The sequence below is a fragment of the Streptomyces sp. NPDC044984 genome (genome assembly GCF_040646935.1).
Taxonomy (GTDB): Bacteria; Actinomycetota; Actinomycetes; order Streptomycetales; family Streptomycetaceae; genus Streptomyces.
In genome coordinates this window covers 57,672-115,342 of sequence record NZ_JBEZBE010000002.1, presented here as the reverse complement: position 1 = coordinate 115,342, position 57,671 = coordinate 57,672, and the positions used below count along the sequence as shown (strand labels likewise).

At 69.7% G+C, this 57,671-nt stretch carries 43 protein-coding genes and 2 pseudogenes (2 of these 45 cut by a window edge); 21 read left to right on the top strand and 24 right to left on the bottom strand.

Translation table 11 applies throughout. The annotated features are described in order from the left end of the window. A protein-coding gene (locus AB0A94_RS02840; protein ID WP_361737813.1) for a toxin glutamine deamidase domain-containing protein crosses the window boundary here: on the top strand, positions 1 to 2,574 show its final stretch. 33,717 nt of this gene lie to the left of the window's left edge; only the last 2,574 of its 36,291 coding nucleotides appear in the window; the start codon falls outside the window, past its left edge; the stop codon is at positions 2,572 to 2,574. A 93-nt stretch (positions 2,575 to 2,667) separates the two neighbouring features. Here the strand turns inward: AB0A94_RS02840 and AB0A94_RS02835 are convergent, their stop codons facing one another. Beyond that, complete coding sequence (locus AB0A94_RS02835) at positions 2,668 to 4,899, bottom strand: GDSL-type esterase/lipase family protein (protein ID WP_361737810.1); 2,232 nt, start codon at positions 4,897 to 4,899, stop codon at positions 2,668 to 2,670. 238 nt (positions 4,900 to 5,137) lie between these two features. Between AB0A94_RS02835 and AB0A94_RS02830 the strand changes: the two genes are divergently transcribed. Next, a complete protein-coding gene (locus AB0A94_RS02830; protein WP_361737808.1) occupies positions 5,138 to 6,079 on the top strand; it encodes a hypothetical protein in 942 nt (313 codons plus the stop codon). Positions 6,080 to 6,081: 2 nt separating this feature from the next. Here the strand turns inward: AB0A94_RS02830 and AB0A94_RS02825 are convergent, their stop codons facing one another. From AB0A94_RS02825 to AB0A94_RS02770, 12 genes and pseudogenes are all read right to left on the bottom strand, one after another. Further along, positions 6,082 to 6,615, bottom strand: coding sequence for an alpha/beta hydrolase (locus tag AB0A94_RS02825; protein ID WP_361738482.1), 534 nt, complete (start codon positions 6,613 to 6,615; stop codon positions 6,082 to 6,084). 89 nt (positions 6,616 to 6,704) lie between these two features. After that, positions 6,705 to 6,944 (bottom strand): annotated as a pseudogene (locus tag AB0A94_RS02820) (alpha/beta fold hydrolase); the annotation flags it as partial. Then, the gene (locus AB0A94_RS02815) at positions 6,941 to 8,695 is read right to left on the bottom strand and encodes a hypothetical protein (protein ID WP_361737805.1); all 1,755 of its coding nucleotides are present in this window, start codon (positions 8,693 to 8,695) and stop codon (positions 6,941 to 6,943) included. The gene AB0A94_RS02815 and the pseudogene AB0A94_RS02820, both read right to left, overlap by 4 nt. Positions 8,696 to 8,700: 5 nt before the next feature. Then, positions 8,701 to 8,967 (bottom strand): methyltransferase domain-containing protein, encoded by a 267-nt coding sequence (locus AB0A94_RS02810; RefSeq protein ID WP_361737802.1) that lies wholly within the window; start codon positions 8,965 to 8,967, stop codon positions 8,701 to 8,703. Between the two features lie 1,054 nt (positions 8,968 to 10,021). Further along, positions 10,022 to 11,116 (bottom strand): DUF475 domain-containing protein, encoded by a 1,095-nt coding sequence (locus tag AB0A94_RS02805; protein WP_361737799.1) that lies wholly within the window; start codon positions 11,114 to 11,116, stop codon positions 10,022 to 10,024. A 3-nt stretch (positions 11,117 to 11,119) separates the two neighbouring features. Beyond that, the gene (rraA, locus tag AB0A94_RS02800) at positions 11,120 to 11,611 is read right to left on the bottom strand and encodes a ribonuclease E activity regulator RraA (protein WP_361737796.1); all 492 of its coding nucleotides are present in this window, start codon (positions 11,609 to 11,611) and stop codon (positions 11,120 to 11,122) included. A 51-nt stretch (positions 11,612 to 11,662) separates the two neighbouring features. Then, positions 11,663 to 12,307, bottom strand: a complete 645-nt coding sequence (gene otnC / locus AB0A94_RS02795; protein ID WP_361737794.1) for a 3-oxo-tetronate 4-phosphate decarboxylase — start codon at positions 12,305 to 12,307, stop codon at positions 11,663 to 11,665. Further along, entirely contained in the window at positions 12,304 to 13,566 is a 1,263-nt protein-coding gene (gene otnK / locus AB0A94_RS02790) for a 3-oxo-tetronate kinase (protein ID WP_361737791.1), read from the bottom strand. The genes otnC and otnK overlap by 4 nt, the downstream gene beginning before the upstream one ends. A gap of 91 nt (positions 13,567 to 13,657) precedes the next feature. After that, positions 13,658 to 14,737: an isocitrate/isopropylmalate dehydrogenase family protein gene (locus AB0A94_RS02785; RefSeq protein WP_361737788.1), complete on the bottom strand. Its 1,080-nt coding sequence runs from the start codon at positions 14,735 to 14,737 to the stop codon at positions 13,658 to 13,660. A 38-nt stretch (positions 14,738 to 14,775) separates the two neighbouring features. Continuing rightward, complete coding sequence (locus AB0A94_RS02780; RefSeq protein ID WP_361737785.1) at positions 14,776 to 15,612, bottom strand: sugar phosphate isomerase/epimerase family protein; 837 nt, start codon at positions 15,610 to 15,612, stop codon at positions 14,776 to 14,778. Then, positions 15,609 to 16,301, bottom strand: coding sequence for an aspartate/glutamate racemase family protein (locus AB0A94_RS02775; RefSeq protein ID WP_361737782.1), 693 nt, complete (start codon positions 16,299 to 16,301; stop codon positions 15,609 to 15,611). The genes AB0A94_RS02780 and AB0A94_RS02775 overlap by 4 nt, the downstream gene beginning before the upstream one ends. A gap of 238 nt (positions 16,302 to 16,539) precedes the next feature. Next, the gene (locus AB0A94_RS02770) at positions 16,540 to 17,253 is read right to left on the bottom strand and encodes a FadR/GntR family transcriptional regulator (RefSeq protein WP_106415466.1); all 714 of its coding nucleotides are present in this window, start codon (positions 17,251 to 17,253) and stop codon (positions 16,540 to 16,542) included. A 362-nt stretch (positions 17,254 to 17,615) separates the two neighbouring features. Between AB0A94_RS02770 and AB0A94_RS02765 the strand changes: the two genes are divergently transcribed. After that, positions 17,616 to 18,911 carry a citrate:proton symporter gene (locus AB0A94_RS02765; protein WP_361737780.1) on the top strand — a complete coding sequence of 432 codons (1,296 nt, stop codon included), beginning with the start codon at positions 17,616 to 17,618 and terminating at the stop codon, positions 18,909 to 18,911. Positions 18,912 to 19,272: 361 nt separating this feature from the next. Then, a complete protein-coding gene (locus tag AB0A94_RS02760) occupies positions 19,273 to 19,749 on the top strand; it encodes a cupin domain-containing protein (RefSeq protein ID WP_361737778.1) in 477 nt (158 codons plus the stop codon). Positions 19,750 to 19,926: 177 nt separating this feature from the next. Here AB0A94_RS02760 and AB0A94_RS02755 read toward each other — a convergent pair whose 3' ends face one another. From AB0A94_RS02755 to AB0A94_RS02730, 6 genes are all read right to left on the bottom strand, one after another. Beyond that, on the bottom strand, positions 19,927 to 20,241 hold the full coding sequence (locus tag AB0A94_RS02755) for a TOBE domain-containing protein (RefSeq protein ID WP_361737774.1): 315 nt from the start codon (positions 20,239 to 20,241) through the stop codon (positions 19,927 to 19,929). Positions 20,242 to 20,379: 138 nt separating this feature from the next. Next, positions 20,380 to 20,796 carry a TIGR02611 family protein gene (locus tag AB0A94_RS02750; RefSeq protein ID WP_361737771.1) on the bottom strand — a complete coding sequence of 139 codons (417 nt, stop codon included), beginning with the start codon at positions 20,794 to 20,796 and terminating at the stop codon, positions 20,380 to 20,382. A gap of 472 nt (positions 20,797 to 21,268) precedes the next feature. Beyond that, on the bottom strand, positions 21,269 to 22,486 hold the full coding sequence (locus AB0A94_RS02745) for an FAD-dependent monooxygenase (RefSeq protein WP_361737768.1): 1,218 nt from the start codon (positions 22,484 to 22,486) through the stop codon (positions 21,269 to 21,271). A 375-nt stretch (positions 22,487 to 22,861) separates the two neighbouring features. Next, positions 22,862 to 24,217 carry a flavin monoamine oxidase family protein gene (locus tag AB0A94_RS02740; protein WP_361737765.1) on the bottom strand — a complete coding sequence of 452 codons (1,356 nt, stop codon included), beginning with the start codon at positions 24,215 to 24,217 and terminating at the stop codon, positions 22,862 to 22,864. 1,063 nt (positions 24,218 to 25,280) lie between these two features. Next, positions 25,281 to 25,835 (bottom strand): TetR family transcriptional regulator, encoded by a 555-nt coding sequence (locus AB0A94_RS02735; protein WP_361737762.1) that lies wholly within the window; start codon positions 25,833 to 25,835, stop codon positions 25,281 to 25,283. Positions 25,836 to 25,899: 64 nt separating this feature from the next. Beyond that, complete coding sequence (locus AB0A94_RS02730; protein ID WP_361737759.1) at positions 25,900 to 27,111, bottom strand: NAD(P)/FAD-dependent oxidoreductase; 1,212 nt, start codon at positions 27,109 to 27,111, stop codon at positions 25,900 to 25,902. Between the two features lie 295 nt (positions 27,112 to 27,406). Here AB0A94_RS02730 and AB0A94_RS02725 point away from each other — a divergent pair, with 295 nt between their 5' ends. The 4 genes from AB0A94_RS02725 to AB0A94_RS02710 all read left to right on the top strand — a co-directional run bounded on the left by AB0A94_RS02725 (position 27,407) and on the right by AB0A94_RS02710 (position 33,218). Continuing rightward, the gene (locus AB0A94_RS02725) at positions 27,407 to 27,958 is read left to right on the top strand and encodes a helix-turn-helix domain-containing protein (RefSeq protein WP_361737756.1); all 552 of its coding nucleotides are present in this window, start codon (positions 27,407 to 27,409) and stop codon (positions 27,956 to 27,958) included. Continuing rightward, entirely contained in the window at positions 27,955 to 29,487 is a 1,533-nt protein-coding gene (locus tag AB0A94_RS02720; protein ID WP_361737753.1) for an MFS transporter, read from the top strand. Before AB0A94_RS02725 ends, AB0A94_RS02720 begins: the two co-directional genes overlap by 4 nt. Positions 29,488 to 29,778: 291 nt before the next feature. Beyond that, the gene (locus AB0A94_RS02715) at positions 29,779 to 31,548 is read left to right on the top strand and encodes a phosphatidylglycerol lysyltransferase domain-containing protein (RefSeq protein ID WP_361737750.1); all 1,770 of its coding nucleotides are present in this window, start codon (positions 29,779 to 29,781) and stop codon (positions 31,546 to 31,548) included. A gap of 299 nt (positions 31,549 to 31,847) precedes the next feature. Beyond that, the gene (locus AB0A94_RS02710) at positions 31,848 to 33,218 is read left to right on the top strand and encodes a cytochrome P450 (protein WP_361737747.1); all 1,371 of its coding nucleotides are present in this window, start codon (positions 31,848 to 31,850) and stop codon (positions 33,216 to 33,218) included. A 253-nt stretch (positions 33,219 to 33,471) separates the two neighbouring features. Here AB0A94_RS02710 and AB0A94_RS02705 read toward each other — a convergent pair whose 3' ends face one another. Both AB0A94_RS02705 and AB0A94_RS02700 read right to left on the bottom strand, forming a co-directional pair. Next, complete coding sequence (locus AB0A94_RS02705; RefSeq protein WP_217129211.1) at positions 33,472 to 35,001, bottom strand: UDP-N-acetylglucosamine 1-carboxyvinyltransferase; 1,530 nt, start codon at positions 34,999 to 35,001, stop codon at positions 33,472 to 33,474. 70 nt (positions 35,002 to 35,071) lie between these two features. Next, positions 35,072 to 35,272, bottom strand: coding sequence for a DUF4236 domain-containing protein (locus AB0A94_RS02700; protein ID WP_361737743.1), 201 nt, complete (start codon positions 35,270 to 35,272; stop codon positions 35,072 to 35,074). 298 nt (positions 35,273 to 35,570) lie between these two features. Here AB0A94_RS02700 and AB0A94_RS02695 point away from each other — a divergent pair, with 298 nt between their 5' ends. Further along, positions 35,571 to 38,369 carry an aconitate hydratase gene (locus AB0A94_RS02695; protein ID WP_361737740.1) on the top strand — a complete coding sequence of 933 codons (2,799 nt, stop codon included), beginning with the start codon at positions 35,571 to 35,573 and terminating at the stop codon, positions 38,367 to 38,369. Positions 38,370 to 38,643: 274 nt separating this feature from the next. Further along, a complete protein-coding gene (locus AB0A94_RS02690; RefSeq protein ID WP_361737737.1) occupies positions 38,644 to 39,738 on the top strand; it encodes a lytic polysaccharide monooxygenase in 1,095 nt (364 codons plus the stop codon). Between the two features lie 62 nt (positions 39,739 to 39,800). Here AB0A94_RS02690 and AB0A94_RS02685 read toward each other — a convergent pair whose 3' ends face one another. Next, on the bottom strand, positions 39,801 to 40,793 hold the full coding sequence (locus AB0A94_RS02685; protein WP_361737734.1) for an acetylxylan esterase: 993 nt from the start codon (positions 40,791 to 40,793) through the stop codon (positions 39,801 to 39,803). 264 nt (positions 40,794 to 41,057) lie between these two features. Between AB0A94_RS02685 and AB0A94_RS02680 the strand changes: the two genes are divergently transcribed. The 7 genes and pseudogenes from AB0A94_RS02680 (at position 41,058) to AB0A94_RS02650 (ending at position 47,194) form a co-directional block, all read left to right on the top strand. Then, positions 41,058 to 42,050, top strand: a complete 993-nt coding sequence (locus AB0A94_RS02680) for an ABC transporter permease subunit (RefSeq protein WP_361737731.1) — start codon at positions 41,058 to 41,060, stop codon at positions 42,048 to 42,050. Next, the gene (locus tag AB0A94_RS02675) at positions 42,044 to 42,925 is read left to right on the top strand and encodes a carbohydrate ABC transporter permease (RefSeq protein WP_361737728.1); all 882 of its coding nucleotides are present in this window, start codon (positions 42,044 to 42,046) and stop codon (positions 42,923 to 42,925) included. The genes AB0A94_RS02680 and AB0A94_RS02675 overlap by 7 nt, the downstream gene beginning before the upstream one ends. A gap of 62 nt (positions 42,926 to 42,987) precedes the next feature. Beyond that, the gene (locus AB0A94_RS02670) at positions 42,988 to 44,643 is read left to right on the top strand and encodes an extracellular solute-binding protein (RefSeq protein WP_361737725.1); all 1,656 of its coding nucleotides are present in this window, start codon (positions 42,988 to 42,990) and stop codon (positions 44,641 to 44,643) included. Next, positions 44,640 to 46,157: a xylan 1,4-beta-xylosidase gene (locus AB0A94_RS02665; protein WP_361737722.1), complete on the top strand. Its 1,518-nt coding sequence runs from the start codon at positions 44,640 to 44,642 to the stop codon at positions 46,155 to 46,157. The genes AB0A94_RS02670 and AB0A94_RS02665 overlap by 4 nt, the downstream gene beginning before the upstream one ends. Further along, the gene (locus tag AB0A94_RS02660; RefSeq protein WP_361737719.1) at positions 46,154 to 46,837 is read left to right on the top strand and encodes a hypothetical protein; all 684 of its coding nucleotides are present in this window, start codon (positions 46,154 to 46,156) and stop codon (positions 46,835 to 46,837) included. The genes AB0A94_RS02665 and AB0A94_RS02660 overlap by 4 nt, the downstream gene beginning before the upstream one ends. Continuing rightward, positions 46,834 to 47,036: pseudogene (locus AB0A94_RS02655) on the top strand (beta-galactosidase); the annotation flags it as partial. The gene AB0A94_RS02660 and the pseudogene AB0A94_RS02655, both read left to right, overlap by 4 nt. A gap of 50 nt (positions 47,037 to 47,086) precedes the next feature. After that, a complete protein-coding gene (locus tag AB0A94_RS02650; RefSeq protein ID WP_361737716.1) occupies positions 47,087 to 47,194 on the top strand; it encodes a Beta-galactosidase C-terminal domain in 108 nt (35 codons plus the stop codon). Here AB0A94_RS02650 and AB0A94_RS02645 read toward each other — a convergent pair. Further along, on the bottom strand, positions 47,188 to 49,146 hold the full coding sequence (locus AB0A94_RS02645; protein ID WP_361737713.1) for an alpha-glucuronidase: 1,959 nt from the start codon (positions 49,144 to 49,146) through the stop codon (positions 47,188 to 47,190). The two genes, AB0A94_RS02650 and AB0A94_RS02645, sit on opposite strands and share 7 nt — an antisense overlap. Before the next feature lie 161 nt (positions 49,147 to 49,307). Continuing rightward, positions 49,308 to 53,111, bottom strand: a complete 3,804-nt coding sequence (locus AB0A94_RS02640; RefSeq protein ID WP_361737710.1) for a GH92 family glycosyl hydrolase — start codon at positions 53,109 to 53,111, stop codon at positions 49,308 to 49,310. A gap of 373 nt (positions 53,112 to 53,484) precedes the next feature. On the opposite strand from AB0A94_RS02640, the gene ngcE reads away from it, so the two are divergent. The 4 genes from ngcE to AB0A94_RS02620 all read left to right on the top strand — a co-directional run. Further along, positions 53,485 to 54,990, top strand: coding sequence for an N-acetylglucosamine/diacetylchitobiose ABC transporter substrate-binding protein (gene ngcE, locus AB0A94_RS02635; RefSeq protein WP_361737707.1), 1,506 nt, complete (start codon positions 53,485 to 53,487; stop codon positions 54,988 to 54,990). Positions 54,991 to 55,064: 74 nt separating this feature from the next. Beyond that, complete coding sequence (locus AB0A94_RS02630; RefSeq protein WP_361737704.1) at positions 55,065 to 55,997, top strand: sugar ABC transporter permease; 933 nt, start codon at positions 55,065 to 55,067, stop codon at positions 55,995 to 55,997. Positions 55,998 to 56,012: 15 nt separating this feature from the next. Further along, the gene (locus AB0A94_RS02625; protein ID WP_361737701.1) at positions 56,013 to 56,948 is read left to right on the top strand and encodes a carbohydrate ABC transporter permease; all 936 of its coding nucleotides are present in this window, start codon (positions 56,013 to 56,015) and stop codon (positions 56,946 to 56,948) included. A 209-nt stretch (positions 56,949 to 57,157) separates the two neighbouring features. Beyond that, positions 57,158 to 57,671: the start of an ROK family transcriptional regulator gene (locus tag AB0A94_RS02620; protein WP_361737698.1), read on the top strand. It continues 698 nt past the right edge of the window; only the first 514 of its 1,212 coding nucleotides appear in the window; it begins with the start codon at positions 57,158 to 57,160; its stop codon lies off the right edge, out of view.

Genomic DNA, 57,671 nt, shown 5'->3' with positions numbered 1-57,671 from the left:
ACGGCCGGCACGTCGACCTGGCCCGCGCACCTCACCGACGAGGGCATCACGGTGGCGTCGCCGGACGGGCCCCAGATCTACGACCGCTCCAGCGGCGCGCACATCCGCACCGTCACTACCGCGTCCGGGGCACCGACACCACCTGGGCACCTGACGGGAGACGCGGCAGCACGTTGGGTGGCCGCGGTGCTGACGGCGCGCACCCACCTGAAGCGCGCCGCCGAGGACGGTGAACTCATGTTGTTCATGCGAGCAGTCGTCGGCGGCGCCTATACCGGCAAGAAGGGCTACGGCGGATACGTGAACAGCAGCGTCCTGGCATCCGGCGCCCCTCTGGCGGAAAGAGTCGGGACGTTCAACAGGACGGCGAGGGAGTTGCTCCTGCACGGGCCGAACCAGTCGCTGACCGTCTGGCGGGGCGTGTCCCTCGACCCCCAGGCGGCTCGCGCGGACGTCTTCGTGGAGCGGCTGCCGGCCTCCACGTCGCACGACTGGGCCTTCCAGACCGAATGGGCCCGCAACGGCGTCGCCGGCAACCGTGTCGTCTTCGAGATCGACGTGCCCGCCGACCACGGCAAGCTGGTGATGGCCTACCCGCCCGGTTACGTCCCCACCGCCGCCGACGGCGCCCCGCTCAACCAGCAGCAGAGCGAGGTGACCCTGTCTCCGACCCGACTCGTCCGCACGGGACCGTCCCGCACACAGGACGGTATGACGGTGATCCCGGTGCGTGCCGAGCAGATCGCCGAGCACGAACTGGACACTGTGATCTCCGAGCGGTGGGCCGGGCTTCCGTCGGCCGAGGCGTTCGCCGCCTTCGGCCGCGCCTTCGCCCAGGACTCACTGCGACGCTGGGACGGCATGGGTGACGCGGTGGTGCGCGTGGACGACAGCGATGCGGCTGTCAGGACGTTCCACGTCAGCAGGCCGGGTCTGGCGGACGACATGGCCGTCACGCTCACCCATCTGCCCGCCACTGACGCCGTCTCAGTGACCATGTCCGGCGACGGGGTATCGTTCCACCGCACGTGGTCCGGGCACGATTTCAGCGACCTCGCCGCCGATCTGCGGGGTGACGTGCTCCACAACAACGACCTGTTCACCCCCTTCCCCCGGCCCCACAGCTGGCGGAAGGCCGAACTCACGCGGCCTGATGACGCCGATCCGATGGCCGGCGCGCGGGACGCCCCGGACCACGACCTTGCGGCCATCCGCTACCAGGAGGAGGCGGCCCGCTTCGACCAGCGGCTCGGCCGTTTCGCGGCCGGTCATCCGGGTGTCCACGAACAGCTCGGGCGGATGACCCGCGCGCTGTGGGACCGCGTCACCGCCGAGGACGTCCTCGCCGACCCCGCACGCCGCGACCTGTGGCGCGGGCTGGGCACCGACGACCCGAGTGTGGACGGTGCGGTCGGCACCGATCGGGACACGCTGCAGACCGTGGTGACCTCGGGCAACCTCCGGGAGCGGTTCGCGCTCCTCTACACGGCCAAGGAGAACCGGGTCCTCGCCGCGCTCCTCGGCGAAGCCGACCTCCCGGAGCACATCCTGCGCGAACGGCAGGACCGGCACCCGGTGGACGAGGCCGACCGGGCCCGGCACGACGTCCTCACCCTGGAGGACGCCCGGCCGCCGCTCAGCGACGCCGAGCGGCGGCTGATCAACGGACCCACGCTCCCCTGGCGCCCCGCGAACCAGTACACGGGGGTCCGGCTGCGCAGCCCGCTGCACCAGGACTCCCAGGAGACCGGCGGGCAGGTGATGACGGGCACCTCCGGCACCACCTACCTGCTGATGCGCTACGCCGCCGAGATGCGCGACCAGTGGGGCACCGACCTGGACCTCGGACTCCTGCGCCTGGCGATGGTGGGTGCCATGGTCCCCGTCGGCCACCACACCGTGCACGAGGTGATGCTCGGCGCACAGCTCGTCCTCGACGAATTGGCGGCGGGTGGCAGGCCGGTGGACCCTGCCCTGACGTACACCTCCGACTGGCGCCGGTACCGGAACATCGCCCCGCTGTCCGAGGCGGAGCTGCGCACCCTCGCCTCGGACGGACGCTTCCCCGACGAACACGCCCGGGCCCTGCTCGCCCCCCGGCCGGAGACTACGACGGAGGGCGAACCGGGCGGCGCGGATGCGACGGACCTGGCGCGCGCGCTCGCCGCCGCCCTGGACACCACGGCCGAAACCTTCGACGCCTGGCTGGGGGAACGGCCCGCCGCCGACGCCGTCCTGGCCGTGGAACGTCTGGGCCTGCTCGACGCGCCACGGCCCGTCACGGAGAAGGACCTGGCCCGGGCGGACATCGTCCCCACCACGGGGCAACGGGTACGGCTCGGCCTGTCCGGCGGCACCATGACCGCCGGTGACCTGGGCCTGGACGCGGCGCAGCGGCTGCGTCTGCTGCTGCGCGGTCCCCGGAACGAGGCCGCCACGCTGGCCAAGGCGGTGCTCGCCGCCCAGCGGCTCGGTGTCCGACTGGTGATCACCGAACCCGACGGCACGGAGCGGCACATCGGCGACGCCGACCTGCCCGCCGTACGGCTGCCGGCCGGCCCGGCCGCCCGATGAGCGTCCCTGCGGGACTCCCGCCGGACACGACACTGACACCGGCCGCCGCCTCCTGCGAGGCAGCGGCCGGTGCCGCGTCGTCGGTGATCCCGGCTAGGCCGGGTCGCCGCAGTTGTTCAGCCAGGCGGAGACCGCGCCCGTGTCGGAGACCGTCAGGTAGTCGTCCCGGTAGTCGTCGGTGTTCATGTCGGCGAACCGGACGTGGTCGCCGTCGACGCCGACGCCGGAGGCGATCTGGCCGCGGTCGATCCAGCCCGGCGTGTCGCCGTTGTCGCCGCCGTTGTTGAGCCAGGCGTGCACCGCGCCCTCGTCGTTCACGACGAGGTAGTCGTCGCGGCCGTCGCCGTCCGTGTCGGCGAACTGGATCTGCGACGCGTCCGCCCCGACGCCGGAGGCGATCTCGCCGCGCTCGATCCAGCCCGCCGTATCGCCGGTGTCGCCACCGTTGTTCAGCCAGGCCAGGACCGATCCGTCGTCCTGGAGCACCAGGTAGTCGTCCTTGGCGTCGCCGTTCATGTCGGCGAAGACGACGGGCAGTTCGCCCGCCCCGACGCCGGAGGCGATCTGGCCGCGGTCGATCCAGCCGGCCGTGCCGCCGGTGTCACCGCCGTTGTTGAGCCAGGCGTGCACCGCGCCGCCGTCCGTGACGACGAGGTAGTCGTCGCGGCCGTCGCCGTCGACGTCGGCGAACTGGACCTCGGCGGGATTGGCGCCGACGCCGGAGGCGATCCGGCCGCGGTCGATCCAGCCGGCCGTGCCGTCGCTGTCGCCGCCGTTGTTGAGCCAGGCGTGCACCGCGCCCTCGTCGTCGAGGACGAGGTAGTCGTCGCGGCCGTCGCCGTCGACGTCGGCGAACCGGATCTGCGCCGACGTCGCTCCGACGCCGGAGGCGATCTGGCCCTGGGGCAGCCAGCCGCCCGGCACCGTGCAGCCGGTGCCTCCGGCCGGCGGCTGCGGAGCGCTCACCCAGCCGGCGAGCACCGCGCGCCGGATCTCGCCGTGGAAGACGTCGGCCATCTTCCGGTAGCCGGTGTCGCTGGGGTGGAGCCCGTCGGAGAGGTCGGCGGTGGTGAGTCCGCTCATGTCCGCCACGAGGACGTGCCCGCCCGCGTTCCGCCGGCTCTCGACCACCTCGGCCAGTTTCTCGTTGTAGGTGTCCATCCGGGCCTGCACGGTCGTGTTGGACGCGGGACCGACGGTGGCGACCACCACGGTGACGCCGGGCAGCCGGTCGAGGATCCGGTCGATCAGGGAGCCGAGCCGGTCGGGCGCGGTCTCCGGCTCGGACGGCAGGTTCATGTCGTTGGTGCCGATGTCCAGCGTCACGACGTTGGGACGGTAGCTGGACAGCACGGTGTCCGTGATCCCGGCTATCTGGTCGATCACCCAGCCGGGGTGCCCCTCGTTGTCGGTGTCGGCCAGGCTGCCGGAGTTCTGGGTGCCGACGAAGTCGACGGTGTGTCCGGAGGCCTTCAACTTGTCGTAGAGCACGGCCCGGTAGCTGGAGGTGGTCGAGCTGCCGGTGCCGTACGTGATGGAGTCGCCCAGCGGCAGGACCCGCAGGGTGGTCGCGGGAACACTGGCCGGCGCCACCCCGCTCGCCGACTGGATCCAGCCGGCGATCGGAGCGGTCTTGAGGGCGTCGCTGTAGGTGCTCTCGTCACCACCGGTGACGATGCCGTGGATGGTGCCCTGCCAGTAGACCCCGGCGCCGGAGTCACCCAGCGCCGATACGCCCAGCCCGACGCCGGAGAGGATCATCGCTGTGTCGCCCGGGCCGACTTCGGGGACGTGGGTGCCGTTGTCGCTCACCCGCGCGGTCGCCACCCGCAGCAGCCGGGACTCGGAGGGCGCCCCGGGGGTGGTCGAGGTCGGTCCCCAGCCCCGGAAGGACACGTTCTCGTTGACCGGCGGTACGTCGGTGGAGTACTTGACCACCTGGTCGGCGCGGCCCGCGCTGGTCAGTTCCAGCAGTGCGGCGTCCTGGTCCGCGTGGCGCCGGATGCTCGCGACGTCGTGCCGCGTTCCGGCGCGCAGGGTGCGGCTGCCGGCCATGACGTAGACACCGGCCTCGTCGAGTTCGTCGTCGTTGTCGTCGATCAGGCAGTGTTTGGCGGTGAGCACCCACCGGGTGTCGATCAGGGTGCCCACGCACGAGTAGCCGAACGATCCGTCGTCCGGATCGCGGGTGAAGATCTGCACCTCGCCGTCGAGGTGTGCGGACAGGGCACCGCCGATGATGGCGTGCGCCGGTGGCGCGGTGCCCACGGCCAGTCCCAGTGCGCCCGCCAGAGCGAGGAGCAGGGCGATCAAGCGCTGTCTCAAGGTGTCTCCCGTGAAGAGCGTGAAGGCGTCCGTGGTCGGGTCACCCCGCCCGAACGGCGGTTCATGTCCACCGGACCGCGGTCGCCGCCACGTACGCTGACAGCCCGCCCTTGCTCAGTAACAGCCCCGAACCTGGCCCAATCCCTGCTCAACCCGCCCCGCGCCCCCATTGAACCGTGCGGTGCGCACGGCCGTTCTCCACTCACGTACGCGCAGTCGAAGCACGTGGGGGCTGGTCATGGAGAAGACGGGGCGACGCTGCCGGGGCGGTCATGGGAGCGGCACGGACGTCGAGGCGGGAGCCGTCCTCCCCGCCGCCCTCCGTGTCATCCGGGCCCGTCGCCGCCCACTGCTCCGGTCGACGCTGACGGCCGTCGCTCTGGCCGGGCTGGGTGGACTGCTCGTCACCACGGTGGCGTTCGTCATCGCCCGGCCCGCGTTCGCCAGGTGGTGGGACGAGCGACGGCAGGCACACAGCCAGGGCGACTCCTACGTGCCCGACAGCGAACTGCTCCTGCACCTCATCGCCGCCGGAATCCCGTTCCTGCTGGTCATCCTCTGGCTCGGCTGTGCCGCACTGCAGACCGCGCACACCCGTGCCGTGACCGGGACGGCCCGGCCGGCCCGGGGGTCCCGGCGCCGGCTCGGAAGCGTCGTCGCCGTGTACGTCCTGCGGAGCGTGATCGTGTGCTCCGTGCCGGCGGCGGTGTTCTGGCCGGGGCTCCACCTCCGGCCGGACACCGGCCGACGCGCCCTGCTGCTCGACGTCCTGACCGGACCGGCCGCGTTCGTGGCGCTCGTCCTGCGGCTGGGCCTGACGTTGGCTCCGGCGGCCGCGGCGTCGGGTGCCGGTCCCCTCGCCGCGCTGCGGCGTTCCTGGACGCTGGTGTGGCGTCCGCGGGCATGGTGGAAAGCTCTCGCCGTCGCCGTGCCCGCGGGCGTCCTCACGGTCGGGACGTTCGTGCTGCTGCTGCACGCGGCCGGACCGCTGCGCCGCGTGGTGCGGCCGGCCGTCATGGCCTGTGCCACGGACAATCCGTACGTCGCGTACGCGGCGGGGCTCCTCGCCCCCACAGCCGCCGCCCTCCTGCTCACCGCGGCCCTGGCACTCCCCGTCGTCCATACCTCCTTCGCCGTGCTCCATGAACGGCTCGGCGAGGCACGGACGCCCGCGGGCTGACGTCAGCCTGCCTGCTGCCGCACCGCGTCGCTGCCCAGGAAGTCGAGCAGCAGCGCGTTCACCTTGCCGGGGACGTCCAGGTGGGGCCAGTGACCGGCCTCGTCCAGGCGCTCGTACCGCCACGGGGCGTTCATGTACGCGGCGGACCCGGTCATGCCGAGTTCGGTGTTGTACGGGTCGTGCGCTCCCCAGATGCCCAGGGCCGGGACCGTCACCGGCGGCAGCTGGACGGTGCCGGTCAGGGACTCCGGGGGCAGCACGGCGCGGTACACGTTCAGCGCCGCCGTCAGGGCGCCGGGCTCCTTCATCCGCTTCACCACGGAGTCCAGGTCCGGGTGGCTGCCGAAGAAGTGCCGGAAGTTGCGGAAGTCGTCCGCGGACAGCCACTGTTCGGCCACGCCCTGGAACTGGAACAGGAGCATGTACCAGATTCGCCGCAGCTGCACGAAGTCCGCCTCGGCCGTGCAGGCGTCACCGAAGGCCGTGGGGTGGCCGACGGCGAGCGCGGTGAGGCTGCGGACGCGCTCGGGGTGCACACAGGCGAGCGCCCATACCGCTGCCGCGCCCAGTCGTGTCCCATCAGGTGGGCCTTCTCGATCCCGTACTGGTCCAGGACACCCATCAGGTCCACGACCTGGTGCACCAGGTCGTAGTCGGTGACGGCCGCGGGCTTGTCGGACTCGCCGTGCCCGCGGACGTCCAGGGTGATGGCCCGGTAGCCCGCGTCCGTCAGGGCGCGCACCTGGGCGTCCCACACGTGCCGGGTGTCGGCGAAGCCGTGCACGAGCAGGACCGCCGGGCCCTCCCCGTGCGATTCGGTCTCCAGCGCGAGGGGGACACCGTTCACCGTCGTACGCAAGGTCATGCCGCCTTTCTTCTGTGCTTGGCCCGGCGAGCCCAGGAACGCCCCCTCACACGCGCTTGCACACGGCCTTCACCCCACGGAGGACCAGGCGCGGTCCATGGCGTGCTCCGGCGCGGGCACCGTCCGCGCGGGTCGTCCACGCAGGGCCGGCTCCAGCGCGTCGGACCGGGGCATCCCTTCTCCGGCCGTCCGGGCGCGCAGGAACCGTTCGGCGCCCAGCGCTCGCCGCCCCTCCGCCTCGACCTCGCGGCGCCAGGCGGCGAAGACGGGCCAGCAGTCGGCGCCCACGGACCGCCGCAGTGCCTCGGAGGCTCCCAGCAGGGTCGAGGCACGGGTGTGTTCACCGGCTCGCGAGGCCGTGCGGCCCACGGCGAGCAGCGCCACCGACAGCCCCCACACCACGTCCATCTCGTCGAACAGCCGGCAGCTCTCCTCCAGGTAGGCCGTGGCCCTGTCCGACTGCCCCGCCTCCAGCTCCAAGGCGGCCCGCATGACGCCGAACCAGGCGATGCTCTTGGGATCGTGTGCGGTCGGCACCGCGGACAGCGTGGGGGCAGCGGCCGGCGCGACGCCGGCCGTTCGCCCAGGACGCGGCTCAGCGCGAGCATGGTGCCGAAGATGAGCGCCCACTGCTGCAGCCAGCCGTGGCGCAGTTCGACGGCCAGCTCCGAGGCGGTGCGCAGCAGCTGCTCGGCCCGGTCCAGGTCCTGCGCCGCGGTCGCCGCGAGTCCGCGGCTGACCAGGACGTAGGTGCGTCCTTCCGCGTCGTCCAGCCGGTTGAAGAGCGCGGCCGCCTCGTCACAGGCCTCCTCGGCCCCGGCCAGGTCGCCCTGGATCGTCGCCAGGCACGCCGATCCGGCCAGTGCGTAGGCCCGCAACGCCGCCGGGGTGTCGTCGTCACAGATCGCCAGGACGTCCCGGACGTAGCGGCGGCCTTCCGCGTAGCGGCCGTGCAGCTCCCAGAACTGCGCGAGGGCCGCGGCCATGCGCAGGGTGCTCACCGCGTCACGTGTCCGCAGGGACCGGTCGAGGGCGGCACGGATGTTGGCGTACTCGGTTTCGAGCCGGCGCAGCCACGCCGGGGACGCGCCGCTGAGCAGGGCGTCGCCCGCCGACTCCGTCAGGGCCGCGAAGTGGGCGAGGTGCCGGGCGCCGATCAGAGTCCGGACCTCACCGCGGCACAGCTCCCGCGAGGCGAACGCCCGGATCATCCGCAGCATCCGGTAGCGGTACTGTCCCTCGTCGGTGACCTCCACCGAGACCATCGACTTCTCGACCAGAGCGCTGAGGACGTCGACGACCTCATGCTCGTCGAAACCGGTGTCGGGACCGGCGCAGACGGCTTCCGCGGCCGCCAGGTCGAAGCCGCCGGCGAAGATCGAGAGGTAGGCGAGGAGGCGTTGCTCGTCCGGGTCGAGCGCGTCATGGCTCCAGGCGATGACTTCCTGGAGCGTCCGGTGCCGGGCGGGGGCGAGGGCGCCGCGCGTGCGCAGGCCGTCCGGCCGCTCGGCCAGCCGCGCGGCGATCGCGGCCACGGCGAGGCTGCGCGTGTTCGCCGCGGCGAGTTCGACGGCCAGCGGCAGCCCGTCGACGCGCTCGCACACCGCGAGGACGTCGGGCAGGTTCGCCCCGGTCAGCCGGAAGGCGTCGCCCGCCCTGGCGGCCCGGTCGGTGAACAGCCGCACCACGGCGGCCTCGACCGCGGTGGACGCGCCCTCCCGCACCAGATCCGGCACCGGCAGTCCGGACACGCCGATCACCTGTTCCGCGCCCGTGCCGCCGTCGCCAGCATCCGGGGGTCCGAGTCGACGCCTGTGACGTGGCCCGAGGGGCCGACGAGACGCGCGGCGAGGGCGGTGAGCTCACCGGTACCGCAGCCGACGTCCAGCACCCTCATGCCCGGTTCGATCCCGGCGAGCCTGAGCAGGTGCTCGCTGTGGGGCGCGTAGAGCAGGCTCTGCGCCTCCAGTCTGCGCGTCTCCTCATCGGACCGGCCCAGAATGCACTCGGGCGTTCTTCCCACTCCTTCATCTTCATCGACTGCTGCTGTGCCGGCTGTCCGCTTCCTCCCGGCCCTGCGCAGGCAGGCACTGCCACGGCGAAAAGTCATCAGGGTCACCTCGAACGGAACGGGCGCGGCGGCCGGCCGGTTCGCTTCCGCCTGCGGGAACCGGGTCGTGAACCGCCCGCCCGGCCACTTCGGTACTGAGCCCTTTCCAACCTGGCGGCCGGGCACGTCAGTTGGTCTGACAGGCAGGTGAAGCCCCTGGTAGATGGGTCTTCGACCAAGAAGAACCGTCCCCACCAGAGGCTTCGTGTGCTTGTCCACCCGTCCGGCGCCGACGTGTCGCCGACCCGACCGCCCGCCTTCGCCGCCCGTCGTGCCCTCGCCGTGCTGGTCCTGGCCGTGTGGATCGCCTTGGTCGCGGCACTGATCAGCGAGCCGGAGGCCAGGACGAATCGCCCCGGGGGCCGAGGCGGCTGGGCGAGGGCTCGCCCTTACGGAACTCGTGACGCCGTTCCCCGTGCCGCCTTCGGACCCTCGTCCCATCCTCACCACCTGCCGGTGGGACTCGACGACGGCAGTACGCATCCCACTGCTCACCTCGACGCGCCACAGGGCAGGGCCGTCGCGGATGCTCCCGGCGGGCGCCTCGGCCGGTGAATACCGACCCGAACGTGGGAGTCAGCCGGGTGATCGAAGGAGCGCCGGTACGCGTGGAGGTCCGGGCCGGAACTGGCCGTAGCGGCGTGTGCGCTTGATGCGCGTGCGCGGCGAGGACTGAAAAGTGCCGTGCCCCTCGTCTCCCAGGGGCACGGCACTCCGCCGGTCAGATGTCCCGGAAGTAACCAGCCGGCTCGGTGGCCTGCGACGATGCGCGGGATTCGGTCGCCGACCTGGGAGAATGGTCTTTCATTTGTTTCACGTTCGTGCCGGTTGATGAAGCCGAAAGCCCCAGAAAAGTCCCAGAGAGCTCTCACCGCCGACGGGCGGCCTTTCAGCTCTGCATGCCAATATCAGCTCGACGGGCACCCGCCGGCGGCAGTGAGCCGACGGGCGAAGGCGAATGAGTTGGTCAAGGGTTGCCGCCAGGTTCCCCGGCCGCGGCGAGCCGTTTGTTGCGGCGGACCGAGGACCAGAAGGAGGCGCCGATGAGGACGACGCCGATCATGCCGGTGATGAACTCGTTGATCTCGTACCGGATAGTCATCAGGAGGACGGCGGCGAGGGCGCCGATGGCGTAGTGGGCGCCGTGCTCCAGGTAGACGTAGTCGTCGAGGGTGCCCTGGCGGACCAGGTAGACGGTCAGGGACCGGACGTACATGGCGCCTATGCCGAGGCCGAGGGCCATCAGGACGATGTCGTTGGTGATGGCGAAGGCGCCGATGACGCCGTCGAAGGAGAACGACGCGTCCAGGACCTCCAGGTAGAGGAACATGAAGAACGCGGCCTTGCCGGCCAGCTTGACGGCCGACTTGGGCTTGCCGGCCCGTTCGGCGGCCTCTTCCGCCTCGAGCTTGTCCTCGAAGAAGCCGGAGAGGCCGCCGACGACCAGGTAGGTGATCAGACCGGCGATGCCGGAGAGCAGGACCGTCTCGGCCTTGTCGACGTGGGTGCCGCCGTGCTGGTGGGCGTGGGCGCCGAAGGTGATGGCGGAGACCAGCAGCACGATCAGGGCGATGCAGACCGACAGCATGTCGACCTTGCCGAGCTTGGCCAGCGCGCGCTCCAGCGGAGCGAGCCACTTGATCTCCCGGTCCTCGAAGATGAAGTCGAGGAAGATCATCAGGAGGAACATGCCACCGAAGGCGGCGATCGACGGATGGGCGTCCGTCACCAGCTCCTGGTAGCGGTCCTTGTCGGTGAGCGCGAGGTCGACGGCCTCGATCGGTCCGAGCTGCGCGCTGACCGCGACGATCACGACGGGGAAGACCAGCCGCATGCCGAAGACGGCGATCAGAATGCCGATGGTGAGGAAGATCTTCTGCCAGAAGGCATTCATCTTCTTCAGGATTCCGGCGTTGACCACCGCGTTGTCGAAGGACAGCGAGATCTCCAGGACGGAGAGGATCGCCACGATGCCGAAGGCGGTCCACCCCCCGTAGAAGACCGCCGCGACCAGGCCGAGCGCGGTGACCGCGAACGACCAGCCGAAGGTTCTCAGAAGCACCGGTCAGTTCACCGTGCCTTCGGGGAGGAGGGCGATGCCGTCGTCGTCGGCGTGGAGGATGTCGCCGGGACGGAAGGTGACGCCTCCGATGGTGACAGGGACGTCGACGGCTCCGGCGCCTTCCTTGGCGCTCTTGCGGGGGATGGTGCCCAGCGCCTTGATGCCGAGGCGGAGTCCGGCGAGGGCGGTGCTGTCGCGGACGGCGCCGTGGAGGACGAGGCCGGCCCAGCCGTTGTCCTGGGCGGCGCCGGCGATGAGGTCGCCGACCAGGGCGGTGCGCAGGGAGCCGCCGCCGTCGACGACGAGGACGGCTCCGTCGCCCGGGGTGCGCAGCAGGTCGCGCAGCAGGCCGTTGTCCTCGTGGCAGGAGACGGTGCGGACGAGGCCGGCGAAGCTCCGGTGAGCGCCGAACTGGCGGAACTGCAGGTCGATGACGCGCAGTTCGGTGCCGTACTGGTCGACCAGGTCGGCGGTGGGGACGGGGGTGACTGTCATGGGGTTCCTTCGTCGCTGGGTGGGCTGCCGCGCTCGCGGCTCATCCGGCCGTCAGGGGGATGGGGGTGCGAGCGCGGCAGCCTGCTCGGGGGAGAGCGGACGGGTGGCGTGTCCGCGTAGGAGGAGGTGGAGCTTGGCGGTCTCCTCCAGTTCCTCGATCGCGTCGGCGGCCTGTTCCAGTGACGCGCCGGCGATGACCGGACCGTGGTTGGCGAGGAGGACGGCGTGGTGGGCGCGGGCCGCGTGTTCGGCCAGCGGTTCCAGGGTGCTGTCACCGGGGGCGTGGTAGGGGAGGAGGGGGAGGGTGCCGACGCGCATGGCGTAGTAGGCGGTGAGCGGGGGCAGCGCGTTGGCGGGGTCGACACCGTCGAGGCAGGAGACAGCGGCGGCGTGGGTGGAGTGCAGATGGACGACGGCGTTGGCGGCGGGCCGTGCCCGGTAGAAGGCGGCGTGCAGGAATGCCTCCTTGGTCGGCCGTGGTCCGTCGAGGTGCTCGCCGCGCAGGTCCGTGCGAGACAGTTCGCCTTCCTCGACCGTGCCGAGGCTGGAACCGGTGGGGGTGAGCAGCAGGGTGCCGTCGGCCAGGCGGACGGACAGGTTGCCGGTGGAGCCGTGGGTGAGGCCCCGGGTGAACAGGGAGCGGGCGGTGCGGACGATGAGTGTGCGGGCGGCCGACTCTTCCGGGTAGGGGGTCACTTAACCTCCGTGAGGGCGCGGGTGAACAGGTCGGGGGCGCCGAAGTTGCCGGACTTGAGCATGAGGGCGAGGTCGCCGCTGTTGGTGGTGGCGTAGGTCCAGGGCACGCCGGGGTCGGCTTCCTCGCCGACGAGGACGGCGCGGACGCCGAGGGCGGTGGTGACGGCGCCGGAGGTTTCCCCGCCCGCGACGAGCATGCGGCGGACGCCGCGTTCGACGAGGTGGGAGGCGAGGGTTCCGAGGAGTTCCTCGACCTGTGCGGCGGCCTCGGCGACACCGAGCTGGGCCTGGACGGCGGCCAGTTCCTCGGGGGAGGCGGAGGCGTAGACGAGGACGGGGAGCGCGGGGTCCTGTTCTGCGTACCAGGCCAATGCCTCGCCGGTGACGTCGCGGCCGGTGGCGGCGGCGAGGACGTCGAGGTGGAGGGAGGGCAGGCCGGCGGCGTAGAACTGGGCGATCTGCTCCAGGGTGCGGGCCGAGCAACTACCGGCCAGGACGGCGGCCCGTCCCTCGGACGGCTTCGGTTCGACGGATGACGGTCCGGTGGCCGGATACGCGTGCCCGAGTCCTTCGGCGAGACCGGCGGCCCCGGCGACCACCGGCAGTTCGAGCGTGGCGGCACCGAGTACGGCGAGGTCCTCGTCGGTGAGGGCGTCGGCGACGACGTGCCGGACACCGGCCTGCTGGTGTGCCGTGATCGCCTCGCGGACGGCCTCGACCCCGCGCCGCACCGTGGCCCAGTCGACCAGGCCCACCGGATGGCGGGTCTGTGCGGACAGCAGGCGCACCAGGGCGGAGTCCGTCATGGGGTTGAGCGGGTGGTGGCGCAGCGGCGAGTCGGACAGCAACCGGTCGTGGACGAACAGGTGGCCCTGGTAGACGGTGCGGCCGTTGGGCGGGGAGGCCGGGCAGTGCAGCGTGACGGTGGCACCGGCGGCGTCAAGGAGTGCGTCGGTGACCGGGCCGATGTTGCCCTGCGGGGTGGAGTCGAAGGTGGAGCAGTACTTGAAGTACACCTGCGCCGCGCCCTTGGACCACAGCCAGCGCTGGGCGGTGAGGGAGTCGGCGACGGCCTCGTCGGCGGGCGTGGAGCGGGACTTGAGCGCGACCACGGCCGCGTCGCAGTCCGCCGGCAGGGTGGTGGTGTCGTCCGGGGTGCCGAAGACCAGGGCGGTGCGCAGGCCGGCACGCCGGAAGGCGGCGGCGACATCGGTGCCGCCGGTGAAGTCGTCGGCTATGCAGCCGATGCGCAGGGTCATGGTCGGGCTCTCTCCTCGGGCTGTGCGTCGTGCGGCTCATGGGGCCCGGGGCGGGCGGCGTGGAACCCGCCCCGGACGACCGGGGGTGCTGCTACCGGGCAGCGCCGATGGCCTTGATGACGGCGGCGGTGAACTCGGTGGTGGAGGCGGAGCCGCCGAGGTCGCGGGTGGAGGTGCCGGCGGCGATCGCGTCGGCCACGCCCTGCTCGATGATCTTCGCGACGGCGGCGAGCTTCTCGTCGCCGTGCTTGGCGCCGAGCCACTCGAACAGCATGGCGCCGGAGAGGATCATGGCGACGGGGTTGGCGATGTTCTGCCCGGCGATGTCGGGGGCCGAGCCGTGGGACGCCTGGGCCATGGCGGTGGTGGCGGAGGAGTTGATCGAGGGCGCGGTGCCCAGCGAGCCGGAGATCTCGCCGGCCAGGTCGGAGAGGATGTCACCGAACATGTTCTCGGTGACGATGACGTCGAAGTCCTGGGCGCGGCGCACCAGGTGGACGGTCATGGCATCTATGTGGAAGTCGTCCACGGCGACGTCCGGGTAGTCCTTGGCGACTTCCTGGCACACCGTGCGGAACAGGCCGGTGGTGAGCTTGAGGACGTTGGCCTTGTGGACGATGGTGAGCTTCTTGCGGCGCGAGCGGGCCAGGTCGAAGGCGACGCGGGCGACGCGCTCGGTGGCCTCGCGGGTGATGATGCCGAGCATGATCGCGGTGTCCGGAGTGGGCATGAACTCCCCGGTGCCCGCGAAGGTGTTGCGGTCGGCGTAGAAGCCCTCGGTGTTCTCGCGGACGATGACCAGGTCGGCGTTGTCGCAGACGGCCTTCGCGCCCGGGAAGCTCTTGGCGGGGCGGATGTTGGCGAAGAGCTGGAAGTGCTTGCGCAGGGTGCCCGACGGGTTGAGCGCGGACTTGTGCGGCTCCGGGTAGGAGACCGAGTCGTGCGGGCCGAGGTACCAGCCGTCCAGGCCGGCGAGGGCGTCCTTGGTCTCCTCGGGAACGGGGGTGCCGTGGGTCTCGATGGCCGAGGCACCGAGCGGCAGGGTCACCCAGTCGACCGAGACACCGGCGGCTTCGGCTGCCGCGGTGGCGATCTCGACGGAGGACGGGACGATCTCGGGGCCGATGCCGTCGCCCTCGAGGACGCCGAGGCGGTAGGTCTTGCTGCTCATGGTGCGGGTTCCTCTCAGAACAGGGGGGGTGGGGCGGGTCAGGAAAGTGCTGTCGCGGCGTCGGTGAGCGCGGTCCACGAGCGGGCGGCGGCCTTGGGGCTGTCGCCGTCCTGGGTGTGCTCCAGGGTCAGCCAGCCGGTGAAGCCGCCCTCGCGCAGTGCGCTGAACAGGGCGGGGAGCCGGGGATCACCGATGGTCAGCGGGCCTCGGGTGGAGGGTGCGGCGAGTTGCAGGCAGCCGGTGACGGCGGCGTGTTCGGTGACCGCCCGGACCACGTCGACACCTTCGGCATCGAGGTGGTGGGTGTCCAGTACCAGTCCGGCCGGGGCGTCGAGGGAGTCGATGAAGGCGAGGGCTTCCCCGGGGGTGTGCCACAGCGAGGTGCTGGTCCGCGACTGGGCCTCCAGCAGGAGCCGGCTGCCGCGGTCGGCCGCCTCTTCGGCCAGCTGCTGTACGGCGTGTTCGGCCCACAGACGCTGCATGTCCTCCAGCCCCGGCAGGAAGGTGCCGCGGGTCTGCCCGAGGGTGACCGGCACACCCAGCTCGCCGGCGAGCCGGGCCGCGCCCAGCAGGCGGAACAGGGCGTGACGGCGTACGTCGGGCGACGGGTCGGTCAGCGTCAGCCGGTCCTGTGCGCGGACCGGGCCGGTGCCGATACCCAGCACCTTCAGGCCGGCCGTCTCCACCGTGCGGGTCAGTTCCTCGGCGGTGTGCGCGCCGGTCTCGCGGACCTGCACCTCCACCCCGTCGTAGCCCAGCTCGGCCAGTCGGCGGACTCCTTCGGCCAGCGGCGCGGTGAAGCCGAGCGGCATCGACGCGGAGCAGTCGTCACCGGAGACGGTGTAGGCCAGCGGCCACGGCAGCCCCGTGCTCATGACGCGACCGCCGGTGCTCCTGCCGGAACGAGCAGGCCGCGCAGTTCGCGTGCGGCGGCGCCCGCGCCGTCCAGCACCGGCACACCCAACAGGTCGGCCAGGGCGTCGCGGGCCGGGGTGAGCGAGTACTGCGCCAGCAGCACAACGTCGGCGTCGGCGCCCCCGGCTGCGCGCAGGGCGTCCGCCAGGTGCCGGGCGGCCTCCTCGGGGCGGGCCCCGGCGGCCTCCTCGCTCAGGGCGGTCACGATGTCGACCGGCCGGTCCGGGCGTACGGCCGGGACGAGCGCTTCGAGCTGGGCGACGGCCGCCGGTACGGCAGGCGGCGTCGAGGCGACGACGGCGATACGGCCGTACGGGCCGGCCAGGGCGGCCTTGAACATCGCCTCGTCGGACTTCAGGACGGGCGCCTTCCACAGGGTACGGGCGGTGTCCACGACTTCGCCGTAGGAGGAGCAGGTCAGCAGCAGGGCCTGGGCTCCGCCGTCCATCACGTGGCCGATCAGGCGGAGCATCCGCCGGCGCAGGGCGCCGGTGAGTCCGCCGGCGCCGCGGGCGTCGTCCAGGAGACGGTCGTCCAGCACGTTCCAGACCGTGGCCTGCGGGAACTCTTGCGCGAACGCCTCTTCGGCGATGCGGTGCGCGGCCGGCACGGCGTGGATCATGGCGACCAGAGGCTGGGGTTCTATCACCGGGGTTCTTACCTCTTCCGGTAGGCGGGGACCGGCAAGGGTCCCGACCGCGGGCCTGCCTCCGGCCGACCTGGGACATGTTTCCCGACGGCGGGGGCGCGGGCCCGAGATGGGGGACGGCGGCGTGGTGTCGCGGTGCCGTGCCGTCACTGTAGGCCGAACCGGTCAACCGGTCAACCGGTTGTGTCGATGGGGAGCCGCGGGCGCCGGTACCGGCCCGGCTGCCCGCGGTCTCCCGCTACGCCTCGCGCTGTTCGAGCGCCTTCATCAGGCGGCGGGAGGCGCCCTCCATGTGCCGGGCCATCGCCGTGCGGGCGGCCTCGGCGTCGCCCTTCGCGACCGCCTCATAGATCGGCACGTGGTCGGCGTAGGCCACCTCGCGGGACCGCACGGCGCCCGTGCGCTCGACCCAGCCGCGCTGGATCATCGCCCGCATGCCCTTGAGCATGTCCCGCAGCACCGTGTTGCCGGCCAGTTCGCCGAGGGCGGCGTGGAAGGCGGTGTCCGCCTCGGGGAACTCCTCGTCCGGGCACTCCCGCATCGCCGTCAGCCGGGCCCGCAGCAGCTCGACGCCCGCCTCGTCGCGCGCCTGCGCGGCCAGCCCCGCCACGATCACCTCCAGCTCCGCCCGGGCCTGCACCATGTCGCGGGCGCCCCGCTCGCCCAGGACCAGACCCAGCTCGAACAGGCGGTAGAGCACGTCGGAGTCGGTGCCGCGGAAGTACGTCCCGCTGGACTGGCGGATCTCCAGCAGGCCGAGGAACCCGAGCGACTTGATCGCCTCACGCACCGTGGGCCGGTTCACCCCCAGCATCTCGGTGAGCTGCCGCTCGGAGGGGATACGGTCGCCGGGCTGGACCTCGCCGGACATCAGGTAGTCGATCAGGCGACGGGAGACCTCCGCGGCCAGCGGCTCGCGCGGCTCGACCGTGATCCTGGCGAGTTCGGCCATCGATTTCCTCACTTCGGTATTGACGCGATGGCCGGATTCTAGTTACCTACCGGCAATCCGGTAAACCGGTTGTCCGGAAGTGGCGGGCCAATCCGCCATCCTTGAGCGACCGGGTGCCCCGGTAGTCCCAGCCATGCCAGGCGCACTCCTGACGTCCCCACCGGGCCTTCGCCCGCCGCGACCGTGCGCCCTCCGAGCCGCCGTACAGGAGCCGCACGTACCATGACCGACCCGACGCACGAGCCGAGTACGGCCTTGCGTGCGCTGCCGGTCGTCACCCGAACCGACACGCACTGAACCTCACGCGCCGTCCTGCGCCGCCGTCAGACCGGCGGCCCTCAGCCCTGCCCCAAGGAGCAACGATGCTCGCCGTCCTCGGCTTCGCCACACTGGGCAGCTTCATGCTGCTCGTGATGCGGAAACACCTCTCCGCGTTCACCGCCATCATGCTCACCCCGATCGCCGCCGCCGTCGTCGCGGGCAAGGGCACCGAGCTCGGCGACATGATCATGAACGGTCTGGACACCGTCGCGCCCACTGCGGCGCTGCTGCTCTTCGCCGTCCTCTACTTCGGCCTGATGATGGAGTGCAAGCTCTTCGAGCCGATCGTCCAGGCCATCGTCCGCGCCTCCAAGGGCGACCCGGTCCGCATCGTGGTCGGCACCGCCGTGCTCTCCCTCCTGGTCGCCCTCGACGGTGACGGCACCACCAGCTACATGATCGTCTGCTCGGCGTTCCTGCCCATCTACCGGCGCCTGGGCATCAACCCCCTCATTCTGGCGACCCTGGCGGCCATGGCGCTGGGCACCATCTCCGGCACCACGCCCTGGGGCGGCGCCGCCACCCGCGGCATCAGCGTCCTGCACCTGAGCGCCACCGAGTACTTCGTCCACATGATCGGCCCCATGGCCCTCACCAGCCTGGCCATCGTCGCCGTCGCGTACTGGCTCGGCCTGCGCGAGCGCGGCAAGCTCGATCCGGAGAAGCTGGCCGCCTACAAGCTGGAGATCGCCTCCGGCGAGGCGTTCGAGCCGGTCAAGGCCGACTGGCGGATGTGGTTCAACGCCGCCCTCACCGTGCTGCTGATGGTGCTGCTCATCGCCGAGGTCGCCGACCTCCTGGTGCTCTTCATGGTCGCGTTCGTCATCGCCCTGCTGGTCAACATCCGCTCCATCGGCGACCAGCAGGACCTCATCAAGCGGCAGGCCGCCAACGCCGTCCCCGTGATGATCCTCGTCCTGGCCGCCGGCGTCTTCACCGGCATCATGACCGACTCCGGCATGATCAAGGCCATGGCCGACGCCGCCCTCTCGATCGTCCCGGAGGGCTGGGGCAGCGTCATCCCGCTGTTCACCGCGGTCCTCGCCCTGCCGCTCGGCTTCTTCATGTCCAACGACGGCTACTGGTTCGGCGTCGTGCCCGTCCTCGCCGAATCCGCCGCCCACTACGGCATCCCCGCCAACGAGATCGCCCGGGCCGGCGCCATCGGCCAGATCCTGCACATGATGGGCCCCACCAGCGCGCCCCTGTGGGTCCTCCTCGGGCTGGTCAAGGCGGAACTCGGCGACTTCCAGAAGCACGCCCTGCGCTGGGGCGTCCTCGTCTCCCTCGCCTACATCCTCTTCGCCGTCATCACCGGCGCCATCAGCGTCACCTGAGCCGCACCCTGTGTCCTGCGTCCTCGTGCCCGGTGGGCCGCACCCCATGTCGGTGCGGTCCACCGGATTCGTGCCGTGCCGGGACGGAGCCCCGGCGGTTCGTCATCCCGGCACCCGGAGTTCGGACGACCGTGACGGTGCCGGTCATCACGGCGAAGGCGATGCAGGCTAGCGGGACGGCGCTCGATGAGTTCCTGCTGGTCCCCGGCGGCGTGGATGTTGACGAGCAGGGCGACGGTGGACGCCACCAGGAAGATCACCACCAGATTGGCGACGCATCGGATCCGCGCCTGCCCTTCGGGGTCCTTCGGGGGCATCGAGAAGTCCGGTTCTGGCCACCAAGCACCTCACGGAGAACACCATGCACCACCACGACACCGAAGCGCCCTGCTTCAGCCACTTCGAGCCCGCGGTCCTGCGCCCGGCCGAACTGACCTCCTTCAGCCGAGGCGGCGGCGCCCGCACCATCCCGCTGGTCACCCAGGCCGTCGGCGCCGAGGTCTTCCTCACCGGGCAGACCCTCTTCGACGGCGGCGCCGGCATCGCGCTGCACACCCACAACTGCCCCGAAAGCGTCACCATCCTCGAAGGCGACGCCATCGTGGAGATCGACGGCACCGAGCACCACCTCACCCGCTTCGACACCACCTACGTCCCCGCGGGCACGCCCCACCGGTTCCGCAACGCCTCCGCCACCGAGCCGATGCGCATCCTGTGGATCTACGCGTCGGTCGACGCCACGCGCACCATCGTCGAGACAGGCGTCACCGTACGGGTCGACGCCGAGCGCGACAGGGCCGCCGCGACAGGCTGCGACCGACCCAACTCATATCCGTAAGGTCATCCACGCATGGCTCAGGGGGACCAGCGGGATCGACAGCCATCTACCGCGCTACCGGCTCATGTCCCGGTGAGGACGACCAGTGGACCTCTGTGCCTGCGCCGGCGGCCCGTACGAGGGAAGCAGCGACTGAGCCGAAACAATCCCAGGGCGTCGCCGTCCGCGGCCCGTCGGTCAAACGGTTTCCGGGTAGAGCAGGCAGTCGTCCGGGCGAATGAGAAGGTTGATCTCCCGGCCTGTGTGCTGGATGGGGCTTTCGGTGTGGATGCGCAGGTCGCCGAGGCTGAGTTCGTACTCGAATCGGGCGCCGGTGTACGAGCACTGATCGATCCTGGCCCGGAGTATGTTGACGGTGCCGTCGTGCGAAGGCTTCGCGCGGTCGGTGAGCGTGATGCGTTCGGAGCGCAGTCCTACGGTTGTGAAGGGAGGCGGCTCTTGCGTTCGTAGCGGTCGGTCAGGCACCCGTAGTTGAACAGCCAGGAGATGCACGGAAGGCGCCTCACCTCCCAACTCGCGACTTCGAAACGAGGGATTGGACGAATAAAAGACTCTGTCCCTTGTCGGCTGCATCGCCGGACCATTGCTGAATCACTGCTTGATTTTCCACGGTACAACTATGCCGAACTTCTAGAGGTAAATTCCTGCCAGCGTCGTAATGATCACGATCCCCGCCGTGGTGAGAATGATATTGCGCCGCCGTACCTTGGGGTCGAGTGCGCGCTGGGCAGCTTCGGTGACCTTGCGTCGGGTCCAGCGTAGGACGATCTGTGCCCAGGTGAATTCGGTCGCCCAGATGGCCATGCCTCCGAAGATCACCATCCAGCCCGGGCCGGGCAGTACCAGCATCGCGACGCCAGCCCCGACTACGGCGAGACCAACGACGAAGATTCCGACCTGCCAGCCCGCGCGGAGCAAGCTTGACTTCTGGATGAATCCGGGGGCCCGCGAGCCCAGCTTCCGCTCCGTCGCCCGCTCGTCCCCCGCAACGGAATCAGCGGTCACCGTCACGGCGACCTTATCCTGCTTATCATTCTCCGCGTTCATGAAGCCCAACCTGTCGGAACCGAGACGTGAAAACGAACGGATTGAAGCATCGCAAGGTGGATACGGTGGTGGACACCTCTGCGCGCAAGGGGGGACTTGAGTGCGAGTGCCTCGCGCGGCTGACCCAACCGGCTGGCTCAACCCCCAGACCAAGAACCTCATCCTCCTGCTCTGACGCCCTGATTCGTATAGTGATGATCGACCTCACGAGCCGGAGGTTGACCCGAGAATTCACCGCAAGACCGGGAAGGTCCATAGCAGGCTCAGGGAGAGGACGCTGCTATCAGGCGAGCTTTCTCATCTATTCCCGACCCGCAATCGGTCGACCTGACGCTGCGACAGGTTGGTCAACCGGACGACCTGAACCGTTTCGATCGGTTCCTCGAAGCCAACGGTGCGGTGACTGGAGGGTTCGTGGAACGGCTCACGGCTCCGGCGAACAAGGCGAAGTCTGACTTCGTGGTGGGGGCTGTCAGACGGCGGCAATATCGATGGACATCTCCTTGAACGCCTTGTCCATCATGGCCGTCATGACTTTCTTGCCGACCCGGTTGGTCAGCACCTTCTGCATGGCGGTGCGCACGATCTTGTCCTTGCGGGTCTGGGGGACGAATGTCGGCAGGCCCTCGGTGCGTGCGGACTTCTGTTGGAGCGCCATGAAGGGGCGCAGCTTCTGGTCCCATTCGCGCAGGGCACGGGCAGTGTTGCCGGGGTTGCGCTGGAGCAGGGTGCCCAGCAGGTCGGCGCCCGCCATCGCGGTGGAGGCGCCCATGCCGGAGTAGAGGGTCAGGCACCAGGCGGCGTCACCGAGCAGGACGACCCGGTCGGTGTGCCAGGTGTCCATCTCGATCTGGTGGGCGGAGTCGAAGATGTAGTCGTCGGCCTGCTCGAACTGCCGGAGCAGATGACCGAGTACGGGGCCGACGGGCTCTGGCCCGAAGGCGGCGCGCAGCGACTCGATGGGTGGACGGCGGAACTGGGCGTCTTCGTCGTCGGTGCGGTAGTTGAACAGCAGTCCGGGCTGGTGGTCGGTGAAGGGGAAGGTCCACACCGAGCGCCCCGGTTCGGCGAGGACGACGCCGTCCTGGGGCCGGTAACCGGGAACGGGTTCCTTCATGGTGGTGGCGGCGACGATGTGGTGCAGCGGGCGCATGAAGCGGCTGTCGGGGCCGAACGCGAGGCGGCGGACGGTGGAGCGCAGGCCGTCGGCGCCGATCACGAGGTCGAAGCGCTCAGTGGTCTCCGTCACGCCCTCGCCGGTGGTGGTGCGCAGGGTGACGTCGACTCCCGCAGGGTGTTCGTCGAGGGCGGTGGGTGTGGTGCCGTAGCGGATCTCGGTACGGAGGGCGACTGCGTCGTGGAGGGCGGTCTCGATGTCGCCCCGCAGGATCAGGCGGGGGCCGCCGGGGAGGTCGCCGTAACCCATGCCGGGACGGCGGCGTCCGTCCCGCTCCACGTCATAGGTGATGCTGGTGGGGTCGGTGCGGTTGCCGATGGCGTCGAGGATGCCCATGCGCTTCGCGGTGGCGCGGCCGGTTTCGAAGAGGCCGATGAAGTAGCCGGCGGCGCGGCGCTCGGAGGCTCGCTCGACGATCACGGGATCCCAGCCGATGTCGTGCAGGCGCATCGCCGTGGCGAGGCCACCGATGCCCATGCCGACGATCAGGGCTCGGGGTACGGGGTTGTTCAAGGGGGTCTCCTCTTCGGTGCGGGTCCGTGACTGGGAGGTCGTTACGGCATGGGGCTGCCGGGGGAGCATGGGGACGGTGGGAGCGGCGTCGAGGTCCTGTGGGTGGGCGCGGTGGAAGAGCGGGCCGCGGACGTCGGTTCCGACGGAGTCGGAAGACAGCGGACCGCGTGCGGGGGAGAAGTCACTGCTCAGGACGCGCACGTCGAGGGCTCTGTGGGGGGCAGGGCGAGGACGACTGTCCGGGACGGATCGGCTCTGGCCCCGCCCACCCGGTCTGCTCGTGGCCCGTTCTACCGAACTATGGGGGGCGGTGGCTTGTTGGACCGGAGGCCGGCGCCGACGGTCCGGGGGCGAGGTCAGTGGGGGCAGGTATGGTCACTGCCCGGAGTCGAGGCGTGATGCCACTTCGGTGGCTGCGCGCTGGCCCGAGAGGATGGCGCCGTTCATGGTGCCGGAGGTCTCGTCGGCTGTTTCGGTGCCGGCCCAGTGGACGCGTCCGACCGGCTCGCGCAGGAACGGTCCGAAGGTGGTCCACGTCTTCGGCCCGACCGCCGGGTTCGGCCCTCCGGGTGCGAAGCTGTCGTTGCCCCAGGAGAAGTCGGTGTAGTCGATGGCGTGGCGCGCGGGCGCACCGTACAGGTGGATGAGGTGCCGCATGACGCGGCGGCGGCGCTCGGCCTCGTCGTATGCGTCGAACCCGCGCGCGTCACAGAAGACCATGAGGATGCCGGGGCCATCGGCGTCCGGGCTGACGTCGAAAGTGAGGAAGGCGGTCTCGTCGTCGGACATTCCTTCTCCCGAGAGACCTTCGTCCCGCCAGAAGGGGCGGTCGTAGGCGACGAAAGCCTTGCTGAGTGCTCCCAGCCGCCAACTGCGCGAGAGCCCGTAGTGACGCTCCGGGAGTGCGGGCGTGAACTCGATGGTCGAGCGGTGCGCCGGCGACGCCGTCACGATGACGTACCGGGCTTCGACGGTGTGCTTGCTGGTCTCGACCGTGACGCGTTCGCCGGCCGTGGAGATGCGCTCTACGGGGGAGGCGACGAGCAGGCAGTCTTCCAGCGTGCCGGCGAGCCTGCTGACCAGTGTGTGCATCGTTCCCAACAGCCGGTCCTGCTGGTCGCCGCCCTCGACGGCGAGCATGTGCTCGATACCGCCCAGGTTCTTGATGTACCGCATCACGTTGAACAGTGAGACCTCGCCGACGGGTGCACCCCAGTGCACGAGGCTGAACATGTTCATGAACTTCCGGGTGTCCTTGAGGGCGTGCTTCAAGGTCAGCCACTCGCCGAAGGACATCGAGTCGAAGTGTGCGGCGTGGCGGTGCTCCCAGGGAGAAGAGACGGGGAGGCCGTCGACCATCTTCTGCAGGACCCCCATGATCCGCGTGAGGTCGAGCATCACCCAGGGTGCCATGGACGTGGCGCTCTCGATCTTGCGCTTGCCTCCGAAGGACATGACGCCCTTGCCCGGCTGGGACTGGGGCACGAACTCGCAGTCGAATCGGCGTGCGAGGTCGCGTACTGCGGTGTGACCCGGTGCGACCCAGGTCGCTCCGGCGTCGACGGGGACGCCCGCGACCTCGACCGTGTGGATCCGTCCGCCGACGCGGTCACGGCCCTCGATGACGACGACGTCGTACCCGGCTCGGGAGAGCTGGTCCGCTGCCGTGAGCCCTGCGAGCCCGGCGCCGACGACAACGACGTCGGCGGATCGGGTACTGACACTGGTCATGGTCGCGCTCCGTTCGTATGCGGCCTGCCGGCCGTCTGCCTCGTCCCAATACTGTACTGACGTGTCAGTGTAGTTTTCAAGTCGGGTGAGGTCGCTCACCGGTACGAGGGGTGGGGGAACCGCAGAGACGTAAGAGGAAGTAGTCCGCGCGGGAGGCCCCGGCTGCCGACGCCCGCACGAGGGGAGGCGTGTCGCTCGGGCGACGGTGGGCGGCCGTCCCTGGCCTCGGTCGGCCCCTCGTCTCATCGACTCTCCGGTGCTCTTCGCCCTGGCCTGCGTGTGCAGCGGCTTCACATCGCGCGCGGCCTCTTGCCCGTCGTGAGGCGGGACCGCCGTGCACATCGGTATGCATCTCGGGTCAGCAAGCGGAGGTACGCGCACAAGGACCCGCCGGGCGGTGTGTTCAGCGAGCTCGGAGATCGCGGGCTCGGACGTTCACGCGGCGGGGCTCACTGCCAAGCTGCACCTGGCCGTCGAGCCAGGCCGGAATTTTCCGTCGATTGTGGTGACGGCGGGACAGCGCGGGGACTCGCCGCAGTTCGAGCCGGTGCGGGAGAAGGTTCGCGTGTCCCGCACCGGTCCGGGCCGGCCATGTTTCCGCCTCGATCGGGTCTGCGCGGAACGGGCGTCTTCCGTAGGAACCGCGCCCACCTGCGCCGCCGCGAGAATCGCTGCACGATCCTGGACGTGGCTGACCGGGCGCGCGACGGCCGGAAGCTCGGCTCACGCGGTGGCCGACCTCCAGGCTTCGGCCCAGCCGACTGTCGTCGGCGCCAGGCGGTCGAGTGCGGGATCAACCCCCTCAACGATTGGCTGTGACTCTCGGCTGTCACACGACATGATCCGCGCTTGCGCTGGTCGGATGGCTGCCCGAGGCCCAGATGCAGAGCACGGGCTCATCTCGATCGCTCAGTTGATCCCAGCCCACCTGCCCCACCCGTGGGACGACCTTCGGTCCGTGCCCCTGGTCAGTGGCCGACGTGCACAAGGTCATCGCTCAACGCGAAGGCCCGCCGGACGCTGCGGCACTTGGGCAGCGCCGGGCTGGGACGTCGGCGCAGTGCTATGTGCCAGGAGTAGTGAGCTTCTCCAACTCGGTTCGCAGGGCGGCGATTTCGGACCGGTCGGGCCTGAGTCCCCATCCGGCCATGAGGCCGGCGCCGTCGACGGCGTTCAGGATGACGGTGCGTGCTCCCACGGAGAGTCCGTCTTCGGCCATCTTGGCCTTCCAGCGCGCACCGTCCTCGGAGGCGATCTCCGAGACCCCAGGGGTCACTGCGAGGGCAGCCAGGAGGAAAAGCCGTTCGCCGACCAATTCGATCGCGTCGCCTTCCAGTGATGCGCGGATGAAGGCGCGCGCCAGGCGCCCGGGGTCCTGGCCGTCCTCGACGCGGTCCTGCACCGCCTGGTGGAACTGGGCGAGCACGTCCTGGGCCAGCGCGAGCCACAGCGCGTTCTTCGAGCTGTAGTGGTAGATCACCGCTCCGCGAGTCAGCCCGGCCGCGGCCGCCACGTCGTCGAGGGTCGCCCGGGCCCCCTGCGCCACGACGACGCCCCTGGCGGCATCAAGGATCAACCGCTTGGTGTTCTCGGGCCCTCGTCCTGCTGTGCGTCCCATTGATCTCTCTCATGTGCAGTAGCGACATCGTTCGGCGACCAGTGTGCCCGGCAGCAACGCGACCTCACGACGGCTGGTGGCCTGCCAGGGGCGGGAGGGCTCGGGCCCGGAGGGCGGCCTGCCTGCGGATGCTGCGCCTCGTCAGTGTCGCCGGGACGGCGGACACCAGGTCGCCGATCCCTCCGGCGAGGGTGGCCACGCGGCTGCGTCCCTCAGCCCTGGTGCTGAACTCCACGGCCCGCGCGGTGATGCTCTGCGCCGCTTTGGCGAAGGGCCGGACCTCGGCCTCGAACCGCGCGAACGCGAGAGTGACGTCATCGGTGTCCCGTAGGGACTCGGCCAGCGCCTTCGCGCCCGGCAGCGACGCGTGCGCGCCCATGCCGGACACCGGGTCGATGCAGTGCGCGGAGTCGCCGAGGAGCACGACCCGGCGGGTGTACCAGCGCGGCAGCCGCACCTGGGAGAACCGGGTCAGTTTGGTGTCCTCGGACTTCCGTGCTGCCGCCGCGACAGCGCGCATGTCCGGGCCCAGGCGTTCGACCATGTCACAGACCCGCTCGACCAGCATCGGCTCGTCCGGCACGGTCGAGCCCGGCACGGGAACAACCGCCATGACCGATGTCTGGTCGGTGTCCAGGAACGGCCAGATCATCGACAGCATCCCCTCACGGGAGGCGATCACCGCACGCCCGTCGGGCAGCGGCACGTCGGCGTTGATCCATACGTGTGTCAGGCCGTTGCGGTACACGCTGTGCACTTCGGATGCCAGCGTCAGCCGGCGCACCGTCGAGTGCAGCCCGTCCGCCCCGACGACCACGTCGAACGACTCCGCCGAACCGTCACTGAACCGGGCCAGGACGTCGTCGCTACGGTGCTCCAGTGCTTCGAGCCCGACTCCCAGTCTCTTCTCGACTGCGGCGGGCAGGTGTGCGAAGAGCCGCGACAGCAGCACCGAACGGCGAGCGAGGCGCCATTCGGCGTCGCCGTCGATCTTGAGCTCGCGGACCTTGCGCGTGCCCCACCGCACCGACATCGCCGGCGCCGCGAAGGTCACCTCATCGATGATCTGCTGGCCGCCCATGAGCCGCAGTACCCGCGTCGCTTGAGCATCCAGCTGCAGCAGATAACTGCTCGGGTACGGCTCGGCCTCCTTGTCGACGAGCACGACCTCCCATCCCTCACGCTCCAGCCACCACGCCGCGGCACACCCGGCCATTCCGCAGCCCACGACGAGAGCCCGTCGGTGGCGGACGGGCTCCACAGTTCCGAAATCCATACGCACCCCAAAACCAAAACTAGTCTGACTTGTCAGTCTAGTTTATGGTGAGGTCGATGACTGTCAATGCCGGATGCGACGCGCCTGGCGGCTTGGCTACGTCGAGAGGGGGGCGCGTGGATGCCGCGTGCCGGCCCCCGTGTCGGCGCGTGACTGCTCCCGGATGGTCGGACCTCCGGTGCCGGCCCGGTCGCGCGGTGCGGGGCGTGGAGTCCTCCAAGGGGATCGATCCGTAACGAGAGACGGTGTTGTCTCTGATGAGACAACAATGTCTCATGTGGGTTACTGTTGACTCATGAGCTTCGATCGTGATCAAGTGCTGCGTGCCGCTGCCGATCTGCTGACGCGCAAGGCAACGGCGACCACCGAAGAGGTCGCCCGGGCCGCCGGGATCAGCAGGGCGACGCTGAACCGTCACTTCCCCGGACGCGACGCCCTGGTACGCGCCCTGGAGGATCTCGGCATCGCCGAGTGCGAGGCAGCGCTGGACTCGGCCCGCCTGGAGGAGGGCACGGCAGAAGACGCGGTGCGCCGCCTGGTCCGTGCCCTCGAGCCCTGCACGAGCCTGCTCGCCTTCCTCTACTCCGAGAACCAGCTCTTCGAGGGCGAGGGGCAGCACGCGGGCTGGTCCCGTATCGATGAGCGGCTCACCGCCCTGTTCCGGCGCGGTCAGGCCGATGGCGAGTTCCGCATCGACCTGAGTGCGGTGTGGCTCACCGAGGCCCTCTACGGCCTGCTGGCCGCCGGCGGCTGGGCCGTCATCGAGGGCCGGGTGGCCCGCAACGACTTCACCCACATGATCGCCGAGCTGCTGCTCGGCGGCACGATGCGAAGGGACGCATCATGACCCATCCCCTGAGTACGGCCGAGCAGGGCAGCACACAACGGGCTCCGGGCCGCTGGATCGCCCTGGGCGTCCTGGTCCTGGCCGTGCTCCTCGTCGCGGTGGACGCCACCGTCCTCGGCCTGGCCACGCCCTACCTCAGCGAAGACCTGCAGCCCTCGGGCACCCAGCTGCTGTGGATCGGCGACGCCTACTCGTTCGTGATCGCCGGCCTGCTCATCTCCATGGGCAGCCTGGGAGACCGCATCGGCCGCAAGCGCCTGCTGTTGATCGGAGCGACCGCGTTCGGGCTGGTCTCCGTCCTGAACGCCTACGCGCAGACCCCCGAGATGATGATCGTCGCCCGGGCGCTGCTCGGTGTCGCCGGCGCCACGCTGATGCCGTCCACGCTCGCGTTGATCCGCAACCTCTTCCACGACCCGCGTGAGCGCAGTCTCGCCATCGGCATCTGGAGCGCCGCCGCCTCGGCGGGCATGGCGGTCGGTCCGATCGTCGGTGGCGTGCTGCTGGAGCACTTCTGGTGGGGATCGGTCTTCCTGATCAACCTGCCCGTGATGGCGTTGCTGGTCATCGTCGGTGTCAAGATGCTGCCGGAATCCCGCAACCCCTCCCCGGGCCCGTGGGATCTGCCGAGCGTCTTCCTGTCGCTGGTCGGCATGATCGGCGTCGTGTACGCCATCAAGGAGGCCGCCTCCGAAGGGTTCGCCTGGCTCACTCTCGCGGCAGGCGTGCTCGGTGCAGCCGCTCTCTACGGGTTCGTCCGGCGTCAGCGTGCCCTGCCCGTCCCGCTGGTGGACGTCCGGCTGTTCCGCAACCGCGGCTTCAGCGGCGCCGTCCTGGCGAACGTACTGACCATTCTCGGACTCTCCGGTCTGCTGTTCTTCCTCTCCCAGTACCTCCAACTGGTCCAGGACCGGCGGCCCATCGAAGCGGGCATCGCCGAACTGCCGGCCGCCGCGGGCGCGGTCGTGGCCGGTCTGGTCGCCGGCGCCGCGGCGCGACGCTTCTCGGTGCGTGCGGTCGTCTCCAGCGGCCTGGCCGTCATCGGCCTGTCCCTGGCCGCACTGACCACGATCACCCAGACCACCGACTACCCCCTGATCGGAACCACCCTGCTGCTTGTCGGGTTCGGCGCCGGCCTGTCGTTCACGATCACCTCGGACATCATCCTCACCGCCGTCCCCAAGGAACAGGCCGGCGCCGCCTCGGCGGTCTCGGAGACGGCCTACGAGCTGGGCACCGCTCTGGGCATCGCCCTGCTGGGGTCCGTGGTCACCAACATCTACCAGGACTTCACCGGACCGGCCGGAACCCCGGAGGCGGCACACGAATCGCTGGCCGGAGCCGTCGTGGCCGCCGTGCACATGCCCGCCGACGCGGCCGCAGCGCTGCTGCAGGCGGCACGCGAGTCCTTCGTCGACGGTGTGGCACTCGCCGCCGGCGTCGGCGCAGTCCTGCTACTTCTGGCCTCTGCCGTCGCCTGGTTCCTGCTGCGCGGCCAGAAGCTGACGAACGAACCCGTCCAGCACTGACAAGCGGATCGAACAGCGGACGCAGCATCTGCCGCCGCAGACAGAAGCTGTACCGGTAGTGCGGGCCCTGGTGCTCGGGCCCGCATTACCGGTGGCTCCGACGCAGGGAACGAAGTGGACGGGCTGGAACCTCGTCCTGGTCGAGAAGCACTGCCCACGGCTCTTTCGCGCAGTGGCAGCGACTCGCCCGTCGGTCGACCTCGCATCGCGCCCGACCCGCCGACCGCGACAAGTCCCACCAGCGCCCTTGTCCCATGCCCTGCCCTCTGACGACACGACACGGAAGAGACGATGAGCAACCGTCCCGCCAAACTCCAGACCACCGCAGGCCGAGAGTCCCCGCTGTCGCAGCGGGCCGCCTCCTACGCCGTCTGGTACCTACGGGTTGTTGCGTTCGTCAACTTCCTCAGCGCCATATGGGTCTCCCTCGGCCAGGACTTGCGGCGGCACAACCAACAGGATCTGTTCACGCCGTACCTGCTGACCGCCGGATTCGCCTCCGGCGTGGTCACGGCCTTCCTCGCGGTGACGATGCGGCGCCGTAAACGCGCGGCATGGATCCTCAACCTGGCGCTCAGCGGGCTCTTCCTGGCGCTCGTCTGCTTCGCCATGACCTTCCCGCAGTGGCGGCGGCACCCGCAGAACTGGGTCTCGCTTTTTCTCACTGCCGCGTTCGTCGTCGCGCTGTTGGCAGGACGGCGAGAGTTCTACGCCAAGGGCGACCGCTCCAACCCCAAGCTCGCCGCCGTGGTGGCCGTCGGCGGTCTGGCCACGGCTTCACTGCTCGCCTGGTTCCTGGTGACCGCCACCAACCAGACGTCCCAGGCGGGCCATCCCACCACCACAGAGCGCTGGCGCTACGGTACCTGGCAGCTGATCACCGTCACGGTGGACAAGTCACGCTTCCCTGGAATCACCGTCCCGCACTGGGCCAACGTCACCATCAACATGCTGGGAACCGCGCTCGTCTTCACCGTCGCCTACGCCGCGTTCCGCGCCCGCCGCGCCGTCGACCCGCTCACCGAGAACGACGACAAACAGCTGCGGGCACTGCTGGAGCTGCACGGAGAGCGCGACTCCCTCGGCTATTTCTCACTGCGCCGGGACAAGAGCACGGTGTGGTCCCCGACCGGGAAGGCCGCAGTCGCCTACCGCGTGGTGGGCGGCGTGTCCCTGGCGTCCGGGGATCCGATCGGTGACCCGGAAGCCTGGCCGGGCGCCATCACCCCATGGCTCGCCGAGGCACGCGCACACGGCTGGGTGCCGGCCGTCATGGGCGCGAGCGAGGAAGCAGGCACCGTGTACGCCCGGCACGGCCTGGACGCACTCGAACTCGGCGACGAGGCCATCGTCGACGTCGCCGACTTCACCTTGGAGGGCCGCGCCATGCGCACCGTGAGACAGGCCCACAACCGGGTGCGGCGAGCCGGGTACACCGTCCGCATCCGGCGCCACGAGGACGTCACCGCCGATGAGATGGCGCGTCTTGTCGAGCGTGCCGACGACTGGCGCGACGGCGCGACCGAGCGTGGATTCAGCATGGCCCTGGGCCGGCTCGGGGACCCGGAGGACGGGCGCTGCGTGATGGTCGAATGCTACGACGTCGACGGCACACTGCGCGCCCTGCTGTCCTTCGTGCCATGGGGCCCTCACGGGCTCTCCCTCGACCTGATGCGCCGCGACCGCGACTCCGACAACGGCCTGATGGAGTACATGGTCATCGAGCTGCTGCGCCGGGCCGGCGAGATCGACACCACCCAAGTGTCCCTGAACTTCGCGATGTTCCGCTCGGTGTTCGAGCGCGGAGCACGGCTCGGCGCCGGACCGGTACTGCGCATGTGGCGATCGCTGCTGAGCTTCTTCTCCCGCTGGTGGCAGATCGAGTCCCTCTATCGCGCCAACGCGAAGTACCGCCCGATCTGGGAACCGCGCTTCCTGCTCTTCGAGAAGAGCGCAGACCTGCCTCGCATAGGACTGGCATCGGCCCGCGCGGAGGGCTTCCTGGAGGCCCCTGGACTACCGAAATGGCTCCACCGCCGACGCCTGCAAGCCCAGCGCTAGAGGAACGGGGCTTCGCTCAGAAAGGAGTACACGATGAGTCGTTTACGTTTCGCCTGATACATTTACGTCTCACTTGGAATGCCGTTGACTCATGAGTTGCGAGTCGGAACGAGAGCCGCGTCGTCACCGACCTGCTCACACCCACCACTGCACCTGCGGAACGTGTCGCTCAGGCCCTGCCGCCAACCTGACAGAACTCGCATCAACGACGAGTGCACGACGACCCCAGAGCTCCGGACGCCCGCGGATATCAGCCGTGACCAGCGCCCAGCCCAAAGTCGCTTGCTGAGGGGAAGACCATGAACCACCACCCCAACGACATCGAGCCGCCTTGCGCCGGCATCCTCGGCCCGCGCAGCATGAGGACGAAGTTCCTGGCCCGCACCGGTGACCCTGTGGCCAAGCTCATCGCGCCGGGCTTCCGGGGTGACGCCTGTGCGTTGTACGAGCAGATGCGTGTTCAGGGACCAGTCCACCGCAGCCGCACGGGGCTGTTCGCCGTCCTCTCGTACGACGGCTGTCACCAAGTCCTTCAGGATCCACGTTTCTCGACCTGCGAATCACTCACCCGCCCCGCGGACACGTGCGCGCTCGCGTGCTCGGCGCCGGCTCGCACTGAGGGACGCCGCTCATCGGCGAAGCGATCCGACGAGGCGTACGCCATCGCCGAACCGCTGCTGCACCCGGCGCTGCACCAGGCCGCCACACGGATCGACACCGTCGCTCACGACCTGCTTCGCCGGCACGCTGAAGCCGACTCCATAGACCTCGTGGACGACTTCGCCTTTCCACTTGTCGTTGCCTGCCTCAGTGAAGTGCTCGGTATTCCGTCAGCCGATTCAGCACGCTTCGCCGACATGTGCGATGTCATCGGCAGATACGTCCACGGGACGCCCTCAGCAGCCCAGGCGGAAGCGGTCAAGGACGCGCACGAGGACCTGGCAGCCCTGGTCATCCGATTGGAACGTGAGCGGCGACAGAGCCCTGGAGGCGACCTGATCAGTCGACTCACCGCTCCCCGTAGCGGAAACGAGAGAGGGAACGACCTGACCAGGCTGATCGATCACGTGCAACGGCGTGATCGTCAGGAGACGCCAATGACGAGTCTGGGGCGGTCGGGTATTGACTCCGACAAGTCGAGTCTGGAAGGGACCGCCGCAGTCTGCAGGACTCTGGTCGCCTCCGGTCTGGACACCGCGGTCTGTCTGATCGGTAACGCGGTGGCCGCGCTGGCGGCCCGCCCTGACCAATGGCAGACGCTCAGAGCAGCACCGAACCTCGCGGCCAAGGCGGTCGAAGAAACCTTGCGCTTCGATCCTCCACGCCAGTTCGTCCTACGTATCGCCTCCGAGCAGGTCGAGGTGGAAGGTCACCCCCTGCCACCTCGCAGCGGCGTTCTGGTTGTACTCGCTGCGGCCCACCGCGATGGCCACCAATTCCCCTACCCTGCCCGCTTCGACCTCGCACGGAGTTCCCGGCCCAGTCACCTCACAGCGGACGGTGCCATGAGACTTGAGATCTCATTGGCTCGGCTGGCGGGAGAGATCGCCCTATGGACCCTGGCCAGCCGATTGCCACACCTGCGACCGGTGGGGCGGGCGGTCCGCAGACCTGGCGGAGCAGTCAGCGGCTTCATCCGTCTGCCGTTCCGTGCGTCCGCAACTGGCTGAAGGAAGTCTCGCCGCACGAGACGAACGGGCTCATCGGCAGACAGGCGGCCGACGAGCCCGAGGCGTAAGCCGTGATCCGCCGCCGTGGATGGCGGACCTCCTCCACAGGACGGATCACGTGAAGTTCCTGCCGTTCAAGGACCCCACGTCCGACTGGACGTCCCAGACAAGTCCCAGAGGCGCCTGCGAGTTCCCTCCTGCCTTGCGTGTGCGCAGGTCAGGAGGTGGTTCACGCTGTTTGTTCTGAGAACCTTCAGATGTCCCGGAAGATCTCGATCTGCGCCCCGATCGAGTTCAGCCGCTCCGCCAGGTCCTCGTAACCGCGGTTGATGACATACACGTTGCGCAGGACCGACGTGCCCTCCGCCGCCATCATCGCCAGCAGGACCACCACGGCCGGGCGCAGCGCCGGCGGGCACATCATCTCCGCGGCGCGCCAGCGGGTCGGGCCCTCGACCAGGACGCGGTGCGGGTCGAGCAACTGCAGGCGGCCGCCGAGGCGGTTGAGGTCGGTCAGGTAGATGGCGCGGTTGTCGTAGACCCAGTCGTGGATGAGGGTCTTGCCCTGGGCCGTCGCCGCGATCGCCGCGAAGAACGGGACGTTGTCGATGTTGAGGCCCGGGAACGGCATCGGGTGGATCTTGTCGATCGGCGCCTCCAGCTTGGAGGGGCGGACGGTGAGGTCCACCAGCCGGGTGCGGCCGTTGTCGGCGAAGTACTCCGGCGTGCGGTCGTGGTCGAGGCCCATCTCCTCCAGGACCGCCAGCTCGATCTCCAGGAACTCGATGGGGACCCGGCGGACCGTCAGTTCCGACTCCGTCACCACGGCCGCGGCCACCAGGCTCATCGCCTCGACCGGGTCCTCGGAGGGGGAGTAGTCCACGTCGACGTCGATGGTGGGCACGCCGTGCACGGTGAGCGTGGTGGTGCCGATGCCGTCGACCTTGACGCCCAGCGCCTCCAGGAAGAAGCACAGGTCCTGGACCATGTAGTTGGAGGACGCGTTGCGGATGACGGTGGCGCCGTCGTGGCGCGCGGCGGCCAGCAGCGCGTTCTCGGTGACCGTGTCCCCGCGCTCGGTCAGCACGATCGGGCGGTCGGGAGCGACGGAACGGTCGACCACCGCGTGGTATTGGCCCTCGGTCGCGGCGACGTCCAGGCCGAACCGGCGCAGCGCGATCATGTGCGGCTCGACGGTGCGCGTGCCGAGGTCGCAGCCGCCGGCGTACGGCAGCATGAAGCGGTCCAGGCGGTGCAGCAGCGGGCCGAGGAACATGATGATGGAGCGGGTGCGGCGGGCGGCGTCCGCGTCGATGGCCGGGAGGTCCAGCTCGGCCGGCGGCACGATCTCCAGGTCGACTCCGTCGTTGATCCAGCGGGTGCGCACGCCGATGGAGTTCAGCACCTCCAGGAGGCGGTAGACCTCCTCGATGCGGGCGACGCGGCGCAGCACGGTGCGGCCCTTGTTGAGCAGCGAGGCGCACAGCAGTGCCACGCACGCGTTCTTGCTCGTCTTCACGTCGATGGCGCCGGAGAGGCGGCGGCCGCCCACCACGCGCAGATGCATCGGACCGGCGTAGCCCAGGGAGACGATCTCACTGTCCAGGGCCTCGCCGATCCGGGCGATCATCTCAAGACTGATGTTCTGGTTGCCGCGCTCGATCCGATTGACGGCGCTCTGGCTGGTGTTGAGCGCCTCGGCGAGCTGCGTCTGCGTCCACCCGCGGTGCTGCCGGGCGTCACGGATGAGCTTGCCGATGCGTACGAGGTAGTCGTCTGACATGAGGATGAGGTTATCTCAGATATGAGATGGCGCCTCTTGGGGTGTCCATTCGGGTGACGCGACGTCAGTGTCACCTGGTGCGACGGGTCTGGCGAGTCCGGCGCCAGCCGAAAGGTCCGGGCAAATCCATCGATGTCGTACGACGTCCCGTACTGCTCCGGGTGTGCCGGGGGCCGTTCTTGCCGCCGGTGGTGATGGACCACGACCGCTTGTTGATGTTCAGCCGCACCCCCGGAAGGATCCGAAAGCTCTTGCGAAACGTGAGTGGCATTCCTGTGTCCCTTCCCGTCCGGAACCGACTCCGTCCCCGATCGGTTACCCCGTCCGGGCGCACTGATGGCATGCGGTGGCGGTGTGGTGGCGGGGGGTGAGGTGCGGCGTGCCGGGTCCGGGCATGACCATTTCGCCCTCGTGTACTAGAGTTATCTCGACATCGAGATATCTGCCGAGGCGCACCGCAGCCGCCACCCTGGTAAGGGCTACCTAACTTAGCCTTACCTTAGCGGATAGGCCAGGGCGGCGTGGCGGCAGGATGCGGTGGTACGCGCACATCAAAGAAGGAGACTGTCGTGTCGGCGAACAGCTTCGACGCCCGCAGCACGCTGCAGGTGGGCGACGAGTCGTACGAGATCTTCCGGCTGGACAAGGTCGAGGGCTCCGCGCGCCTTCCCTACAGCCTGAAGGTGCTGCTGGAGAACCTGCTCCGCACCGAGGACGGCGCGAACATCACCGCCGACCACATCCGCGCCCTGGGCGGCTGGGACTCCCAGGCCCAGCCGTCGCAGGAGATCCAGTTCACGCCGGCCCGCGTGATCATGCAGGACTTCACCGGCGTGCCCTGTGTCGTGGACCTCGCCACCATGCGGGAGGCCGTCAAGGAGCTCGGCGGCGACCCGAACAAGATCAACCCGCTCTCCCCGGCCGAGATGGTCATCGACCACTCCGTCATCGCCGACAAGTTCGGCACCAACGACGCCTTCAAGCAGAACGTCGACCTGGAGTACGGCCGCAACCGCGAGCGTTACCAGTTCCTGCGCTGGGGCCAGACCGCCTTCGACGACTTCAAGGTCGTCCCGCCCGGCACCGGCATCGTCCACCAGGTGAACATCGAGCACCTGGCCCGTGTGGTGATGGTCCGCGACGGCAAGGCCTACCCGGACACGCTCGTCGGCACCGACTCGCACACCACCATGGTCAACGGCCTCGGCGTGCTCGGCTGGGGCGTCGGCGGCATCGAGGCCGAGGCCGCCATGCTCGGCCAGCCGGTCTCCATGCTGATCCCGCGCGTCGTCGGCTTCAAGCTGACCGGCGAGCTCAAGCCCGGCACCACCGCCACCGACCTGGTGCTCACCATCACCGAGATGCTGCGCAAGCACGGCGTCGTCGGCAAGTTCGTCGAGTTCTACGGCGAGGGCGTGGCGGCCACGAGCCTCGCCAACCGCGCCACCATCGGCAACATGTCGCCGGAGTTCGGCTCCACCGCCGCGATCTTCCCGATCGACGACGAGACCCTGAACTACATGCGCCTGACCGGCCGCAGCGACCAGCAGGTCGCCCTCGTCGAGGCGTACGCCAAGGAGCAGGGCCTCTGGCTGGACCCGCAGGCCGAGCCGGACTTCTCCGAGAAGCTCGAGCTGGACCTCTCCACGGTCGTCCCGTCCATCGCCGGCCCGAAGCGCCCGCAGGACCGCATCGTCCTGGCCGAGGCCGCCCAGCAGTTCGCGAAGGACATCCTCAACTACGTCGAGGTCCCCGCCGCGCAGCAGTCCGGCACCGCGGCCTCCCCGGTCGACGAGGCGAGCGACGAGTCCTTCCCGGCCTCCGACGCCCCGGCCTACGGCAGTCAGGAGAACGGCGCCGGCGCCCCGCAGCACGCCGACGGAACCGGTGCCGCCGTCCCGTCGAACCCGGTGGTCGTCACCGCCGCCGACGGCACGACCTACGAGCTCGACCACGGTGCGGTGACGGTCGCGGCCATCACCTCCTGCACCAACACCTCCAACCCGTACGTCATGGTCGCCGCCGCGCTGGTGGCCAAGAAGGCGGTGGAGAAGGGCCTGACCCGCAAGCCGTGGGTCAAGACCACCCTCGCCCCGGGCTCCAAGGTCGTCACCGACTACTTCGAGAAGGCGGGCCTCACCCCGTACCTCGACAAGGTCGGCTTCAACCTCGTCGGCTACGGCTGCACCACCTGCATCGGCAACTCCGGCCCGCTGCCGGAGGAGGTCTCCCAGGCGGTCAACGAGCACGACCTCGCCGTCACCTCGGTGCTCTCCGGCAACCGCAACTTCGAGGGCCGGATCAACCCCGACGTCAAGATGAACTACCTGGCGTCCCCGCCGCTGGTCGTCGCCTACGCGATCGCCGGTTCCATGAAGGTGGACATCACCCGCGAGGCCCTCGGGTACGACCAGGACAACAACCCGGTCTTCCTGAAGGACATCTGGCCCTCCGAGGCCGAGGTCAACGACGTCGTCGCCAACGCCATCGGCGAGGACATGTTCTCCAAGTCCTACGCGGACGTCTTCGCCGGTGACGCCCAGTGGCAGGCGCTGCCCATCCCCACCGGCGACACCTTCGAGTGGGACGCCGAGTCCACCTACGTGCGCAAGCCCCCGTACTTCGAGGGCATGGGCATGGAGCCGGCCCCGGTCGAGGACATCACCGGCGCCCGCGTGCTGGCCAAGCTGGGCGACTCGGTCACCACCGACCACATCTCCCCGGCCGGCGCCATCAAGGCCGACACCCCGGCCGGCAAGTACCTCACGGAGCACGGCATCGAGCGCCGCGACTTCAACAGCTACGGCTCGCGCCGCGGCAACCACGAGGTCATGATCCGCGGTACGTTCGCCAACATCCGCCTGCGCAACCAGATCGCGCCGGGCACCGAGGGCGGCTACACCCGCGACTTCACCCAGGACGGCGGTCCGGTGTCGTTCATCTACGACGCCTCCCGCAACTACATCGAGCAGGGCGTCCCGCTCGTCGTCCTGGCCGGCAAGGAGTACGGCTCCGGCTCGTCCCGCGACTGGGCCGCCAAGGGCACCGCGCTGCTCGGCGTCAAGGCCGTCATCGCCGAGTCCTACGAGCGCATCCACCGCTCGAACCTCATCGGCATGGGCGTCCTGCCGCTGCAGTTCCCCGAGGGCCACACCGCCGAGTCCCTCGGCCTGACCGGCGAGGAGACCTTCTCCGTTGCCGGCGTCACCGAGCTGAACGAGGGCACCACCCCGCGCACGGTGAAGGTCACCACCGACACCGGCGTCGAGTTCGACGCGGTCGTCCGCATCGACACCCCCGGTGAGGCCGACTACTACCGCAACGGCGGCATCCTGCAGTACGTGCTGCGCAGCCTGATCCGCAAGTAAGCGGTACGGCAGGGCGGTCGAGGGCCGTATCCCCGGTGACGGGGGTACGGCCCCTGCCGTTGCCGCCGCTGTACGCCGAAGCTTCACCGGGCTTCGGCTGCAAGCGTTTACAAGCGGGTCGCTCCACGCTACCTTCCCCTCACGGACGAGGTGGGAGCGCTCCCATTCTCCGGTGGACCGGAACCCGCCGCCGGGACCCTCCCGCCTCGCCCCCTCCCTGCACCCCTGCGTGATCCGTCGATCCGTCACCTCCACAGTCGCGGACAGGTATGTCATGATCACAACAAAACCGGAGGGTGGGGCGGCTTCCCGATCAGCGCTCTCCACCCGCACCCGAGCCCTCTTCCTCGTCCTGGTCTCCCTGCTCGCCACCGTCCCGGCCGTCGGCCTGGTCGTGACGGCGGGCGGTGAGGCCGAAGCCCACGGCACCCCCATGAAGCCCGGCAGCCGCACCTTCCTGTGCCGGCAGGACGCGTTGACCGACACCGGCGAGATCAAGCCGGTCAACCCGGCCTGCAAGGCCGCCGCGCGGGTCAGCGGCACCACCCCCTTCTACAACTGGTTCTCCGTCCTGCGTTCCGACGGTGCCGGACGCACCCGGGGCTTCGTGCCCGACGGGGAGCTGTGCAGCGGCGGGAACACCAACTTCACCGGCTTCGACACCCCCGGCGCCGACTGGCCGCTCACCCATCTCACCGCCGGCGCGACCGTCGACTTCTCCTACAACGCCTGGGCCGCCCACCCCGGTTGGTTCCACGTGTACATCACCAAGGACGGCTTCGACCCGACCCGGCCCCTCACCTGGGCCGGCATGGAGGAGCAGCCCTTCCTCACCGTCGACCACCCGCCGCTCAACGGGTCCCCGGGCAGCGTCGAGGCCGACTACCGCTGGAGCGGACAGCTCCCGGCGGACAAGTCCGGCCGCCACGTCGTCTACATGGTGTGGCAGCGCTCGGACAGCCAGGAGACCTTCTACTCCTGCTCCGACGTCGTCTTCGACGGCGGCGACGGCGAGGTGACCGGCGTCAAGGACCCCGGCGACCCGACCGACCCCGACCCCGTCCCGGGGGAGTGCACCGCCACCCGCGGCACCACGGGCAGCTGGAGCGGCGGCCACCAGTCCGAGGTGACCGTCACCAACACCGGCGACGTGCCGATGCTCGGCTGGATGGTCGACTGGACCCTCCCGGACGGCCAGAGCGTGGACAGTCTGTGGGGCGGCGACGCCACCTACGACGGCCAGGACGTGATGGTCCACAACGCCGGCTACAACGGCTCCCTCGATCCGGGGGAGAGCACGACGTTCGGCTATGTGGTCTCCGGCCCGGGCGGTGACGGTACGACGGCCCTGCCCTGCCGGGTCGGCTGAGCGCCCCCGTGGGCGGCCCCGATGGCGCGTCCGGTCGTCATCGGTGCCGCCCACGCGCCCCTTCAGCCGTCCAACAGGACTCTGAGCCAATCCAGTTGGCGCCGCACATGCACCGCGTCCCCGCCCTCGTGCCCGTTGAAGGGATAGGCGTGGAGCACCTTGGCCGGGTCCCCGCCCGTGCGCTCCGCGTACCGGTTGAACGCCGCGTACGCCCCGCTCGGCGGACAGACCGTGTCGCGCAGCCCGACCCCGAAGTGGGCCGGCGCGTGCGCGCGCCGGGCGAAGGAGACGCCCTCGACGTAGGAGAGGGTGCGGCGGGCGGCCTCCTCGGCGCCCCGGTGGACCGCGAGGTAGGCGGTGATCTCGCCGTACGGGGGCACGTCGGTGAGGTCCAGGGCGCGGTGGATGCCGCACAGCAGCGGGGCGGTGACCAGGAGCGCCGCCAGGTCCGGTACGAGGCCCGCCACGGCCAGCGCGAGTCCGCCGCCCTGGCTGTTGCCCACGGCCGCGACGCGGCCGGCGTCGACCCCCGGCAGCGCGCGCACGGCGGCCACCGCGCGCACCGCGTCCGTGATCAGCCGGCGGTAGTGGTAGTCCCCCGGGTCGAGCAGACCGCGGACCGCCGGGCCGGGGCCGCCCGGCGCCACGGCGTGCGGGTCGGGGGTGTCGCCGCCGCAGCCGTACTGGTCGCCCTGGCCGCGGTTGTCCATCAGCAGATGCGCGTACCCGGCGTTCACCCAGGTCAGCCGTTCGTGCGGCAGCCCGCGTCCGCGCCCGTACCCCGCGAACTCCACCACCGCCGGAAGGGGTTCGGCCATTCCCGCGGGGAGGCTGAACCAGGCGCGCACCGGGTCGCCCGCGAAGCCGCGGAACGTCACGTCCCAGGTCTCGGTGAGCCGCAGCCCGTTCTCCACCGGCCGGACCGAGACCAGTGGATCCCCCTCGGCCGACGCCTCCTCCAGCGTGCGCTCCCAGAAGGCGTCGAAGTCGGCGGGCTCCTCGATGTCCGGGCGGTGGCGCTCCAGTTCAGCCGGGGACAGGTCGAACGCGGGCACGGGGCACCTCGCAGAGTCGAAACGGAGTCGAACGGACGGCACGGCCGATCGTTGCGAGCGCGCACCAGAAAGTTCCGGGGACGTTAACAGATCGAGAGCCACTTCCACAGCCGTGTGCACCGGATTCGTCACCGCCGGGATCTCGGAAATTTCCGGCGCGCACCACCCATTGACAGCGCTTACTGCTGCTCGTAGGTTGCCGCAAGTTATCGGCAAGAGCTCGAAAGTTTCGGTTCCGCGTCACAGGCACGAGAGGCCCGAGCCATGAGCACCCCCACCGCGTCGGCTCCACCGCCGGGCACGCAGGACCCGCCGCCGACGAAGACACCCCCACGGCGCACACGCTCACCCGCACGCACCGGCTGGCGGCGCGCGCTGCGCAGGGACTGGCAGTTGTACTCGCTGGCCGTGCTGCCGCTGCTGTTCTTCCTGGTGTTCCGCTATCTGCCGATGATCGGCAACGTGATCGCGTTCCGCCGGTTCGAACCGGGCGGCTCGGTCTTCGGCGAGTACTGGGTGGGACTGCGCTACGTCGAGATGTTCCTGTCCGACCCGACCTTCTGGCAGGTGTTCAGGAACACCCTGTGGATGGGCGGACTCACGCTCGTCTTCTGCTTCCCGATACCGATCGTGCTCGCCCTGCTGCTCAACGAGGTGCGCCGGAAATCGCTGAAGCGGTTCGTGCAGTCGGTGTCGTACCTGCCGCACTTCCTGTCGATCGTGATCGTCGCCGGCATTACGCTGCAGCTGCTCGCCACGGACGGCCCGGTCAACCACGTCCTCGGCTGGTTCGGGCACGACCCGATCCGGTTCATCCAGGAACCCGGCTGGTTCCGCGCCGTCTACGTCGGCTCGGAGATCTGGCAGACCGCCGGCTGGGGAACGATCCTCTACCTCGCCGCGCTCACCACCATCGACGAGGACCTGTACGAGGCCGCCCGCATCGACGGAGCCAACCGCTGGCAGCAGATCTGGCACGTCACCCTGCCCGGCATCCGCCCCACCATGATCACGCTGCTGATCCTCAACATCGGCACGTTCATGGCCGTCGGCTTCGAGAAGGTCCTGTTGCTCTACAACCCGCTGACATATCCGACTGCCGACGTGATCTCCACCTACCTCTACCGGACCGGTGTGGAGTCCAACAGCTTCAGCTACGCCGCCGCGATCGGCCTGTTCGAGGCGATCATCGGTCTGGTCCTGATCACCTCGGCCAACCAGTTGTCGCGCCGCACCGTGGGGACGAGCCTGTGGTGAGCGTCAACCGGCCGACGCGCGGCCACCGCGTCTTCCAGGGCGTCAACGGTGTGATCCTCACCCTGGTCGTCCTGGTGACGCTGTACCCCTTCGTCAACATCATCGCCCGCTCGTTCAGCGGGGAGCGACAGATCCGCGCCGGTGAGGTGACCCTGTGGCCCAAGGGGTTCAACCTCACCACCTACGACATCGTCGTCTCCGACTCGATGTTCTGGCGCAACTACGGCAACACCGTCTTCTACACGGTGGTCTCCACCGCCGTCGCCATGGTGCTGACCACCTGTTACGCCTACGTCCTGTCGAAGAAGAACCTCAAAGGGCGCGGCGCCCTGGTCGGGATCGCCGTCTTCACCATGTTCTTCACCGGCGGCCTGATCCCCCACTACGTCCTGATCACCAGCCTCGGCCTGAAGAACAGCGTGTGGGCCATCGCCCTGCCGAACGCGATCAGCGTCTTCAACCTGCTGGTGATGAAGGCCTTCTTCGAGAGCCTGCCGACCGAACTGGAGGAGGCCGCGCAGATCGACGGCCTCAGCACGTACGGCATCCTGCTGCGGATCGTGCTGCCGCTGTCCAAGGCGGTCGTCGCGACCATGGTGCTCTTCTACTCGGTGTCCTTCTGGAACTCCTGGTTCTCGGCGTTCCTCTACATGGACCGCACCGAACTGATGCCGGTCACGGTCTATCTGCGCAACCTGCTCGCGGGCGCCACCTCAGGCACCGGCGCCGGCGCGGCCACCGAGCAGCTCACCCAGGTCTCGGCGAACATCCAGGCCGTCACGATCGTGCTCACCTCGCTGCCGATCCTCTGCCTGTACCCGTTCGTGCAGCGCTACTTCGTCTCGGGCGTGATGCTCGGCGCGGTCAAGGGCTGACGGCCGCACCCCTTCCCCCTCCCCCCTCCACCCCGACCCGCCGACGCACCAAGGGAGTCCCCGTGAAGAACACCGGACAGCTGTCGCGGCGCCAGATCCTCGGCGCCGCCGGATTCATCGGCCTCGCCGCCCTCACCGGCTGCGGCGGCGGCGACGGCGACGACGCCGAGGACCTGTCGAAGAAGCGCGACGGCGCCATGAAGAACTACCGCGCCGGCGAGCAGTTCAAGGCCACCGAGCCGCTGACCTTCTCCGTCCTGCACAACGACAACCCGGTCTACCCGCTGAAGGACGACTGGCTGTTCTGGAAGGAGCTCACCCGGCGCACCGGCATCACCCTCGAGGCCACCCCGGTCCCGCTGAGCGACTACGAGAAGAAGCGCAGCCTGCTGATCGGCGCGGGTGACGCCCCCCTCCTCATCCCCAAGACCTACCCGGGCGCGGAGACGGCGTTCGTCTCCTCGGGCGCGATCCTCCCGGTCAGCGAGTACGTGGACCTGATGCCCAACTTCCGCGACAAGGTGAAGAGATGGAACCTCCAGCCGGAGGTCGACTCGCTGCGCCAGTCCGACGGCCGCTACTACCTGCTGCCCGGACTGCACGAGAAGGTCAAGCAGGGCTACTCGCTGGCCTTCCGCACCGACGTCCTCGACAAGCACGGCCTGAGCCTGCCCACCACCTGGGACGAGGTGTACGAGACCTTCAAGGCGCTCAAAGAGGAGTACCCCGACCGCTACCCGTTCACCGACCGCTGGAGCACCAACACCCCGTTCCCCGTCGGCGCCCTGTCCCAGTACCTCGGCCAGGCGTACGGCGTCCGGGCCGGCTGGTCGTACCTGAACACCAGCTGGGACGCGCAGGCGCGGAAGTTCGTCTTCACCGGCGCCACGGACGCCTACCGCGGTTTCGTCGAGTACCTGCACAAGCTGGTCTCGGAGAAGCTGATGGACCCCGAGAGCTTCACCCAGACCGACGACGAGGCGGTCAGGAAGATCCTCTCGGAGAAGTCCTTCGCGATCAGCGCCAACCCGCAGGAGCTGGTGCAGAACTACCGCTACAACCTCGGCAAGCAGGTCAAGGGCGCCACCATCGAGATGATCCCGGTGCCGATCGGGCCCGCCGGACCGGTCGTGCTGGGCGGCACCCGGCTGGAGAACGGCATGATGATCTCCAGCAAGGCACTGGAGGGCGACGACTTCGTCGCCCTGATGCAGTTCGTGGACTGGCTCTGGTACTCCGACGCCGGCCAGGAGTTCTGCAAGTGGGGCGTGGAGAACACCACCTTCACCCGCTCCGGGCCCGGGCAGTACGAGCTGAAGCCCGGCATCAGCCTGATGGGCTCGGACCCGGACGCCCCGAAGGACCTCCAGAAGGACTTCGGCTTCCACAACGGCGTCTTCACCTACGGCGGCAGCTGGGCCATGGTCTCCTCCTCCTTCGGCCCCGACGAGAAGAAGTTCACGGACGCCATGGCCTCCCGCGAGCAGCTGCCCGTCGACCCGCCCCACCCGCTGCGCTCCGAGGAACAGGAGCAGGCCACCCTGTGGGACACCCCGCTGAAGGACCACGTCACCCAGAACACCCTCCAGTTCGCCCTCGGCAAGCGCCCGCTGTCCGAGTGGGACGACTACGTCGAGGAGCTGAAGGCCAAGAACATGGACCGGTTCATCGACCTGCACAACCAGGCCTACGAGCGGTTCAAGGAGGAGAACGCGTGATCCGCGTCCCCGACGAGCCGGACGGCCGGCTGTCCGGCGCCTGGCGGTCCTGCGTGGGCACCGGCCGCCTCGACCTCGCCCTGCGCCGCGACTACCAGGACTCCCTCGCCCTGCTCCAGCGCGACATCGGCTTCCGGTACCTGCGCGGCCACGGCCTGCTCAGCGACGGCCTGGGAGTCCACCGCCCCTACGAGTGGCAGGGCACCCGCCGCATCCACCACTCGTTCACCTACCTCGACCAGGTGCTCGACGCCTGCCTCGGCCTCGGCATCCGCCCCTTCCTCGAACTCGGCTTCATGCCGGGCGAGCTGGCCTCGGGGGAGCAGACGGTGTTCTGGTGGAAGGGCAACGTCACCCCGCCCGCCGACGAGAAGGAGTGGACGGACCTGGTCCGCGCCGTCCTCGCCCACCTGATCGACCGCTACGGCGCCGACGAGGTGCGCACCTGGCCCGTCGAGGTGTGGAACGAGCCCGACCTGCCCGCCTTCTGGCTCGACGCGGACGAGACGGCGTACCACCGGCTGTACGAGGCGACCGCGCACGCCGTGAAGGAGGTGGACGCCGAGCTGCGGGTCGGCGGCCCGGCGGTGTCGCCCGGCGCCGACGGCTGGCTGGAGCGGTTCGCCGCGTTCGCCGAACGCCGGGACGTGCCCGTCGACTTCGTCTCCCGGCACGCCTACAGCTCCGGACCCGCCCGGCACGTCCCGTTCGGCGTCCACCAGACACTCGCCCCGGCGAGCGCCCTCCTCGACCAGTTCGCCGAGCCCCGCCGGTCCCTGAAGGGCACCCGGCTGGCGGGCCTGCCCGTCCACATCACCGAGTTCAACTCCTCCTACCGCCCCGACAACCCCGTCCACGACACCGCCTTCCACGCCGCCTACCTGGCCCCGGTCGTCACGGCCGGCGGCGACCACGCCGACTCCTTCTCCTACTGGACGTTCAGCGACGTCTTCGAGGAGACCGGCATCCCGACCGCGCTCTTCCACGGCGGCTTCGGCCTGCTCACCCACCGCCAGGTGCGCAAACCGACCTATCACCTGTACGCCTTCATGGCCCGCACGGGAGAGCACCGGCTGGCGCGGGGGGACGACCACGTGGTGACCCGGCACACCGACGGCCGGGTCACCGTCCTCGCCTGGGCCCCCGTCGACCCGACCGGCCAGGCACCCGGCCCGGACCGGCACACCCTGCGCCTGTCCCTGCCGGTCGGCACCGCCCCGCGCGGCGAGGCGTTCGTCCGTCGCTCCTCCGTCGACGAGGAGCGCGGCAACGCGTACACCGCCTGGCGGCACATGGGCAGCCCCCGCTCACCGAGGCCGGGGCAGCTCGACGTGCTGCACGAGGCCTCCGAACCGGCCCGCGCCCACCACCGGCTGCCGATCGAGGACGGCCGCGTCGACCTCGTCCTCACCCTGGCCCGCCACGAGATCACCCTGGTCGAGCTGACCCCGGTCGACGACGAGACCCCGCCCTGGTGGGACGAGCGGCGGCTGCTCGGCCGGGAGACGCCGTGAGCACCGTACGGGCCGATGCCTTCGGCACCGGGCCGCTGTCCCGGGCCGCCGCCCTGATCCACACGCTCGTCACCGTCGAGGCCCTGCTGCTGCTCACCGCGGCGCCGGGCCTCGCCGGCCTCCTCCTGCTCGCCCCCGACCCCGCCAACCTGCCCCTCGCCGCCCTCTGCCTGCTGCCCCTGGGCCCGGCCGCCTCGGCCGCCCTGCACGCCCTGCACCACCGCAGCCGCGACCTCACCGAACTCCACCCGGCCCGCGCCTTCCTGCGCGGCTGGCGGCTGAACGCCCGGCCCGCGCTGAAACTGTGGGCGCCGCTGCTCGCCTGGCTCACGGTGATCGCCTTCACCCTCACCCACTTCCCCGCCACCGGACTGCCCGGCTGGTGGGCGGCGCTCCTCGCGCTGATCGGCACCGGCTCCCTCCTGTGGGGCGCGCACGCCCTGCTCCTCACCGCCCTGTTCACCTTCCGCGCCCGCGACACCGCCCGGCTCGCCGCCTACTTCCTGCTGCGGCACCCCCGCGCCACCCTCGGCGCCCTCTCCCTGCTGATCCTCACGGCAGCCGGCACCGCCCTGCTCACCGAGGCCCTGCCCACCCTGCTCGCCGCCCCGCTGCTGCTGTCCCTGCTGCACAGCGGCCGCCCGGTGATCGCCGAGACCGAGGAGCACTTCACCGCATGACCCCGCCCCGCACCCCGAAGATCCCCTACGGCGGCGACCACGACCCCGAGCAGTGGCCCGAGGAGGTGTGGGACGAGGACCACCGGCTGTTCACCGAGGCCGCATCGACACCCTCACCGTCGGCGTCTTCTCCTGGTCCCTCACCCAACCCGCCGAGGGCACCTACGACTTCACCGTCCTGGACCGGATCCTCGACCGCGTCGCCCCCGCCTGCTCTTCCTCCTCAACCACGCACCGGAACCGGCCCACTTGACGGCCCACGCCCCCGCCACCGACCTGCTCACCGGCGAACACGCCGAGCGGGACGAGCCGTTCACCCTCGACCCGCTCGGCGTGGCGGTCCTGCGCCTTCAGTGAATGATCCGCCCCCGCGCGTCCGGCACCCCGGACTTGCGCAGGAAGTAGTTGTTGACCTGGTCGCGCCACTCACGGGCGCTGCGCAGCTGTTCCTCGAACCGCTCGGCCACCCGCGCGTGCCGGGCCGGCTCCACCAGGTCCACGAGGCCCGCCCACACCCGGCGGGCCTCCTCGGCCTCCTCGACACCCTCGAAGTGCGTGTCGTAGATGTGCTGGATCACCGTCTTGCCACTGTGCAGCACATGGCCGTACGGCACGTGGTGGAAGAACAGCAGCAGCTCGTCGGGACAGGTCTCCGGCGACTCGTACACCTCGGCCCACGGCTTGGCGTACTGACCGGCGTACCCGGTGCCGGTCGCCGTGGTGCGGTCCACGCCGATGCCGTCACGGTCGGCGAAGTGGTAGGTGCCCCAGGGGCTGTACTCGTAGCCGTCCACGCTCGGCCCGTAGTGGTGCCCCGGCTGCACCATGAAGCCCACCCCGAGCGGCGCGGTGTACTTCTCGTACGTCGACCAGGAGCCGTCGAGCACCGCGTGCACCCCGTCGGCCAGCCGTTCCCCCGCTCCCGGGTGGGTCAGCGCGATCCACTCGTCGAGGACCGCCCGCGGCTCTGCCGCCGGGTCCCAGGCGAGGCGCCCGAAGGTGTAGAGGTTGGCCTGTGCGAGGGGGTGCCCGGCCCAGAACGGGTCGTCGCCGGCGTTCGACACGGCCACCAGACCGTCCGCCAGCCGCCCGGCGCTCACCTCGCCGTCCGGACGGAACCGCAGCGCCTCGCTCCACATCGGGCCCAGCCAGCACACGTGCTGCTGCTGCCCGGTGTACTCCTGCGTGACCTGCAACTCCACCGCGAGCCGGGTGTCCGGCATGGCGCCGATCAACGGGGAGACCGGCTCGCGCACCTGGAAGTCCATCGGCCCGTGCTTGACCTGGAGCACCGCGTTCGCCGCGAACCGGCCGTCCAACGGGGTGAAATGGTCGTACGCGGCCCGCGCCCGGTCGGTGCTCCGGTCCCGCCAGTCCTGGTGGTGGTCGTAGACGAACGCCCGCCAGTGCACCGTGCCGCCGTACGGCTCCAGCGCGGCGGCCAGCATGTTCGCGCCGTCGGCGTGCGAGCGGCCGTACGCGAACGGGCCGGGCTGCCCCTCCGAGTCGGCCTTGACGACGTACCCGCCGAAGTCGCCGATCTCCTCGTACACCCGGCGGGTCGCCTCCGCCCACCAGCCGCGCACCGCCTCGTCCAGCGGGTCCGCGGTGGGCAGCCCGCCCAGCACCATCGGCGCGGCGAAGGTGACCGACAGATGGGTGCGGATGCCGTACGGCCGCAACATGTCGGCGATCGCGGCCACTTCACCGATCCGGTCGGTGAGCAGCCGTGCCTCGGCCGCGTGCACATTGACGTTGTTGACGGCGACGGCGTTGATCCCGCACGCCGCGAGCAGCCTGCCGTACGCCCGCACCCGGTCGACGTCCCCGCGCGCCCGCCCGTCCGCCCAGAACAGCGAACCACCCGCGTAGCCGCGCTCGACCTGGCCCATGACCGGGTGCACGGCCACGTTGTCCCAGTGGTCCAGCATGCGCGAGGCGAACGCCGGACGGTGCTCCTCGCGGGCGCGCTCACCGGCGAAGGCGTCCTCTCCGAGCCGTACGACGTGGAACAGGCCGTACAGCAGCCCGCGCCCGCCGGACGCGGTGACGGTCGTGGTCCCGTCCCGGCGCTCGAGCGCGAAACCCTCGTCCCCCGGCCCGTCGGCCCGTTCGAGAACCAACTCGGCGTCCTCGCCGCCGTCCCGCACGGCCCGCCCGCCGAACCGCGCGCAGGCGTCGGCCAGTTCGCCGTACACGGTATCCACCAGCGGCCCGTCGCCGGCGCGTACCAGCGAGCGCCGACTGCCGACCGCCCGGAACGCGTCCGCCGGCAGCCAGGCCGCGTCGAAGTCCCCCGAGTACGTCATCCGCGCTCTCCCCCTGCCGAGGACACGCCGCCCGGGGAGCACCGGGGGCCGCCCCCATTCTGGTGCACCGGTGACCGGAGAGGTACCTGTCGGCCTGCGGAAATCCAAAGGAACGGCGGGCCCGGACAAGGTCCGGACCCGCCATGTGAGCGGAGGCCGGCTCAGCTCAGCAGTTCCACCTCCGTCAGCGCCGCCTCACCGGTCAGCACCAGCCGGTAGTGGCCGTAGGCCTTCGGCTCGTCGACCGAGAAGGCGCGCGTCTGGCGGTCCCAGCGGAAGGTCTCGTCCGTCCGCGTGTCCAGGTCCGTCCACGTCGTCCCGTCGGCCGAGCCCTGCAGCACCCAGCCCGTGGGCGCCTTGGTGCGGTCGGAGGAGGTGAGCGTGTACTGCACCGCCGCGGTCTCCCCGGTGACGGGCAGCTCCACGGTGGACACCGTGGCGCCGGTCGCCGACGTGTCGTCGAACAGGGCGCCCTCGCCCTTCAGCGCGTCCTTGCGGGGCGTGGGCACCTCGTCGTCCTTCGTGATCGACACGGGCGCGGCGTCCTCGCCGGTGCCCCACGACGACGGACGCGGGCCCATGTCGAACTCCAGGACCCCGCCCCTCGAGATCACCGAGTGCGGCAGCGAGGTGGAGTTCCAGCGCTTGCCGTTGACCTTCAGCCCCTGCACGTAGACGTTCTTCGCGCTGTTCCCCGGCGCCTTGACGACCAGCTCGCGGCCGTTCTCCAGGTGCACGGTCGTCTTCTTGAACAGCGGGGAGCCGATGGCGTACTCGCCGCTGCCCATGACCAGCGGGTAGAAGCCGAGCGAGGAGAAGAGGTACCAGGCCGACTGCTCGCCGTTGTCCTCGTCGCCGTGGTAGCCCTGGCCGATCTCGCTGCCGGTGTACAGGCGGGACAGCACCTCGCGCACGTTCGCCTGCGTCTTCCAGGGCTGCCCGGCCGCGTCGTACATGTACAGGGCGTGGTGGGCCACCTGGTTGGAGTGGCCGTACATGCCCATCCGGACGTCCCGCGCCTCGGTCATCTCGTGGATGACACCGCCGTAGGAGCCCTTGAACTCCGGGGAGGCCGTCTCGGGGGTGGAGAGGTACTCGTCGAGCTTGTCGGCGAGGCCGTCCCGGCCGCCGTACAGGTTGGCCAGACCGCGGCTGTCCTGCGGGGCGGTGAAGGCGTAGCCCCAGCCGTTGGTCTCGGTGTAGTCGTGACCCCACACGCGCGGGTCGTACTTCGAGGACTCGACCCGCCAGTCGCCCTCGGCGTTCCTGCCCTGGAAGAACCCGGCCTCGGAGTCGAAGAGGTTGACGTAGTCCTGGGCGCGGTCGAGGAAGTACGCCGACTCCTCCTGGTAGCGCTTCTCGCCGGTCTTCTCGTAGAGCGCCTCGCCCATCTTGGCGATGCCGTAGTCGTTGAGGTAGCCCTCCAGCGCCCACGACAGGCCCTCGTGGGTCTCGGTGCTGGTGTAGCCGAGGAACGGCGAGGTCGCCATGCCCTTGCGGCCCACACCGGAGGACGGCGGCACGACGGTGGCGTTCTTCACCGCCGCGTCGTACGCGGCCTCCGCGTCGAGGTCGACGCCCTTGACGTACGCGTCGGCGAACGCGACGTCCGAGGAGGTGCCGGTCATCAGGTCGGCGTAGCCGGGGGAGGACCAGCGGGAGGTCCAGCCGCCGTCCTTGTAGTGCTGCACGAACCCGTCCGCCAGCTCGGCGGCCTTGGACGGGGTCAGGAAGGAGTAGGCCGGCCAGGTGGTCCGGTAGGTGTCCCAGAAGCCGTTGTTGACGTACACCTTGCCGTCGACGATCTTCGCGCCGGTGTGCGTCGGGGTGTCCGGCTGCGGCATCTTCGAGAACGGCGAGGCGTACTTGTACTCCCCGTCGACCTTCTCGTGGCCCGCGTTCGGGTACAGGTACAGCCGGTAGAGGCTGGAGTAGAGGGTGGTCAGCTGGTCCGGGGTGGCGCCCTCGACCTCGACCTTGCCGAGGATCCGGTCCCACTGGCGCTGGGCGCTCTTCTTGACCGCCTCGAAGCCGCGGCCCTCGGGGATCTCCTGGCGCAGGTTGTCCTTCGCCTGGTCGACGCTGATCAGCGAGGTGGCCAGGCGCAGCGTGACCCGGCGGTCGTCGCCCGCGTCGAAGCGCAGACGGCCCTTGACGCCACTGGCGTCGCCCTCGGTGACCTTCTCGTCGAACTCGCCGTAGACGAACAGCCGGGTGGCGCCCGTGGACAGCCCGGACTTGACGTCCGAGTAGCCGGTGAAGGTGCCGTTCTCCTCGTCGAGGGTCAGGCCGGCCTGGTCGGTGACGTTGTCGAAGATCACGCTCGCGTCGTCACCCGGGTAGGTGAAGCGCATCATCGCCGCGTGGTCCGTCGGCGCCATCTCGGCCTTCAGGCCGTTCTCGAACCGCACCCCGTAGTAGTACGGCCGCGCGGTCTCGTTCTCGTGCCGGAACGCCAGCTCGCGCGCCTCACGGCCGGTGTCCGGGGTGCCGGCGGCGGCCGACGGCATCACCTGGAAGGTCTGCCGGTCGCCCATCCAGGGGCTCGGCTCGTGGCTCGCGCTGAACGCCTGGATCGTCGGCAGGTTGTCCGCGTTGTTGCCGCGTGCGTAGTCGTACAGCCAGCTCAGCGAACCGGCGTTGGTGACCGGGGTCCAGAAGTTGAAGCCGTGCGGCACGGCCGTCGCGGGGAAGTTGTTGCCGCGCGAGAACCCGCCGCTGGAATTGGTGCCCCGGGTCGTCACCGCGTAGTCGGAGAGGTGGGCCTTGGGCCGCTCGGGCCGCACCGACTTCAGCGCCACGTCGTCCAGCCAGCCGCGGAACTTGGTCTCGCCCTTGGGGGAGTCGTACGCCACCAGGATCCGGTCGACGGTCTTGCCGGCGGCCACCGAACCGATCCGGGAGACCACGTTGTTCCACTGGTTGACGTAGAGGATCTTCGACGCGCCCTGTCCCCGCGGGGTGAGCGGGAAGCCGTGCTGGTCGGTGGCGCGCAGGTCGCTCAGATAGGTGCCGTCGGTGAAGGCGAGGTCGACGGAGACGTTGGTGGAGTCGTAGTCGAGGTCGCCGTCCGCCATCGAGGGGAAGACGCGGTACGACAGTTCGGTGTTCCGGTCGACCCTCGTGTTGACGTCGAACACCTTGTTGTAGGAGTAGGCCCGCCCGTCGGCGGTGTGCCGGCCGGCGTACCGCAGGGCGCGCTTGCCGGTGAATCCGGCGCCCGCCTTGGCCGTCGGCGAGCCGGTCGGGCCGCGGTCGACCAGCGAGAGCATGTCCTGCGGAACGGGCGCCTCGTCGTCACCGGTGGAGAACTGGACGTCGGCGAGCTGGACTATGCCGCCGCTGCCGTTCCTGGTGATCTCCAGCCGGAAGTGCCGGTACTCGGCGACGGCCGAGGCGTCGATGTCGTAGAGCTTGGTCTGGAAGCGCTCCGCGAACGTCTCGCCCGAGCGGGTGTCGAGGGTCTTCCAGTCCTCGCCGTCGGTGGAACCCTTGAGGGTCCAGTCCCTGGGGTCGCGCTCGGCGGCGTCGTTGGCGGACGTGAGGGCGTAACGGACCGCCTTGACGGGGGCGTCCAGGTCGAACTCCACCCACCCGGTGGACTCGAAGGCCAGCCACTTGCTGCTCGGCTCGCCGTCGACGAGGTTCTCCTTCACCTCCCCGCCACCGGTGTTCTCCGCGCTGGCGCGGACGTCCGTGACGTGGTCGGTGACATTGCCCGGAATGCCGGAGCTGTAACCGCCGTCCACACCCGAGGCGCGCTTCTCGCCGCCCCGCGTGGTGTCGACGGTGTTCAGCCAGTCCGGGGCGGGGTCCCCGGCCTCGAACGACGACGCGAACTCACGGTCCGCCTTCTGCGGCGCCTGGGGCAGCGCCACGGCGACGCCCTGTGAGCCCGCGGCCAAAGCGAAGGCGGTCGCCGCGACGACCGCCGTTCCCCATCTGTGCCGAACCCTGCTGTGCATACGTGAGTACCCTCCCTGCGCCGGACAACGTTGTCAGTCAGATGCGCAAGGTCTAGTAGTGCGTCAAGTGCCCCGTGGTGTCAAGGGGGTTGAATCCGGCATTCCAGTCCAGCGGCAATGATTTTTCCGCCGGTAACGCGCCGGGGGCCGATATTTCCGCGAGGTCTCAACTCGGAAAAGACCGGAGGTGAACCTTGCATTCGATCTTGCTCCGTCAGCGGGAAGTGGACTATACCTGTCGGCACTCCGGGGCGTCTTCACCGCACCCGATCCTGTACGGCCGCACTTCCTGCACGACCCAGCTTGACCCGAACGCGGTGCCGGGGAGGATCCGGTTCACCGCCTGAGTCCTGGAGAAGGCGAGGACTTGAGCATGGGATCCACTTCCGCCGAGAACGAAGGCACCGGTTCCGCCGAGAACGAAGGCACCGGTTCCGCCGGGAACGACGGCACCGGTGACAACGCCACGACCGGCGTGGGGCGTCGCGCACTGATCAAGCGGTCCGCCGCGCTCGGCCTGGTTTCCGTACCGGCGATGAGCTTCCTGTCCGCGTGCGCCAGCGGAGGCGGAAGCGACAACTCCGAGGAGAACGAGGGCGAGACCTCCGAGTCCAACCCGTTCGGTGTCAAGGAAGGCAGCAAACTCGACGTCGTCATCTTCAAGGGCGGTTACGGCGACGACTACGCCAAGGCGTGGGAGGCCGCGTTCGAGAAGGAGTGGGGCGTCACCTCCGTCCACACCGGAACGCAGGAGATCACGGGCAAGCTCCAGCCCCGCTTCAACGCCGGGAACCCGCCGGACATCGTCGACGACTCCGGCAACCAGCAGATCCCGATCGACGTGCTCGCCAAGAACGGCCAGCTCCTCGACCTCGCCGAGGTGCTGGACGCCCCCTCGGTCGACGACCCGGACACCAAGGTCCGCGACACCCTCATCCCCGGCACGCTCGACGCCGGCATGCAGGAGGGCAAGGTCGTCGCCCTCAACTACATCTACACGGTGTGGGGCCTGTGGTACTCCGGCAAGCTCTTCCGGGAGAAGGGCTGGGAGGCGCCCGAGACCTGGGACGACTTCCTCGCCGTCTGCAGGGACGCCAAGGCCCAGGGCATCGGCGGCCTCGCCCACCAGGGCAAGTACCCGTACTACATCAACGTCGCCATCATGGACCTGATCGCCAAGAAGGGCGGCCTGGACGCCATGAAGGCGATCGACAACCTCGACCCCAAGGCGTTCGCCGGCTCCGACGCCGCCACGGAGGCCATCGAGGCCGTCTACGAGGTCGTCGAGAAGGGCTATCTGATGCCCGGTACGAACGGCCTGACCCACACCGAGTCGCAGACCCGCTGGAACCAGTACAAGGCCGCGTTCATCACCAGCGGTTCCTGGCTCGAGAACGAGCAGCTCAAGACGACACCGGAGGACTTCGACATGAAGTTCCTGCCGATGCCGCTGCTGCCGGGCAGCGCGCTGCCGTTCGAGGCGATCCGGGCCGGCTCCGGTGAGCCCTTCATCATCCCGTCCAAGGCCAAGAACCTCCCCGCGGCCAAGGAGTTCATGCGCAGGATGCTCTCCAAGGAGTGGTCGACGCTGTTCGCGAAGGAGGCGAACTCGCTGACCATCCTCAAGGACGGCGTCGACCCGAACGTCCAGCTCCGGCCGGGCACCCAGTCCACCGTCGAGGCCTCCAAGGCGGCCGGCGACAACACCTTCCGTTACCTGTACACCGAGTGGTACAGCGAGATGAACGCCGCCATCGAGAACGCCTCCAACGAGCTGATGGCCAAGCGCATCCAGCCCAAGGAGTGGCTGAAGCGGGCCCAGGCCGCGGTCGACAAGCAGGCCAAGGACCCGGACTCGAAGAAGAACCGCCGCGACTGATCTCGCTCGACCGACCGCGTTCCGGGCCGGGGCCGCCCCGGCCCGGAACGGCCGCACCCAGGGGCAGGGACGCCATGCGCAAAGGGCAGCACCGGTTCGTCGCGGGATTTCTCCTCTTTCCCGTGGCGCTCTATCTGATCTTCGTGATCTGGCCGTACGTCCAGACGTTCGGTTATTCACTGACCGACTGGAAGGGCCAGTCGCAGACCTTCGAGTTCGTCGGCCTCGACAACTACACGGCGTTGTTCGAGGACGACATCTTCATGGGTGCCATCTGGCACAACATCCTGTTCCTGGTGTTCATCCCGGTGATCACCATTCTGCTCGCGCTGTTCTTCGCCTTCATGCTGAACGCGGGCGGACGCGGACGTTCCGGAGGCGTCTCGGGCGTCGCCGGGTCCAAGTACTACCGGGTCGTTTATTTCTTCCCGCAGGTGCTGTCCCTGGCCATCATGGCGGTGCTCTTCGGAGCGGTGTACCGCAGTGACGGCGGCGGAATGCTCAACGGCGTCCTGATCGAAATCGGGCTCGTCGACAAGAACAACCCGGTGGAATGGCTCAACGAGCCGGACTTCGTGCTCTGGGCGCTCATCGCGGTGGTCGTCTGGCACGGCGTCGGCTTCTACCTGGTGCTGTTCTCCGCCGCCATGCAGTCCATTCCGCGGGACATCTACGAGGCCGCGCTGATCGACGGCGCAGGCCGCGCCCAGTCCTTCTTCCGCATCACCCTGCCGCTGCTGTGGGACTCCGTGCAGACCGCCTGGGTCTACCTCGGCATCGCGGCGATGGACATGTTCATCCTGGTCTCCACCATGACCTCCGGCCGGGGCTACGGCGGCGGCCCCGACCACGCCAGCGAGGTCATGGCGACCGTGATGATGCGGAACTTCCTCGTGTACGGCCGGAGCGGCTACGCCTGCGCCATGGGCGTGGTCATGCTGCTCCTCACCCTGATCGTGTCCGTGGTCATGCTGCGCGCCACCCGTCGCGAGCGCATCGAGTTCTGAGGCGGAGTAACGACGATGAGCGCACCCCTCAAGGAAACCGCTCCCACCGGGGGCCCCACCCCGCCCCCGCCGCCGGTGGGAAAGGGCACCGTCCGCCCCGGCGACCGGCGTGGCGAAGGCGTCGTGCTGAACGTCTTCTCGCACGGCTTCCTCGCCGTGTGGGCGGTGCTGATCGTGCTGCCGCTGCTCTGGCTGGTGCTCGGCTCCTTCAAGACCGACACGCAGATCGGCGGCTCCGCCTTCGGCTGGCCGCGGAACTGGGACCCGGACGTGTTCTCCCGCGCCTGGGAGAAGGGCATCGGGGACTACTTCACCAGCACCGTCATCGTCCTCGTCATGTCCGTGCCGCTGACGATGCTGTTCGGCTCCATGGCGGCCTACGTGCTGGCCCGCTACGAGTTCCGGGGCAACCGCCTGCTGTACTACTTCTTCGTCGCCGGCGCGATGTTCCCCGTCTTCCTGGCCCTGGTGCCGCTGTTCTTCATGGTCCAGCGGCTGGACATGCTGAACACCTACCACGGCCTGGCCCTGGTGTACGTGGCCTACTCGATGCCGTTCACGGTGTTCTTCATGCACGCCTTCTTCCGGACCCTGCCCACGGCGGTCTTCGAGGCGGCGATCCTGGACGGGGCCTCGCACACCCGGACCTTCTTCCAGGTGATGCTGCCCATGGCCAAGCCCGGTCTGCTGAGCGTCGGCATCTTCAACACGCTGGGCCAGTGGAACCAGTACATCCTGCCGACGGTGCTGATGCAGCCGCAGAGCGGCGACGATCCGGAACGCTATGTGCTGACCCAGGGGCTCATCCAGCTCCAGCAGCAGCAGGGGTACGCCTCGGACCTCCCGGTGCTCTTCGCGGGCGTGACGATCGCCATGGTGCCCATGCTGGTGGTCTACCTGTCCTTCCAGCGCCAGGTGCAGGCCGGGCTCACCTCCGCCACCTTGAAGTAGACCACCGGTGCCGCCTTGAAGTGACGCACCGGAACCCCCCGGACACACGCCGCTCCCGCCCCAGGGAGCGGCGTGTGCGCGTATGTCCGTGCACTCGGAAACGGTTCAACCTCTTGACGGGAGGCGACCCGAACGGCTCAGCTTAGAGTTCACTAGTTGGACATGAGAACGGGGTCTCACCGAAGCGGCCCCGCGCGCAGGAGGTCGTCGTGGAGACTCCGGGGTCGCAGTCGTCGCTGCACCGAGCCAACCTGGAGCGGGTCGTCCGAGCAGTACGTCTTGCGGGTTCCCTCACCCAGGCCGAGATCGCGAGGACGACCGGCCTGTCCGCGGCCACGGTCTCCAACATCGTCCGGGAGCTGAAGGACGGCGGAACGGTCGAGGTCACGCCCACCTCGGCGGGCGGGCGCCGGGCGCGCAGCGTCTCGCTGAGCGGGGACGCCGGGATCGTCGTCGGGGTCGACTTCGGGCACACCCACCTGCGGGTCGCGGTCGGGAACCTCGCCCATCAGGTGCTGGCCGAGGAGTCCGAGCCACTGGATGTGGACGCCTCCGCGACACAGGGCCTCGACCGGGCGGAACAGCTGGTCAAGCGGCTGATCGAGGCGACCGGGGTGGACCCGTCCAAGGTCGCGGGCGTGGGCCTCGGCGTGCCGGGGCCGATCGACGTGGAGTCCGGGACCCTGGGCTCGACCGCGATCCTGCCCGGCTGGACCGGCGCCA

Excerpts from the sequence above, each read along its gene's own strand:
- AB0A94_RS02830 (WP_361737808.1), top strand. The coding sequence starts at position 5,138 with ATGGAGAAGACGGGGCGACGCTGCCGGGGCGGTCATGGGAGCGGCACG.
- rraA (WP_361737796.1), bottom strand. The coding sequence starts at position 11,611 with ATGACAGTCACCCCCGTCCCCACCGCCGACCTGGTCGACCAGTACGGC.
- otnK (WP_361737791.1), bottom strand. The coding sequence starts at position 13,566 with ATGACCCTGCGCATCGGCTGCATAGCCGACGACTTCACCGGCGGCACC.
- AB0A94_RS02785 (WP_361737788.1), bottom strand. The coding sequence starts at position 14,737 with ATGAGCAGCAAGACCTACCGCCTCGGCGTCCTCGAGGGCGACGGCATC.
- AB0A94_RS02780 (WP_361737785.1), bottom strand. The coding sequence starts at position 15,612 with ATGAGCACGGGGCTGCCGTGGCCGCTGGCCTACACCGTCTCCGGTGAC.
- AB0A94_RS02770 (WP_106415466.1), bottom strand. The coding sequence starts at position 17,253 with ATGGCCGAACTCGCCAGGATCACGGTCGAGCCGCGCGAGCCGCTGGCC.
- AB0A94_RS02765 (WP_361737780.1), top strand. The coding sequence starts at position 17,616 with ATGCTCGCCGTCCTCGGCTTCGCCACACTGGGCAGCTTCATGCTGCTC.
- AB0A94_RS02760 (WP_361737778.1), top strand. The coding sequence starts at position 19,273 with ATGCACCACCACGACACCGAAGCGCCCTGCTTCAGCCACTTCGAGCCC.
- AB0A94_RS02750 (WP_361737771.1), bottom strand. The coding sequence starts at position 20,796 with ATGAACGCGGAGAATGATAAGCAGGATAAGGTCGCCGTGACGGTGACC.
- AB0A94_RS02740 (WP_361737765.1), bottom strand. The coding sequence starts at position 24,217 with ATGACCAGTGTCAGTACCCGATCCGCCGACGTCGTTGTCGTCGGCGCC.
- AB0A94_RS02735 (WP_361737762.1), bottom strand. The coding sequence starts at position 25,835 with ATGGGACGCACAGCAGGACGAGGGCCCGAGAACACCAAGCGGTTGATC.
- AB0A94_RS02730 (WP_361737759.1), bottom strand. The coding sequence starts at position 27,111 with ATGGATTTCGGAACTGTGGAGCCCGTCCGCCACCGACGGGCTCTCGTC.
- AB0A94_RS02725 (WP_361737756.1), top strand. The coding sequence starts at position 27,407 with ATGAGCTTCGATCGTGATCAAGTGCTGCGTGCCGCTGCCGATCTGCTG.
- AB0A94_RS02720 (WP_361737753.1), top strand. The coding sequence starts at position 27,955 with ATGACCCATCCCCTGAGTACGGCCGAGCAGGGCAGCACACAACGGGCT.
- AB0A94_RS02715 (WP_361737750.1), top strand. The coding sequence starts at position 29,779 with ATGAGCAACCGTCCCGCCAAACTCCAGACCACCGCAGGCCGAGAGTCC.
- AB0A94_RS02710 (WP_361737747.1), top strand. The coding sequence starts at position 31,848 with ATGAACCACCACCCCAACGACATCGAGCCGCCTTGCGCCGGCATCCTC.
- AB0A94_RS02705 (WP_217129211.1), bottom strand. The coding sequence starts at position 35,001 with ATGTCAGACGACTACCTCGTACGCATCGGCAAGCTCATCCGTGACGCC.
- AB0A94_RS02700 (WP_361737743.1), bottom strand. The coding sequence starts at position 35,272 with ATGCCACTCACGTTTCGCAAGAGCTTTCGGATCCTTCCGGGGGTGCGG.
- AB0A94_RS02690 (WP_361737737.1), top strand. The coding sequence starts at position 38,644 with ATGATCACAACAAAACCGGAGGGTGGGGCGGCTTCCCGATCAGCGCTC.
- AB0A94_RS02680 (WP_361737731.1), top strand. The coding sequence starts at position 41,058 with ATGAGCACCCCCACCGCGTCGGCTCCACCGCCGGGCACGCAGGACCCG.
- AB0A94_RS02645 (WP_361737713.1), bottom strand. The coding sequence starts at position 49,146 with ATGACGTACTCGGGGGACTTCGACGCGGCCTGGCTGCCGGCGGACGCG.
- AB0A94_RS02640 (WP_361737710.1), bottom strand. The coding sequence starts at position 53,111 with ATGCACAGCAGGGTTCGGCACAGATGGGGAACGGCGGTCGTCGCGGCG.
- ngcE (WP_361737707.1), top strand. The coding sequence starts at position 53,485 with ATGGGATCCACTTCCGCCGAGAACGAAGGCACCGGTTCCGCCGAGAAC.
- AB0A94_RS02630 (WP_361737704.1), top strand. The coding sequence starts at position 55,065 with ATGCGCAAAGGGCAGCACCGGTTCGTCGCGGGATTTCTCCTCTTTCCC.
- AB0A94_RS02625 (WP_361737701.1), top strand. The coding sequence starts at position 56,013 with ATGAGCGCACCCCTCAAGGAAACCGCTCCCACCGGGGGCCCCACCCCG.